The sequence below is a fragment of the Metabacillus idriensis genome (assembly GCF_009674765.1).
Lineage (GTDB): Bacteria > Bacillota > Bacilli > Bacillales > Bacillaceae > Bacillus_P > Bacillus_P idriensis.
The window spans coordinates 288,358-337,847 of the sequence record NZ_WKKF01000003.1 but is presented as its reverse complement, the minus strand read 5'-3'; the positions used below and the strand labels follow the sequence as shown (position 1 = coordinate 337,847).

The following is a 49,490-nucleotide window of genomic DNA, read 5'->3' as shown; positions in this document are numbered from 1 at the left end:
GGTGACGTGTGGAGCTGACAGATACTAATCGTTCGAGGACTTAACCACAGTCTAATAAAGTGTAACATTTAAGTGAATCTTGTTATCATACGTTATTTAGTTTTGAAAGAATAACATTCTTTCTTCAATTGCATATTGTCTGGTGATGATGGCAAAGAGGTCACACCCGTTCCCATGCCGAACACGGAAGTTAAGCTCTTTAGCGCCGATGGTAGTTGGGGGTTTCCCCCTGTGAGAGTAGGACGTTGCCAGGCACGCATAAAAGGAGAACAGCAGAGATGCTGTTCTTTTTTTTGTATAGAAAAAGAGAGAACTTATTTCAAATGATGCCGGTGTTTGAAATAAATTGGCTGATCGGGCATAAATCTTACTTTGCGAGCAGAAAAGGAGTTTAGACGAGCATAAATGGGGAAGCTGCTGTCATCCAGTGTATGAATGAGCAGAAGCTCCAGACCAAGGCCAAATTATAAAAAGACACAATCTACATGTATATAACTCTGAAAATGTCCTTTTTCTAGCTGCCCTTGCGAATTTGATCTATTAAATAGCATTTCAAACGCGCATTTCAACGAGCTTTACGAGCTTACTCTCTGCAAACCGTGTTCCACTATCCTTTTTAGAGTGCTCTAACTCTCCAGAAGTCCCGTTTCACTCTCCGGAATCGGCATTTACTTATCCTCGCGCGCCATTCCCCCATTGTGTCTTTCCAGAAACTTTAGTAAGATATGACCTGTTACCTTCATTAGAAGGTTGAACAAGGTTAGGAGGAAGTCGATTGCTTTCAAATAGTGTAACGATGGTGTTCATCATCTTGCTCATCAATATTGTTTATGTATCATTTTTTACGATACGCATGATTTTGACGTTAAAGGGTCAGCGGTATTTAGCGGCTTTTATCAGTACGATTGAGGTTGTTATTTATGTCATTGGCCTTGGGCTGGTGCTCGATAATTTAAATGAGATTCAGAACTTGATTGCTTATGCTGTTGGTTATGGCATTGGAGTTGTTGTAGGGATGAAGATTGAAGAGAAGCTTGCTCTAGGGTATATTACAGTTAATGTGATTTCAACAGAGAGTGAGAAGGATTTGCCGGCGATTTTAAGAGACCGCGGATATGGTGTGACAGACTGGATGGCGAACGGGCGCGAGGGCGATCGTTTGGCGATGCAGATTCTGACGCCGCGCAGGTATGAGCTGAATTTATATGCTGCGATTAAGGAGCTTGATCCGAAGGCGTTTATTATTGCTTTTGAACCCAAAACCATACATGGCGGTTTCTGGGTGAAGGCTGTAAGAAGGAGCAAGATTGAGGTATGACGGATAAACCTAAAAAGCGAAAGTTCGAAGTGCTTGAGGGCGAGACGATTGACAGCTGTCTTTCCCATATGCAAAAAGAAGGATATATGCCTGTAAGAAGAATGGAAGAGCCCATCTTTAAAGAAGAGAAGGTAAATGGTGCTATTGAAGTGGTACCTTATGGTAAAAAGATAGTTTTTGAAGGAAAACTGATCTAAATACGAACATTTTTGTCTAGATAAACATTATTGTTCGATTTTGCGTTGACAACTTCTCAAGTGTGCTGTTATGATAAACATGGATATGAAAACGAATGTATTTTACCTCATATAAAGTCGGGAATATGGCCCGAAAGTTTCTACCCGATAACCGTAAATTATTGGACTATGAGGGAAAGTAATTTTCAGCCTGTCATGGAACGGCTTTCTTTAAAAATGTTCTGATGCCCGGTTTGTATTGCTTTCTCTTATAGAGAAGCGATGCATGCTGGGCTTTTTTTATGGATAAAAAAGGTGGGATATAGAATGGAAGCAGCGGTTGGGATTATTATGGGAAGCACGTCTGACTGGGAAACGATGAAGCACGCGTGCGAGATTTTAGATGAGCTGCAGGTGACTTACGAGAAAAAAGTCGTTTCAGCGCATCGTACACCTGATTATATGTTTGAATACGCAGAAGATGCTAGAAATAGAGGGTTAAAGGTTATTATTGCAGGTGCAGGCGGTGCAGCGCATTTGCCTGGCATGGTAGCAGCGAAGACAACGCTTCCTGTTATTGGAGTGCCTGTTCAGTCAAAAGCGCTGAATGGCATGGATTCCCTGTTGTCAATTGTTCAAATGCCCGGAGGTGTTCCGGTTGCAACAGTTGCGATTGGTAAAGCAGGAGCGGTAAACGCGGGGCTGCTTGCTGCACAAATCTTATCGATAACAAATGGTGAGATTGCAGAAGCGCTGGAAACAAGACGTGAACGAACGAAAAAAAACGTGCTGGAAAGCAGTGATGAGCTTGTCTAACAAAACGATTTTGCCGGGTTCTACAATTGGAATTATCGGCGGCGGACAGCTTGGAAGAATGATGACAGTGGCTGCCAAAAGCATGGGATATGATGTTGCTGTTTTAGATCCGACCCCGAACTCACCGTGCGGACAGCTTGCAGACTATGAAATTACTGCTTCATACAATGATTTATCAGCGATAAAGAAGCTTGCTGAACTTAGTGATGTGATAACTTACGAGTTTGAAAACATAGATTACGAGGCTTTAAAATGGATTGAAGAAAATGCACACCTGCCTCAAGGTTCTGTTCTTCTCGCTTTAACTCAAGATCGCGAGACAGAGAAAAAGGCGATTACAGACGCGGGCTGCAAGGTTGCAGACTACAGGATTGTCAAAACAGCAGAAGAACTTTCCGCTGCTGTGCAAGAACTTCAGTATCCATGTGTTTTGAAAACATGCAGAGGTGGCTACGATGGTAAAGGGCAGGCTGTAATCAGGCAGGAAAGCGATATACCTGAAGCTGCAGAGCTTTTAAACAGCGGTACATGTATTTTGGAAAAGTGGGTGTCTTTTGAAAAAGAGATCTCGGTGATTGTTGCCAGAAATTCTGATGGAGAGATCAGCTCATTACCAATTGCAGAAAATATCCATGTAAACAATATCCTACATCAAAGCATCGTGCCTGCAAGAATACAGGAAGAGGTTGCTGAAGATGCAAGAAAACAGGCAGACCTGCTTGCAAAAGCTTTTAGCCTGGTCGGGACACTTGCTGTTGAAATGTTTGTGACAGAAGACGGTGAAGTATTTATAAACGAGCTTGCTCCAAGGCCGCACAATTCCGGTCATTACACGATCGATCTTTGCGAGACGGATCAATTTGAGCAGCACATCAGAGCTGTATGCAATTTGCCGCTCGGAAAGCCGGCACTGCTGCATCCTGGGCTGATGGTCAACGTTTTAGGCGAACATATGCCGCTTGTTTTAAATAATCTTTCGTTATTCCGCGAAGGTAAGATATACTTGTACGGTAAAAAAGAGGCGAAGCACAGACGGAAAATGGGCCACGTCACTTTTTTAACAGAGGCAATAGATCAGACGGAAACAGAGATCAACAAACTATGGGCTCAACAATAGAACGGAGGATTTATCAATGATTGAACGCTACACAAGACCTGAAATGGGTGCAATTTGGACGGAAGAAAACCGTTTTAAAGCTTGGCTTGAGGTTGAAATTCTTGCATGCGAGGCATGGGCTGAGCTTGGGCACATCCCAAAGGAAGACGTAAAGCTGCTTCGTCAAAACGCTTCATTTGATATTAACCGCATCAAAGAGATTGAAGAAGAAACACGCCACGATGTGGTTGCTTTTACAAGAGCCGTTTCTGAAACGCTTGGAGACGAAAGAAAATGGGTGCATTACGGCTTAACTTCTACAGATGTAGTTGATACAGCTCTTTCTTATCTTTTAAAACAGGCTAACGATATTCTCTTAAAAGACATTGAAAACTTTGTTGAGATCTTAAAAAACAAAGCGATTGAACACAAATACACAGTCATGATGGGCCGTACACATGGTGTACACGCTGAGCCGACGACGTTTGGCCTTAAGCTTGGCCTGTGGTACGAGGAAATGAAACGCAACTTAGAGCGCTTCAAGCGTTCAGCAGAAGGCATTGAATTCGGAAAAATGTCCGGCGCAGTTGGTACATATGCGAACATCGATCCATTTGTTGAAGCATATGTGTGTGAAAAGTTAGGCTTGCAGGCAGCTCCAATCTCTACTCAGACATTGCAGCGCGACCGTCACGCTGATTATATGAGCACACTTGCATTAATCGCAACTTCAATTGAGAAATTCGCAACAGAGGTTCGCGGTCTTCAAAAGAGTGAAACACGCGAGGTTGAAGAATTCTTTGCAAAAGGCCAAAAAGGATCTTCAGCAATGCCTCACAAACGCAACCCGATTGGTTCTGAAAACATGACAGGTCTTGCAAGAGTCATCCGCGGGTATATGATGACTGCTTACGAAAATGTGCCTCTATGGCATGAGCGCGACATCTCACACTCATCTGCAGAGCGAATCATTCTGCCGGATGCAACCATTGCATTAAACTACATGCTGAACCGCTTCGGCAACATCGTGAAGAATTTGACGGTCTTCCCTGAAAACATGAAGCGCAACATGGACCGCACACTTGGCCTTATCTACTCACAGCGCGTTCTTCTTGCCTTGATTGATTCAGGTATGACACGGGAGCAGGCTTATGATATCGTGCAGCCAAAAGCGATGGAAGCATGGGAAAAACAAGTGCCATTCCGCAGCCTGGTAGAAGCGGATGGAACGATCACAGACCGTCTATCAAGTGAACTGATTGATGACTGCTTTGATTACAACTACCACTTAAAAGGTGTAGATACGATTTTTGACCGTTTAGGTCTATAAGCTGAATCAAAAAAACAATGAGGTAAATATTTTATTTGCCTCTTTTTTAAAGAAGCACTTCGATGGTGTCCGGCTGCATCGCCCAACTCCTCGGCCAGAACGGATTCGTCAGCAAAGGCAAAAAGCGCCTTTACTGCCAAATCCTTATCTGCCATGCCTGAGCTAACCGGGCGATTCCGCACTTCGATAGTTCCCAATATTCTGTCGTTATTAGGAGGATTTTCATGACTATTCAAAAGTTGAACCTGCTTTATGAAGGCAAGGCGAAGCAAATTTACCGCACAAATGAAGATGCTGTTTTACTAGTTTCATATAAAAACTCTGCAACAGCCTTCAATGGTGAGAAGAAAGCTGAAATCGAAGGAAAAGGCCGTTTGAATAATGAAATCTCAACGCTGCTGTTTGAAAAGCTAGCTGAGAACGGCATTGAAAGTCATTTCATTAAAAGGCTTTCCCAAACAGAGCAGCTTGTCAAAGAGGTTTCGATCGTGCCGCTTGAGGTCGTAGTCCGCAACATCATGGCAGGAAGCCTCTCAAAGCGACTTGGAATAGAGGAAGGAACACCGCTTAAAACTCCAATTGTAGAATTCTATTATAAAAATGATGATCTGGGTGATCCTCTTATCACGGAAGATCACATTGAACTCCTTGAAGCTGCAACGAAAGAGCAAGTGCAGGAGCTGAAGGAAGCGGCATTAAAAGTGAATCAGGTTTTAATCAGCCATTTCAAAGACTGCGGCATCCGCCTGGTGGACTTCAAGTTAGAATTTGGTTTAACAAAGGATGGCACGCTGCTTTTAGCAGATGAGATTTCGCCTGATACGTGCCGGTTATGGGACGAAAAAACGAATGAAAAGTTTGATAAAGATGTTTTCCGCCGTGATATCGGCAGCTTAACAGATGCATACTCAGAAATTTTAAATCGTTTAGGAGGAGAAACAGCATGTACAAAGTAAAGGTATTCGTTACACTCAGAGAAAGCGTTCTTGATCCACAGGGAAGCGCGGTACAGCACGCATTGCACAGCATGAACTACAAAGAGGTTAACGATGTTCGTATCGGAAAGTACATGGAGCTTACGATTGAAAAGACTGAGCGTGACCTGGACGCAACGGTTCGTGAAATGTGCGAAAAGCTGCTTGCAAATACAGTCATTGAAGACTATCGCTATGAGGTGGAGGAGGTTGTCGCACAGTGAAATTCGCCGTCATCGTTTTTCCGGGATCAAACTGTGATATCGATATGTTCCACGCTGTCAAAGATGAGCTTGGAGAAGAAGCAGAATACGTTTGGCATGATGAAGCAGATCTAAGCCGTTTTGACGGCATTCTCCTTCCAGGGGGATTCTCATACGGAGATTACCTTCGTTCCGGTGCGATTGCACGTTTTGCAAATGTCATGAAGGAAGTTGTTAAAGCTGCTGAAGCGGGTAAGCCGGTTCTTGGCGTCTGCAACGGGTTTCAGATTTTACTTGAAGCAGGTTTATTGCCTGGTGCGATGAAGCGCAATGAAAACTTGAAATTCATATGCCGTCCGACAAAGCTAATTGTTCAAAATGAAAAAACAATGTTTACCTCTGCCTATGAAAAAGAGCAGGCCATCTCTGTTCCAATCGCACATGGTGAAGGAAACTACTATTGTGATGAGCTGACTTTAGAAAGATTAAGAGAAAACAATCAAATTGTCTTCACATATGAAAACAATCCAAATGGAAGTTTGGAAGATATCGCGGGAATCGTCAATGAGCGCGGAAATGTTCTTGGAATGATGCCGCATCCGGAACGTGCAGTTGATGCACTGCTTGGAAGCGCGGACGGACTGAACCTATTTAAATCGATCGTGAAAAACTGGAGGGAATCTCATGTCACTACTGCTTGAACCAACACAGCAAATGATTAAAGAAGAGAAAATCTACCGTCAAATGGGCGTTAGTGATGATGAGTTTTCAATGATTGAAAAGATTATGGGACGCCTGCCGAATTATACAGAGCTCGGTATTTTCTCTGTCATGTGGTCAGAGCACTGCAGCTATAAAAATTCCAAGCCTGTTTTAAAGAAGTTCCCAACTACAGGCGAGCATGTTCTTCAAGGACCTGGCGAAGGTGCAGGGATCGTTGATATTGGAGACGAGCAGGCAGTTGTGTTTAAAATCGAAAGCCATAATCACCCTTCCGCGATTGAACCTTATCAAGGGGCAGCAACAGGCGTAGGCGGAATCATCCGTGATGTTTTTTCAATGGGTGCGCGTCCTATTGCCCTATTAAACTCTCTGCGCTTCGGGGAATTAACATCTCCTCGCGTTCGTTATTTGTTTGAAGAAGTTGTTGCAGGTATTGCAGGCTACGGAAACTGCATCGGTATTCCTACTGTCGGAGGAGAGATTCAGTTTGATCCTTCTTATGATGGAAATCCGCTTGTAAATGCGATGTGTGTGGGCTTAATCAACCATGAAGATATAAAAAAAGGTGTAGCAAAAGGAATCGGCAATACCGTGATGTATGTGGGCGCTAAAACAGGCCGCGACGGTATTCACGGCGCTACATTTGCATCAGAAGAACTGACAGATGCATCAGATGAAAAACGCCCTGCTGTCCAAGTAGGCGATCCGTTTATGGAAAAGCTTTTGCTTGAAGCTTGTCTAGAGGTTATAAAATGCGATGCTCTTGTTGGCATTCAGGACATGGGAGCAGCCGGACTTACAAGCTCGACTGCTGAAATGGCGAGCAAAGCAGGTTCAGGCATCGAGATGAATTTAGATTTAGTACCGCAGCGTGAAGCAGGAATGACACCTTATGAAATGATGCTCTCAGAATCACAGGAGCGGATGGTATTAGTCGTTGAACGGGGCCGCGAAAAAGAAATCACCGACATTTTTGACAAATATGAGCTTGAAGCAAAAGCAATCGGGGTTGTAACAGATGATAAAATGCTCCGCCTTCTCCATAAAGGCGAGGTTGTTGTAGAAATTCCGGTTGATGCATTGGCTGAAGAAGCACCCGTCTATCACAAGCCATCTGCTGAGCCGGCTTATTACAAAGAGTTCCAGGAGATGGAAGCAAGCACGCCTGAAGTGGGCGACTTGAAAGAAACACTTGAGAACCTCTTAAAACAGCCGACAATTGCGAGCAAAGAATGGGTTTATGATCAATATGACTACATGGTCCGCACAAATACGGTTGTAGCGCCTGGATCTGATGCAGCGGTTCTCCGTATTCGCGATACAAATAAAGCACTTGCGATGACAACAGACTGCAACTCAAGATATCTTTACCTCGATCCTGAGGTTGGCGGCATGATTGCAGTTGCTGAAGCAGCACGCAATATCGTCTGCTCAGGGGGAAGACCTCTTGCAGTAACAGACTGTCTGAACTTTGGGAATCCTGAAAAGCCAGAGATCTTCTGGCAAATCGAAAAAGCAGCTGATGGCATGAGTGAAGCATGCCGTGTGCTGAATTCACCGGTAATTGGCGGAAACGTATCGCTTTATAATGAAACAAACGGAACAGCTGTTTATCCGACACCTGTTATCGGGATGGTTGGACTCATTGAAGATACAAAATACATTACAACACAATCCTTCAAAGCAGCAGGCGACCTGATTTACTTGATCGGAGAGACGAAAGCTGAATTTGGCGGCAGCGAGCTGCAAAAAATGGTTCACGGCAAGATTTTCGGCAAAGCACCTGAAATGGATCTTGGAGTTGAAGCAGAGCGCCAGGCGCAATTATCTGCAGCCATTCGCGCAGGATTAGTAGCCTCTGCCCATGACGTAGCAGAAGGCGGCTTAGCAGTAGCAGCTGCAGAAAGCACATTCGGCACGAACGGGCTTGGCGCAAGCATCACAGTAAATGGCGAAGCAGTTGCCGCGCTGTTCAGTGAAACACAGTCCCGCTTTATCGTGACAGTTAAGCCTGAACACCAGACAGCTTTTGAAGAAATGACAGATGCTGCACTAATCGGAAGCGTAACAGAAGATGCAGCCTTCACTGTGAAGAATGAAACAGGCGAAATCTTAATTCAATCTAAGGTAAGCGCGCTTGAAACAGCTTGGAGAGGGGCGATTCCATGCTTGCTGAAATCAGAGGATTAAACGAAGAGTGCGGAGTGTTCGGAATTTGGGGACACTCTGAGGCACCGCAAGTCACATATTACGGCTTGCATAGTCTTCAGCACCGCGGTCAAGAAGGTGCAGGGATTGTTTCAACGGACGGGAAGAAGCTGACTTGTGTAAAAGGGCAGGGCCTGATCACAGAAGTATTCAGCGGCGGCCGTCTGAATGATATTAAAGGAAAAGGAGCCATCGGCCACGTTCGCTATGCGACGGCTGGGGGAGGCGGTTTTGAAAATGTTCAGCCGCTTCTTTTCCGTTCTGAAAGCGGCGGCCTGGCTCTTGCTCATAACGGGAACTTAGTGAATGCAAACGGGCTGAAACATCAGCTTGAAAATCAGGGAAGTATTTTTCAATCAACATCAGACACAGAAGTGCTTGCTCACTTAATTAAGAGAAGCGGATACTTCTCAATGAAGGATAAAATTAAAAATGCGCTGACGATGATCAAAGGAGCGTATGCTTTCTTAATCATGACGGAAACGGAAATGATGGTTGCGCTGGATCCGAACGGTCTTCGCCCATTATCAATCGGCATGCTTGGTGACTCTTATGTTGTCGCATCTGAGACGTGTGCTTTTGACATTATCGGTGCTGAATATCTTCGTGAGGTTGAACCAGGAGAGCTTTTAATCATTAACGATGACGGCTTGCATTCAGAGCGCTTCTCCATGAACGTCAACCGCGCGATCTGCAGCATGGAATACATTTATTTTTCAAGACCTGACAGCAACATCGACGGCATTAATGTTCATACAGCGCGCAAAAACCTTGGGAAACGCATGGCAGTTGAAGCTCCGTTTGAAGCAGATGTTGTCACAGGTGTGCCGGATTCAAGTATTTCAGCAGCGATTGGCTATGCAGAAGCATCCGGTATTCCTTATGAACTTGGCTTAATCAAAAACCGTTATGTCGGCAGAACATTTATCCAGCCATCACAGTCTCTGAGAGAGCAGGGCGTGAAAATGAAGCTGTCTGCCGTACGCGGCGTTGTTGAAGGCAAGCGGGTTGTCATGGTGGATGATTCCATTGTGCGCGGAACAACGAGCCGCAGAATTGTCAATATGCTTAGAGAAGCGGGAGCCACGGAAGTGCATGTTTGCATTACGTCGCCGCCGATCAGCAATCCGTGCTTCTACGGAATTGATACATCTTCAACTGAAGAATTGATTGCAGCGAGCCACTCAGTGGAAGAGATTCGCGAAATAATTGGGGCTGACACGCTGACTTTCCTAAGTGTAGAAGGGCTGCTTGAAGGAATTGGACGCCCTTATGAAGGAGAGCGCCGCGGTCAATGTTTAGCTTGTTTTACAGGGAAATATCCGACAGAAATTTATCCAGATACTGAATTGCCTCATGAAAAGGAAGAAGTAATGACGAAATAAGAGCGGGGGAATGTGTGATGTCAAACGCATACAAGCAGGCAGGCGTTGATATAGAAGCTGGCTATGAAGCCGTTTCGCGAATGAAAAAGCATGTAGCTAAAACAATGAGAAAAGGCGTTATGGGAAGCCTCGGCGGATTTGGCGGCATGTTCGATCTTTCAGAGCTGAATTACAAACAGCCGGTCCTCGTATCGGGCACAGATGGTGTAGGCACAAAGCTCAAGCTTGCATTCCTTATGGATCAGCATGATACGATTGGTGTAGATGCAGTCGCGATGTGTGTGAATGATATTCTTGCACAGGGCGCAGAGCCATTGTTCTTCCTTGATTATTTGGCGCTAGGAAAAGCAGAGCCTGTCAAAATTGAACAGATCGTCAAAGGAGTAGCAGACGGCTGCGAGCAGTCAGGCTGTGCTTTAGTAGGCGGAGAAACAGCCGAAATGCCTGGTCTATATGACGGGGACGAATATGATATCGCAGGCTTTGCGGTTGGCGCTGTCGAAAAAGAAGAGATTGTTACAGGCGAGAATATACGAGCAGGTCACGTCTTAATCGGACTTTCCTCAAGCGGACTGCACAGCAACGGTTTCTCATTAGTACGCAAGATTTTGCTTGAAGATCACGGTCTTTCATTAAAAGAGCAAATTGCACCTCTTCAGCACTCACTTGGTGAGGAATTGCTGCGTCCGACTAAGATTTATGTGAAGCCGGTATTAGAAGTATTGAAGAAGTATAAGGTAGATGGCATGGCCCACATTACGGGCGGCGGATTTATTGAAAACATTCCGAGAATGCTGCCTGAAGGCTTAGGGGCAGAAATCGATTATGGCTCATGGCCGATTCCTCCTGTCTTTGATTTGCTTCAGGAAAAAGGGGCGCTCAGCCAGGAAGAAATGTTTAACATCTTTAACATGGGCGTCGGCTTTGTTTTAGCGGTTGAATACAAGCAGATGCACAATGTCATCAATGAAATCGAAAAGTACGGCGAGAAGGCTTACATCATCGGACGTGTGAAGGAAGGCCAGGGCGTCACATTTGGCGGAGGCTCTCTCACATGATGAAGATCGCAGTATTTGCTTCTGGAACGGGCTCGAATTTTCAGGCTATTCTAGATGAAGTGAAGAGCGGAGGACTGGCAGCGGAAATTGCGCTTCTCGTTTGCGACAGACCGGGAGCAAAAGTCGCCTTACGCGCTGAGAAAGCAAACATTCCTGTCTTCGAGTTTTCACCGAAGGAATTTAAAAACAAGGAAGCATTTGAAACGATTATCCTGAATCAATTGAAGCAGTATAACGTTTCCTATGTGGTGCTTGCGGGATATATGAGACTCATTGGAGAAACGCTGCTTACCGCTTATCCAAAAAATATCATCAATTTGCATCCATCTTTGCTGCCGTCCTTTCCAGGCAAGGATGCCATCGGTCAGGCTTTTCATGCAGGAGTGAAAGTAACTGGTATTACGATTCACTTTGTAGATGCAGGCATGGATACGGGCCCTATAATTGCTCAGAAAGCACTCGAAGTAGAAGAGTCCGACACGCTTGAGTCCTTAACTGCTAAAATTCATAAGCTCGAACACACATACTATCCGCACGTACTAAATACCCTTTTCCAAAAAAGAGAGCTAGAGGTGTAAAGAATGACAATCAAACGCGCACTTGTCAGTGTTTCAAATAAAGAAGGCATCATTCCTTTTGTAACAGAGCTAGTGGAACAGGGAATTGAAGTCATTTCAACAGGCGGAACGAGCAGCTTGCTTCAGCAAAACGGCGTCAAAGTAACAGGAATCTCAGAGGTAACGGGTTTCCCTGAAATCATGGACGGCAGAGTGAAAACTTTGCATCCGAACATTCACGGCGGTCTGCTTGCTGTCCGCAGCAACTCTGATCACATGAAGCAGCTTGAAGAAAACAGCATTTTGCCGATTGATTTAGTAGTCGTGAATCTTTATCCATTTAAAGAAACGATCTCCAAGCAGGACGTGACATTTGATGATGCGATCGAAAATATCGATATCGGCGGTCCGACCATGCTTCGTTCAGCAGCAAAAAATCATCAGGATGTTGCCGTAGTTGTAGATCCTGCTGACTATGCTGAAGTGCTTGAGCAGATCAAGAGCGAGAAAGAAGTTACCCTTGCAACAAAGCAAAAACTTGCTGCAAAAGTGTTCCGCCATACCGCTTCTTATGACGCGCTCATCGCAGAATATTTAACGAATGCTGTTGGCGAGGAAGATCCTGAGACAGTGACTTATACGTTCGAGAAAAAACAATCGCTGCGCTATGGTGAAAATCCTCACCAAAATGCTACTTTTTATAAAAAGCCTTTGGCAAGCAATGTTTCAATTGCTGAAGCTGTACAGGTTCACGGCAAAGAACTTTCATACAACAATATTAAAGATGCAGATGCTGCTCTTCAAATCGTAAGAGAATTCAAGCAGCCGGCAGCTGTTGCTGTAAAACATATGAATCCATGCGGCGTCGGAACAGGCGAAACGATTTTCGAAGCGTTCACTCGCGCTTATGAAGCAGATCCGACTTCGATTTTCGGCGGAATCATCGCACTAAATCTTGAAGTGGATAAAGAAACTGCTCATAAATTACATGAAATCTTCCTTGAAATTGTCATTGCTCCTTCTTTTGATGAAGAAGCTTTAGCTATTTTAACGTCTAAGAAAAACTTAAGACTTCTTACATTAGATGTGTTAGGTGCAGAAAAACAGGATCAGCAAATCACTTCGATTCATGGTGGTCTGCTTGTACAGGATGAGGACACGCTTTCTTTTGACGATGCAAAAATTACGATCCCTACAAAGCGCGAACCAACTGAACAGGAGTGGGAAGACTTAAAGCTTGCATGGAAAGTCGTGAAACATGTGAAATCAAACGCAATCGTGCTAACGAAAAATCAGATGACAGTCGGCGTTGGAGCGGGTCAGATGAACCGTGTCGGTGCGGCAAAGATTGCAATTGAACAGGCAGGTGCACTTGCTGAAGGCAGCGCAATGGGATCTGATGCATTTTTCCCAATGAACGATACAGTTGAAGCAGCTGCAAAAGCGGGCGTAACAGCAATCATTCAGCCTGGCGGATCGATTAAGGATGAAGATTCAATCCAAAAAGCAGATGAATACGGCATTACGATGGTATTTACAGGAGTTAGACACTTTAAACATTAATCTAGTGAGGTGCTGGTAACGATGAACATTCTAATCATTGGCCGCGGAGGCCGTGAACATGCAATCGCCTGGAAGGCATCACAGAGTAAGCTTGCCCGGAAAGTGTTTGTTGCTCCAGGGAACGATGGAATGAGCAGCGTTGCCGAGCTTATAGCAATCGATGAGCAAAATACAGATGAGCTCGTTGCTTTTGCAAAAGAAAACGAGGTCGGGCTTACAATCGTAGGGCCTGAGGTTCCGCTCCTGAATGGCGTTGTCAATGCGTTTCAAGAAGCGGGACTGAAGGTTTTCGGTCCAACAAAGGAAGCTGCCCTCATTGAAGGGAGCAAGAAGTTCGCCAAGGAATTAATGATGAAAAATAACATTCCGACTGGAGCGTATCAATCGTTTACTTCTTTTGAAGAAGCGAAGCAATACGTGCTTGAACAAGGAGCTCCTATCGTCATCAAAGCAGATGGACTTGCTGCCGGAAAAGGCGTAACCGTCGCGTTGACAGTTGAGGAAGCAATCGACTGTCTGCGTGATTTTCTTGAGGATGCTAAATTCGGCGAGGCAAGCAGTTCTGTTGTCATCGAAGAATTTTTAGATGGCGAGGAATTTTCATTAATGGCTTTTGTCCACGGTGAGGCTGTTTATCCAATGGTAATCGCTCAGGATCATAAACGTGCATACGATCATGATGAAGGACCGAATACAGGCGGAATGGGTGCTTACTCTCCGGTGCCGCAAATTTCAGATGCTGTTGTGCAGGAAGCTGTTGAAACAGTGTTAAAGCCGGCGTCCGTTGGGATGATTGCGAATGGCACTCCATTTACGGGGATTTTATATGCAGGATTGATCTTAACGAAGCAAGGCCCAAAGGTCATTGAATTTAACGCACGCTTTGGCGATCCGGAAACACAGGTTGTGCTGCCGCGCTTAGAATCAGACTTGATTGAAATTCTGCTTGCTATTTTAGATGGAAAAGAAGCAGATCTGAAATGGCGCAAAGAAGCGGTAATGGGAGTTGTTCTCGCTTCAAACGGCTATCCGAATGAATACAAAAAAGGCGAAGCAATCGGCACGCTTCGTTCAAGCTTTGAGCAAGGTGCACTTTTCCACGCGGGGACAAAGAAAAACGGGAATGAATTTGTTGCAGATGGCGGACGGGTTTTAGCTGTGATTGCCTACGGCAGTGATTTACTTGAAGCGCAGACTCAAGTATATGAGTACGTATCTGAAGTAGCATGTCCTGCCTTGTTCTACCGCAAGGACATCGGTGCAAAGGCAACTAAACACGTTTTTTCTTAACATAGACAAACATTAAGGCAACAATACTGCCGATAAGCAAAGCAAGCACGAATGTCATATCGGTTAAATACTCCATGATCATGATGTTCACCTCTTAGCAGACTCTCCTGATGGCAGGAGAGTCTTATTTTTTGTACATTTTGGTACTGCCCAGTCCTGAGCTAAAACGGGCGGTTCCGCTTCTCTGCTGTCCAGCTCCACCTCCTAGCCCCTCGGCCAGAACGGATCCGCCACTAAAGGCAAAAAGCGCCTTCACTGGCTGATCCTTATCTGTCTGTCGGAGCTAACCGGGCGATTCCGCACTTCGGTATTGTCCGGCTCCATCGCCCAACTCCTCGGCCAGAACGGCTCAGCCAGCAAAGGCAAAAAGCGCCTTCACTGGCTGATCCTTATCTGTCTGTCGGAGCTAACCGGGCGATTCCGCACTTCTATGAAGGATTATAAGTCTTATCCTCAAACTCCAAATCCTCTTTCCGGTATTCCTGATACATAAACACCATCGGGCAGAATCTGAGAATGCCTTCTCCGACTTTCATCGCACCAAGCAGCATCATGAGCAGCAGAGAGTCCTTCCAAGGTTTTTTCGAATATTTTGCAGATGCCCAAGATAGTAAAAACAGTCCGATTGTAATTCGGATCAGTCCGTTTACAATGCCGATGTTCGGTTTCATAATAAGTTCCTCCTCTTTTTAAAATTACAGTAAATCTTTACTGCGTTAAACGGTTACATATGTTAACATATAAGATAAGAAATTTAGGGAGGGTCTGAAATGCCCCAGTCACAGGCACAATGGAAAGTCCGGCAAATCAGAAATCACATACAAGCGGCATCAGGCCATAAGCCTCCAGCTCTTGTTTTGAAAAATGGGATGTACTTGAACTCTTATCTGAAGCAATGGATCAAAGCCAACATCTGGATCTCAGATGACCGGATTGTTTATATTGGCGATAAGCTTCCTGCCGAAGAACAATCGGAGATTATCGATTGCGAAAATCGTTTTATTGTACCTGGATATATTGAGCCTCATGCTCACCCATTTCAACTTTATAATCCCCATTCTTTCGGGAAGTATGTGTCACAGTTCGGTACAACGACACTTATCTGCGACAACTTATTTTTACTTTTTCAGTCCGATAAAAAGAAAGCGCTTACTTTAATCCGTGAATTAAACGAGCTTCCTTTGCAGTATTTTTGGTGGAGCCGTTTCGATCTTCAGACTGAGGTCGTTAATGAGCACGAATATTTATCTCTCGATTTTATGAAAAAATGGATGGAACATGAATATGTTATTCAAGGCGGAGAATTAACGGGGTGGCCAAAGCTGCTCTCGGATGATGATTTGATGCTGTCATGGATGGTCGAGATGAAAGGGAAGGGAAAGCGAATCGAAGGACATTTTCCCGGGGCATCGGCAAATACTTTGAACAAAATGAAACTATTCGGGGCCGACTGCGATCACGAAGCGATGACAGGAGATGATGTGTTAGAGCGGTTAAAGCTTGGCTATACTGTTTCATTCAGACATTCCTCGATCCGGCCTGATTTGCCGCAGCTGCTTAATGGCACTCGTGAAAAAGAGATTCGCCACTATGATCATTTCTTTTTCACTACTGACGGAGCTACACCGCATTTTTATAAAGACGGCATGATGGATTCCATGATAAAAATGGCCATTGAGCACGATATCCCGGCAATAGATGCCTATCATATGGCAAGCTTCAATCCGGCCAGGTACTATCGCATGGAAGATGTAACAGGCGTTGTTGCTCCAGGGCGATTAGCGAATCTGAATATTTTGGAATCACCCGATAATCCAACTCCAGCTGCTGTGCTGTCAAAAGGAAAGTGGCTGAGAAAAGATGGAGTGCCGGCTGAGGGCTTCGGAGACTTTAATTGGAATAAATCCGGATACGGGAAAATGAAGATCGAATGGTCCCTGTCATATGATGACCTGCAGTTTTCAATGCCGCTCGGCCTTAAAATGAAGAATGATGTCATCATGGAACCGTACAGCATTACGATCGACAATTCATTTGACGAACTCGGCAGCCATCACGATGAGTCCTTTCTTGCTTTAATTGATAAGAAAGGAAAATGGCGGATCAACACCATGCTGAAGGGATTTGCCTCATCACTCGGCGGTCTTGCCAGTTCTTATTCAACAACGGGGGATATCATTTTAATCGGGAAAAGCAAGCATGATATGATCACAGCATTTAACAGAATGAAGGAGCTTGGAGGCGGCATTGTCCTTGCAGAAAAAGGGGAGGTTCTTCATGAAATACCCCTGGAGATTTGCGGAGGAGCGTCTGCTGAAGAGTTCAGTGCAGTTGTTAAAAAAGAAGAAAGGTTTAAGCAGCTGCTGAAAGAAAGAGGATATAACTTTGGAGATGCAGTTTATTCCCTCTTTTTCCTGTCGTCGACTCATTTGCCGTATATCAGGATAACTCCTGTGGGCATCTATGATGTGCTTAAAAAAATAATACTCTTTCCATCGATAATGCGTTAAAATATAAAAGTAAGCAGAAGGTGTCAATCGTGAAAAACAACATGATGAAAATGCAGCAGCTGTTCATGGCATTGCTCCTGCTCGCCATGTGTACGGCTTGTAAGCAAGAAGAAAACAGCAGCCCGAAAGCAGATGTTGTAAAAGAGGAAGAAACATCTGCGCCTATTGTGGAGAAAAACATCTATCCATTAACAGGTTTGCCCTCTGATGAGAAAGTGGAACAGCGTGCCTTTGCAGTGATGATCAACAATCATCCGGCAGCGCGTCCACAGTCTGGACTTCATCAGGCTGATCTTGTATATGAGGTTTTATCAGAAGGGAATATCACCAGATTCCTTGCTATTTACCAGAGCAATCAGCCTGCAGTAATCGGTCCTGTCAGAAGCGCAAGAGAATATTATGTAGATTTGAGCACCGGCTATGATGCAGTTTTTATTAGCCACGGCTGGAGTCCGCAGGCTAAAGAGACGCTTGAAAAGGGAAAACATGATTACTTAAATGGCTTGTTTTATGATGGCACGCTCTTTTGGAGAGCCCCATTCAGAAAAGCGCCGCACAATTCTTATATCTCTGCTGAAAATATAAAAGAAGGCGCAGATCTGAACGGAATTAACCTGTCAAAGCAGCCAAAACCGCTGCCGTATACTGGTGCAAAAGAAGCGCCTAAAGGTGATTCTGGTTTAGAAGCCATTGTCCGCTACGATCAGTCAGATGTGTGGAATTCAGACTATAAATACGACAAACAAACAGAGAAGTACTTACGATATAGCAACAATGAACAAATGAAAGACCTGGAAACAGGAGATGCCATTGCGGTCGATAATTTATTTATCGCAGAAATGAAGCATCAAACGATTGACGACTATGGAAGAAGAGCGATTGATTTAACATCCGGAGGCAAAGGGATCCTGCTACAAAAAGGCGTCAGCCGCCAAGTGGAATGGCGCAATATCAACGGACGAATCCTGCCTTATTTAGACGGTGAACCAGTCGGATTTGTACCGGGTAAAACCTGGATTAACATAGTGCCTGCTCTAGAAAATCACGTTTCACTCCACTAATTTTCATAAAAGGAGAATGAAGATGCAAATTGAAAAATTACGGGGAAAAGAACTCGACCAATTATTTGAATCTGTTTTATCATTAAAAAACCTGGAAGAATGCTATCGATTCTTTGATGACCTTTGCACAGTGAACGAAATCCAATCACTTGCACAGCGCCTCGAAGTAGCACGCATGCTGCGCGAAGGTTTCACATACCATAAGATCGAAACCGAAACAGGTGCAAGCACAGCAACCATCTCACGCGTAAAACGCTGCCTGAACTATGGCAACGATGCCTATACAATGGCGCTTGAGCGCATTCAAACACAGGAAACGAAGGAGTCATAATACATGGGAAAGGCTAAAATCGATTTGATTTTAGCCTTTGTTTTTATTCAGAGATAAGAAAGTATAAAATTTTGCACTTCGATGGCGAGCCGAATCGCTCAGGCTCCTCGGCCAGAACGGCTCCGCAAGCATTGGCAAAAGCGCCATTTTTTTTGTCGGATCCTTATCTGTCTGTCTGCGCTAACAGGGCGTTTCAGCTTTTCATTTGAGGCGGCTCTTCAAACCATCCATTTTCAATCATAAGTTTAATTCCGTCATTTGCATAGAAGTAAATATCCTTGGCGATTAAAGCAGTTTTCAGAGATAGATCGCTTCGCAAACTGAAAATCGATCCAAAGCTGCTCCCTACAAGCCCAAAGCCGTTTAACAGATAGATGCAAAACATCATCAGTTTTTGAGAAAACGGGGCGACGGTGGAAGAAGTGACGGTCCCTCCTGAACCTGCAGAGAATTGCACATCACCGTCCATAAGAAGTCGTTCAAACAGTTCAATCTGTTTTTTAGCAAGCTTTTTTCCTTTTGAAAAATACGCCTTAACCGCTTTGTCCGTTGAACACTGTCCAAAACCTGATATCAGCTGCATGCCGATGTTGTTTGTTTCAATGCCATGATGAAGATAGCCAATTTCGATATCATTTAAGGCGCGGTTATCTTTAAAAAAAGAGAAACCGCTCAGGTAGTTCTTATCTTCAATAAACTCAGTGGTCGTTGGCTTGTCAACAATCGGAGGAAGCGTTAGAATGCCTTTGTCCAGGAGATAATGAGTAGATAGCTTATACACCTTCTGAGTCACCGTTGTCAGTCCTTCATAAATGGACATGACATCTTCACGGTAAGCCATATTCATATTGAGTGTATACATTCCCATGCTTACCTCTTTTAAAATGCGGAGCAGCATGATGTCAAAGCCATTATCAAAAAGCTTCGGAGCCTCAAGGTTTACATCCTCTTTTGTAAAACCTCTCGGTATAACAACTCCCTCATCTTCAAAAATGCCTTCTATTTTGATGACAAAATGATTGAGCTCCTGCCACAAGCCTCCCATAATGTTTTTTGCCTGCTGATCTTCTGATTTTTCCATGAAATACTCTAATACTCTTAAAATCATTGTTTTTTCCTGATATGTAAGCCACAATGTACCAAGCTCAGACGAACAAATTGGATTCTTAAAATTCAATGCGATCCCTCCATAGGAGTAGTATCTCTATTTTGAATTTGAATTATGAGGATTTCTATTGGCGCGTTACAGAGGCTATGACACCCTGAAACAAGGAACATCTTGCTGCCATAAAAAATGTAGAATGCCTTAAAACACCCCAAACCCCGATTTCGTGAACAGATTGTCAAAACCTTCATAACACCTGTCCGTTTTTTGCAGGGCGTTAATTTGATATAATGTTTCAGGTGGAACCCGATTGTTAGGAGGAAAGACCATGTACGACATTACCGAGTGGAAACATGTTTTCAAACTCGATCCAGATAAAGAAATAAGCGATGAAAATCTAGAAATACTATGTGAATCCGGAACAGATGCGATCATCGTCGGCGGAAGCGATAATGTGACGATGGATAATGTGTTAAACTTAATGTCCCGAATCAGAAGATACCTTGTACCTTGTGTGCTTGAGGTGTCTGAAATTGAGTCGATTATACCGGGATTTGACTTGTATTTTATCCCGTCGGTTATGAACAGCACGAACACGAAATGGGTAATGGGAATGCATCATGAAGCTGTAAAAGAATATGGTGAGATCATGAGCTGGGATGAGCTGATTGTAGAAGGCTATTGTATTTTAAATGGTGACTGCAAAGCGGCGAAACTTACAGAAGCGAATGTGGAGCTGACAGCAGATGATGTCATGGCGTATGCCCGAATGGCTGAAAACATGTTTCATATGCCGATCTTTTATTTAGAATACAGCGGAACTTACGGAGACGTAAATGTGGTACAGGCTGCAAGCTCTGTCTTATCCTCTACCAAACTCTTTTACGGAGGCGGCATTGAAACGCCTGAACAGGCAGCTGAAATGGCTGAATATGCGGATGTTGTGGTTATCGGCAATGTCATCTACGATGATTTTGGGTCAGCTTTGAAAACAGTTAAAGCCGTAAAACCTTGATTGCAAATTACTCAGTACATGAGATAAAATAAGAACATACGTTTGATATAAGGTGGTGTCCGGAACGTGCAATTTTTAACAGATCAATTATTGAATGGTTTAAACGATATGCAAAAAGAAGCGGTCAAGGCAACAGATGGACCGCTCTTAATAATGGCCGGAGCAGGAAGCGGCAAGACGAGTGTGCTCACAAGAAGAATTGCCTATTTAATGGTGGAAAAGGGCGTAGCGCCTTGGAATATTCTAGCCATTACTTTTACAAATAAAGCGGCACGCGAGATGAAAGAAAGGATCGGAAAGCTGCTCGGACCAGGTGCGGATGATATTTGGATTTCGACGTTTCACTCCATGTGTGTCCGTATTTTAAGAAGAGATATCGACCGGATTGGAATCAGCAGAAACTTCTCGATTCTCGATACGACTGACCAGCTTTCTGTCATTAAATCGATTCTCAAAGATCGCAATATCGATCCAAAGAAGTTTGATCCCCGCAGTATTTTAGGAAGCATCAGCGGAGCGAAAAATGAACTGATCACACCTGAAGAGTTTGAAAAAACAGCGGGCGGCATGTATGAACAGGTTGCAAGCGATGTTTACAAGGATTATCAAAAAAAGCTGCTGAAAAACCAGTCGCTTGATTTTGATGATTTAATCATGACAACAATTCAGCTGTTTCAGCGTGTTCCTGATGTGCTTGAATTCTACCAGCGCAAATTTCAGTTTATCCATGTGGATGAGTACCAGGATACGAATAAGGCGCAGTATTTATTGGTTAAAATGCTTGCATCACGTTTTCAGAATTTATGTGTTGTCGGTGATTCTGATCAGTCGATCTATCGCTGGCGCGGTGCGGATATCGCGAACATTCTTTCTTTTGAAAAAGACTATCCGACGGCAAGCGTGATTTTGCTTGAGCAGAATTACCGTTCCACACAGCGTATCCTTGAAGCGGCAAACGGAGTTATTAAAAACAACATGAACCGCAAAGCGAAAAATCTTTGGACTCAAAATGATGAGGGCCAGAAGATCAACTATTACCGCGCTGACAGTGAATCAGCCGAGGGACAGTTCGTAGCGGGGAAAATCAATCAGCTTGTTTCTTCAGAAGGAAGAAAGCTGTCTGATTTTGCGATTCTCTACCGCACGAATGCCCAGTCCCGTGTAATCGAGGAAATCCTCCTCAAATCAAACATCAATTACACCATTGTGGGCGGGATTAAGTTCTACGACAGAAAAGAAATTAAAGATATCCTGGCTTACTTAAGATTAATTGCCAATCCTGACGATGATATCAGCTTAGCGCGCGTTATTAATACGCCAAAGCGCGGTGTAGGCGCCACCTCAGTCGATAAAATAGCCCAGTATGCGCTCGACAATGATTTATCTCTGTTCGGTGCGATTGAACAAATCGAATTTGCAGGCGTAAGTGCGCGTGTTGTCAGTGCGATGGTTGATTTCCGTGAGCTTGTGCGCAATCTTACAAACATGCAGGATTACCTGTCAGTAACTGAGCTTGCAGAGGAAGTCATTGAAAAGACAGGCTACCGCGACATGCTGAAAACGGAAAAAACGATCGAAGCACAAAGCCGTCTTGAGAACATTGATGAGTTTTTATCTGTTACGCAAAACTTCGAGAAAAACAGTGAAGATAAAAGCTTAGTAGCCTTTTTAACTGATTTGGCTTTAGTTGCGGATATTGATAAATTAGATGAAGATGAGGAAGCCTCTAAAGAAGCCGTTGTGCTGATGACTCTCCACTCTGCAAAAGGACTGGAGTTCCCGGTTGTTTTCTTGATGGGTGTCGAGGAAGGCGTATTCCCTCACAGCCGTTCTCTTATGGAAGAAGCTGAGATGGAAGAAGAGCGCCGTCTTGCTTATGTCGGCATTACCCGCGCCGAAAAAGAACTGTACATTACGAATGCTAAAATGAGAACTCTTTTCGGACGTACAAGCATGAATCCTGAATCCCGTTTTATCTCAGAGATTCCGTCTGAACTGCTGGAGAATCTAAATGAAGTGAAAAAGAGCACTTCTCCATTTGCTGCGAAAACCCGGCCGGAAAGACGCCCTCAGGTCAACAGACCTATGGCGGCTTCAACAGGCGGAGACGAAATTGCCTGGTCTGTCGGCAATAAAGCAGAGCATAAAAAGTGGGGGATCGGCACAGTTGTCAGTGTGAAAGGCGAAGGAGAAGGCAAAGAGCTTGATATTGCGTTCCCAAGCCCTGTAGGCATTAAACGTCTGCTTGCCAAGTTTGCTCCGATTCAAAAAGTGTAGATCGTTAAAGGAAAGGAATGGACCCTGGATGGATATGAATGCAGCTAAACAACGCGCAGAAACTCTGCATGACTTATTAAATAAATACAACTATGAATATCACGTTCTTGATAAACCGACTGTGCCTGACTCTGAGTATGATCAGCTTCTTCATGAATTGATTGAGATTGAAGAAACATATCCGGAACTGAAGACGCCTGATTCCCCAACGCAGCGTGTCGGCGGCAATATTCTTGAAGGATTTAAAAAGGTGCAGCATAAGAAACCGATGCTAAGCCTTGGAAATGCCTTCAATGAGCAGGATATCAGAGATTTTGACCGCCGCGTGAGACAAGCAGTCGGCGATGATGTTCAGTATATGGTTGAACTGAAAATTGATGGACTTGCCGTGTCTCTCACTTACGAAAACGGTGCATTCGTTCGAGGTGCAACGCGCGGGGACGGCACAACAGGCGAAGATATCACCGAAAACTTAAAAACAATCCGGTCCATTCCGCTTAAATTAAAGAAAAACCTTTCAATTGAAGTGCGCGGCGAAGCCTACATGCCAAAATCATCTTTTGAAAAATTAAACGAAACAAGAATTCAGCTCGAAGAAGAGCCGTTTGCCAACCCCCGCAACGCGGCTGCAGGGTCACTTCGCCAGCTTGATCCTAAAATTGCGGCGAAACGAAATCTGAATATTTTCGTCTATAGTATTGCAGACCTTGGTGAAGAAACTGGAGCGGCCACTCAAAGTGCAGGACTTGATGCTCTCGAGGAGCTTGGGTTTAAAACGAATACAGAGCGCCGCAGATGTGATTCAATTGATGAAGTAATTACGCTGATTGAATCCCTTCAGGAAAAAAGGGCTAATCTTCCATATGAAATTGACGGCATCGTGATCAAAGTAGATTCGATTGAACAGCAGGAGGCACTTGGTTTTACAGCCAAAAGCCCGCGCTGGGCAGTTGCCTATAAGTTTCCTGCAGAAGAAGTGATGACGAAGCTGCTTGATATCGAATTAACGGTTGGACGCACTGGTGTCATTACACCAACTGCACTACTGGAGCCTGTCCGTGTTGCTGGTACAACAGTAAAACGCGCGTCTCTTCATAATGAAGATCTCATTCGTGAAAAAGACATTCGTCTAGGTGACTATGTCGTCATCAAAAAAGCTGGAGACATTATTCCTGAGGTTGTAAATGTTTTACTCGAGCACCGCACAGGCGGCGAGCAAGAGTTCAAAATGCCGACGCATTGTCCTGAATGTGAAAGCGAGCTTGTCCGGATTGAAGGCGAGGTAGCACTTAGATGCATCAACCCTAAGTGCCCGGCGCAGATTCGCGAGGGATTAATTCATTTTGTATCTAGAAATGCGATGAACATCGATGGTCTTGGTGAGCGGGTTATTGCCCAGCTTTTCAAAGAAAACCTGATTAAGGATGTTGCCGATCTTTACAAATTGACCCGAGAGCAGCTGCTCGAGCTTGAACGGATGGGTGAGAAATCAGTGGACAACCTGCTTCAGGCGATTGAAAACTCAAAAGAAAGCTCACTTGAGAGATTGCTGTTCGGTCTTGGCATCCGTTTTATCGGTGCAAAGGCAGCAAAGACGCTTGCGCAGCATTTTGAGACAATGGAACGATTACAAACAGCCTCAAGAGATGAGATTATTGCGGTCAATGAAATTGGCGATAAGATGGCGGATGCCGTTGTGACTTATTTTGAACAGCCTGAGATGAATGAGCTGATTTCCGAGCTGAAATCATGCGGAGTGAATATGGCTTACTTAGGACCAAAGCTAGTAAAAGCAGAGGAATCAGATTCCTTCTTTGCAGGCAAAACGGTCGTTTTAACAGGGAAACTAGAAGAGCTTTCCCGAAACGAAGCAAAAGACCAAATCGAAGCGCTCGGCGGCAAGGTAGCCGGAAGCGTCAGCAAAAAAACAGATTTAGTCGTTGCCGGGGAAGATGCGGGAAGCAAGCTTTCAAAGGCTCAAGAGTTAAACATCGACATTTGGGATGAGACGAAACTGCTTGAGGAACTAAGAAAATAAGAGGTGTATTCCGACTTGAAAAAAGTAATGGTAATGCTGCTCGCAGGCTGTTTATTCCTTTCAGCCTGCGCACCCAGCTTTGGTGATCAAGAGGAAATCGTGCGGGAAACGGAAGATGAATCAACCGAAAAAGCGATCATTCCTAAATACAACATTTCAGATTCCTACTATAAAATGATTCTCCCTTTTAAAGAAGGTAAAGCAAGAGGACTCGTTGCTGAAAATATCAATACCCGTTTAGACATCGATGAATTCGAAACGGGATTGATGAGAGTGGCGCAGGAAGAATTTTCTGCGGAAGATCATCTATATCAAGAGGGACAATATCTTGATGAAAAGACGGTAAGAAAATGGCTGAGCCGAAAGCTTGAAGGCGAGAAGCTTGAAGCAGCAATTGAAGAGAGTAAAGGGAAAAATTCAAACGGTACGAAAAAAGAACCTTTTCAAAATACAGGGCTGAACCCGCCTGAAGCCACAGAAGGCGACTACATTCAAAAGAACGAAAAAAGCCCAATCTACCTAGCACACATGCTTGAACACAATTACTTAGTCCGCAAAGGCGAAAACACAGTTGAGCTCGGCGGAGTGGTCATCGGGCTTGCGCTAAACTCGGTTCATTACTACCGTGAAGCGGTCGGTGAGCCGCAAAGAGAATATGTCATTGATCCTCAGAAGCTTGAAGCAGAGGGGAAAAAGATGGCTGAAGAAGTCATCAAACGTGTACGAACTCAAAAAGGTCTTGAAAACGTACCAGTTGTCATTGCCTTATACAAGCAAGCACCGAAGTCATCCATTGTACCGGGAAGCTTTATTGCAAGCACAGTAGTAGACGGCGGCAGCAATCAAATCGGCAAATGGGACAGCATTGATGAGGAATATGTCTTTTTCCCGTCGCCTCAAGGGATGGAAGATTACCGCGAGGATGCCAATCTCTTTGAACGATTCAAGCAGGATATCGACGAATTTTTCCCTAACTACACAGGCGTCATCGGAAAAGCCTTTTACAAAGGGGAAGAAATGCAAGAATTGAAGATTGATATACCGATGCAGTTCTACGGAAAATCAGAAGTCATTGCCTTTACCCAGTTTGTCACTGGGAAAGTCGTAGACTATTTCCCTGACTATGTTTCAGTTGAAGTGAACATCAATTCAACAAGCGGCCAAGAGGCACTGATCGTCCGCAAACCTGGACAGGAAAAGCCGACCGTTCATATTTATCAATAAATGTTAGCCATCTCACATTGTGGGGTGGCTTTTACATTAGATGAAACCGGAGAATGGCCCTTTTCTTGGTGAATTGTTAAAGCGGGAGTTCTGATTCAGTCTAACTATCCAAAAAGCATTTCTTACTATCTGATAAGGCCATCTTACAAGCGGACAAAGGAGTTTCACTATCCAAAACGGGGCCCTGACTCTCTGGCGCTCCAAACCGAGGCCTCCACTTCAATCTAGCTAATCTACTACTCTCTTAATTAATAAACTTAATATTATGACAATTTCTCATAGTTTGAAAGTTTCCATCTCTTTCGTTAGAATTGGGGTGTAAACATTTCATACTTGCAGGGAGGCGAATGTAAATCATGATACCGTACAAACACGAACCATTTACTGATTTTTCAGCAGAAGAGAATAAGAAAGCCTATCTTGAAGGCTTGAAACTTGTTGAGTCATATTTAGGGCAGGACTATAATTTAGTCATTGGCGGAGAATGTATTTCCACAGAGGATAAAATTGTTTCTGTGAATCCTTCAAATAAAGAAGAGGTGATTGGCCGCGTTTCGAAGGCGAACCGGGAGTTAGCCGAGAAAGCTATGCAAGTGGCAGATGAGACATTTAACACGTGGCGTAAAGTGAAGCCTGAAGTTCGTGCGGACATTCTTTTCCGTGCTGCAGCGATCATTCGCCGCCGCAAGCATGAGTTTTCTGCGCTTTTAACGAAAGAAGCAGGCAAGCCGTGGAATGAAGCGGATGCGGATACAGCAGAAGCAATTGATTTCATTGAGTACTATGCCCGCCAAATGCTGAATTTAAAGGATGGCATGCCGGTTGAAAGCCGTCCGGGTGAATTCAACCGTTACAGCTACATTCCTTTAGGTGTAGGGATTATTATTTCCCCGTGGAACTTCCCGTTTGCGATTATGGCAGGAACGACAATCGCTGCAATCGTAACAGGCAACACAGTCTTGTTAAAACCGGCATCGACTACTCCGGTCGTTGCGGCCAAGTTTGTTGAAGTGATGGAAGAAGCTGGACTTCCTAAAGGCGTTTTGAACTTCGTGCCTGGAAGCGGCGCTGAGGTTGGCGATTATTTAGTTGATCACCCGCGCACCCGTTTTATCAGCTTCACAGGTTCACGTGACGTAGGCACACGCATCTATGAGCGTGCTTCTAAAGTGAACGAAGGCCAGATCTGGCTGAAGCGCGTTATTGCAGAAATGGGAGGCAAGGATACGATTGTCGTTGATAAAGACGCAGATTTGGAATTAGCTGCACAATCAATCGTGAAATCGGCATTTGGATTCTCAGGACAAAAATGTTCTGCTTGTTCCCGTGCAGTCATCGTAGAGGATGTGTATGATAAGGTCCTGAATCGCGCAGTTGAACTAACAAAAGAATTAACAGTCGGCGATACAGCAGACCAATCTTATTTTATGGGTCCTGTTATTGATCAGGCTGCATTTGATAAAATTATGAGTTATGTAGAAATCGGCAAAGAAGAAGGGAAGCTCGTTGCAGGAGGAGAAGGAGACAGCTCTAAAGGCTTCTTCATTCAGCCTACAATCATTGCGGATCTTGATCCTAAAGCACGCTTGATGCAGGAGGAAATCTTCGGTCCGGTTGTCGGCTTTACGAAAGCAAAAGATTTTGAACATGCGATTGAAATTGCCAACAACACGGACTACGGTTTAACAGGGGCAGTCCTTACAAACAACCGTGATCACATCGAAAAAGCGCGCGAAGACTTCCACGTCGGAAATCTGTATTTCAACCGCGGCTGTACAGGTGCGATCGTTGGCTATCAGCCATTCGGCGGCTTCAACATGTCCGGTACAGATTCAAAAGCGGGCGGACCGGATTATTTATTGCTTCACCTTCAGGCAAAAACAACATCAGAAACGCTGTAATATAAGGAAAAAGAGCTTAAACAAACGTTTGTTTAAGCTCTTTTTGTGAGGTGATTCCAGATGAATGAAAAAAGGTTAAATGCGTTTTTATTTTTATCCTCCATCTTGTTTATATTCAGTATGTTATCCATGGTTTTTCCCATCGATGATTTAATAAAAGATATCGTGTTTTCCATCGGTTTTTTGATAGCGATTATGATACATCTCTATTTCAGAAATCAAAGAAAAAAAGCACAAAAGAAAAACGCTTAGGAAGATTCAGCCTCCTAAGCGTTTTATCATTTCTTACTTTGTTTCTTCTTCTAAAACTTCTTCCATTTCGTTAAACGTATTTTGAACGCGTTTAGAAGGTCTGCTTGTGATCAAGCTGACTACGTAAACAGCAAGTAAACTTAAGAAGAAGCCGGGAATCATTTCGTACATGAATTCTTTCAGTGCAGAGACGTTTACCCAAATCAGCACTGTGACAGCACCGACGATCATACCGGCAAGAGCGCCCCACTTCGTCATACGTTTCCAGTATAAGCTGAGCAGCACGGCCGGTCCGAATGCAGAACCGAATCCTGCCCATGCATATCCTACTAATGAAAGGATTGTATCACTTGGTGTAAGTGATAACAGCACACCGATAATGGCTACGAGCAAGACAGACAGTCTGCCGATTAAGACAAGCTCCTTGTCCTTTGCATAACGTCTGAAGAACGTTTTATAAAAGTCCTCTGTCAGTGCACTTGAAGTAACAAGCAGCTGCGATGAAATGGTACTCATTATCGCAGCTAAAATCGCTGCAAGCAAGAACCCTGTGATTAATGGGTGAAACAGTACCTGTGCAAACTTAATAAAAATGGTCTCAGGATCTGCCAGAGTTGTCGCCGTCTGATCGACATAAGCGATTCCTACAAGACCTGTAAGCATTGCGCCAAAGACAGAAATAATCATCCAGCCCATGCCGATTCTTCGTGCAGGTTTTAATTCTTTAATAGAAGAAATCGCCATAAAACGGACGATAATATGAGGCTGTCCAAAATAACCTAAGCCCCATGCTAAAAATCCAATAATACCAATAACGGATGTTCCTTTAAAGATGTCCAGGTAAGTTGGATCAATTGCGCGGATTGTATCGAACGTTGGTCCGACTCCGCCTAAATTAGTAAATGCCACGATTGGTACAAGAATGAGTGCAAGAAACATAATGATTCCCTGTACAAAGTCAGTCAAACTGACAGCCAAAAATCCGCCGAAAAGCGTGTAAGCTACAACGACACCGGCTGTAACAAGCATTCCTGTTGTATAATCAAGCCCGAATGAAGACTCAAATAACAGTCCTCCTGAAACTAATCCTGCTGAAGTGTAAAGAGTGAAGAAAATAAGGATGACAATCGCTGAAACGAAGCGAAGAATACGCGATTTATCTTTAAAGCGATTTTCAAAGTAATCCGGGATTGTAATGGAGTCGTCTGCAACCTCTGTATAGGTTCTGAGACGCGGAGCAACTAAAATGTAATTCAAATAGGCTCCAACTGTAAGTCCAACTGCTATCCACATGCTTGATAATCCGGTTGTGTACATAGCTCCTGGAAGCCCCATAAGCATCCAGCCGCTCATGTCTGAAGCCCCTGCCGATAGTGCCGTTACTGCGGGTCCGAGTCCTCGTCCCCCAAGCATGTAGCCCGACACATCGTCTGTTGACTTCTTGTAGGCATAGAATCCAATAAGAAGCATGCCGACAAAATAAATTCCGAGTGATACCAATGTTCCAATTTCCACCAAATCTCTCCTTTGACTAAAGTGATCATGTAATAAGAACCAAAAATTGCAATCCGTTCAGCCCTACGGTTACTTAACCTAACAAACTATTTCCCTTGTTTCAAGGATTTGAAACAGGCATGGCGCGGGTTTTGGTGCTTGTGACCTATGGTGCTTGTATGCGTAAGCGCTTTCTTAAAAGAATTAAAGTAAAACTATTCAGAATTTTCTGATGTGCCTTTTTTCTTACAATATTACGTATTATGTGCAGTCAGATATAAAACAAAACAACTTTTTTATGGATAGGCAAACAGCCGTGTTTTTACATATGATAATGAGATATAAATGAACGTAAGTCAGGAGGATTGAACATGGATTCAAACGGTAAAGATCCGATGAAATTGATCAATGATTTTTTTGTCTCGCGGCCTAAGAATACTCTTCTCGGAAGCATCGACGACTATTTCAAACAATCATTTGCTCCAAAAGGATTTCAGGTTATGACGGAAGAAACGGATGCAGCATTTGTTGTGAAAGCAGAATTGCCTGGAATTGAAAAAGAGGATATTAAACTTGAAATTCTCGGAGAAGATCTGATCATCACAGTAAAATCAGCGAAAAATGAGAAGAAAAACGGCAAACAATCAATTCCTATTCCCTCTTCAGCTGTGAAAAGAAATTTAAAGGCGAACTACCGGAATGGTGTTTTGAAAATCACGATTCCAAAGAAGGCATCTACTAAAATCGAGATTGACTGAAGTAAAACATGCATCAGAGAATGACAGAATTTTAAGTAAAAAAGAATATGGTGATATAGTTCAATTTTTAATATGAAAATAGAGAAGAATACAATAATAGAAAGGCGCGGATGGATATTCCGGCGCCTTTTTCTTTGGGTGAGAATTATTTAAGTAAAACAAAAGGTAAAATAGTAAAAATTTTTAGTTAAATTTTACTTGAAATTTTCCGACTATTATTCTATTATTAATCCTGTAAACGATTTCATTTTTGCGGTCAGTATCTTTTGATTAAGATTAATAGGGGGTAAAACATGAAAAAGGTAATAGGGTTGATTAGTCTGGTTCTAATCATCGGCATGCTCTCTGCTTGTTCAGGAGGATCTTCTGAAAAGACAAGCAAAGACGACAAAAAATTGACGGCTTGGGCTTGGAACATCAACGTTCCTGTACTTGAAGCAGCAGCCGAACGCTATAAGAAAGAAAATCCTGATTTTGAACTTGAGATTGTAGAAATCGGGAGAGAAGATGTTTATTCGAAATTAACAACAGGTCTGCAGGCGGGCGGGCAAGGTCTTCCTGATATCGTCCTTGTCGAAGATGACCGCATTCAAGGATATGCAGAATCTTATCCTAAAGCATTTTTAGATTTAAAAGAGTACGGTTTTGATAAGCAAGCTGATAAATTTCCTTCAAGTAAAACAGACCTTTTAACGGTTGATGATAAAATTGTCGGCTTCCCGTTTGACGGCGGACCGACAGGCGTCTTTTACCGCACAGATATCTTTGAAGAAGCTGGCGTAAAAGCAGAAGACATTCAAACATGGGAGCAATTTGTTGAAGCTGGTAAAGTCATTAAAGAAAAAACAGGCAAACCAATGCTTGGACTTGATTTAAACGGTGACGACGGTCTTTACCGCATGATGATGAATCAGCAGGGTTCACTTTACTTTGATGATAAAGGAGAGCTTGCTTTAACATCAGAAGAATCAATGAATGCTGCAAAAGTGATCAAGCAGCTTAAAGATGAAGGCTTAGTGAAAAATACAGTCGGCTGGGATGCATGGATCAGCGCAATGGTAAGCGGCGAGGTTGCAGCAGCACCATCTGGCGCATGGCTTTCAGGCTCCATCACAGGACAAGGCAAAGATACATCAGGCAAGTGGGGCGTTATTCCTCTTCCTGCATTTGAAGAAGGCGGAAACCGTGCTTCTAACTTAGGCGGAAGCAACTACGTCATCATGCAATCTACGGATAAAAAACAAGAAGCATATGACTTCATGGAATACTTCTCAACAGATGAAGAAACACAGCTTGAAGCAATGAAAGGCGGCTTATTCCCGACGCTTAACACGGTTTATGATGAGCCGATCTTCACTGAAGAGCAGGAGTTCTTCTCGAACCAGCCGATCTGGAGCACGTTCACAGAGCAAATGGACAGCATTCCATCTGTTAACTACACAGGCAACTATTCACTGGCAATGGATGAATCAATCAAAGCCCAGTCTGAATCAGTCAGCGGCAAGGTGTCTATTGAAAAAGCATACGAGGCAGCACAGAAACGCCTGGATAACAGAATTAAATAATACATTGAAAAATGAAAAAGAAAGGGCCGAATCTAATTCAGCCCTTTCCTAATTTAAGGTGGGATCTTCCATGAGTCAAACACGTTTATTTCCTTATATGTTTATCGCCCCTGCAGTTTTACTCTTTATTATTTTTACAGTATATCCGATATTTTCATCTCTTTTGTTAAGCTTTCAAACCTTTGAGGCAGGGGAATATATCTTTACCGGATTCGATAATTACGTCACGTTATTCAAGGATGAAATTTTCCATAAAGCCCTAATGAATACATTTATCATCTTTATCGTTCAGGTTCCGATCATGCTGATTCTGGCGCTTGTGCTTTCAAGTGTTCTGAACAGCGGCTTACTGCGCTTAAAAGGATTTTTCAGAGTATCGTTTTTCCTTCCAGCTGTAACATCACTTGTGGCATATTCCATCCTTTTCTCGATCATGCTTCAGGAGGAAGGAATCATTAATACGGTGATTGGATTTTTAGGTATGGAAGCGATTCCGTGGCTATCAGACAGCTTTTGGGCAAAAGCATCCATCATTCTAGCAATGACATGGAGATGGACGGGATATAACATGGTTATCTTCCTTGCAGCTCTGCAAAACATTCCAAACGATATGTACGAGGCTGCTTCTTTAGACGGTGCAGGAAAGATCAGACAGTTTTTCTACATTACCATTCCGCAGCTGAAGCCGGTCATTTTGTTCGCAGGAACATTATCAACAATCGGAACGCTGCAGCTATTCGATGAGCCATTCAACTTAACAAAAGGCGGACCGGCTGATTCAACGATGACACTGGGCTTATACATCTATCAAAACGGATTCGAATTCTTCCAGTTCGGCTACGCATCAGCCATTGCATACATCGTGGTTGTGTTAGTAGGCATCCTAACGTTCATTCAATTTAAAGTGGCAGGTGATAGATAATGAATGCAGAAACGAGTAATACCATCCAGACGAATTTCCTAACCGAAACAAAGAAGAAGCGAAGCAAAAAAATGCCGCAGAAGCTTGGCATGTACAGTTTATTAATGCTTTTCCTGATTATCTCGATTTTCCCGTTTTACTGGATGTTTATCGGCGCGACAAATGATTCAGGAAAGATGTTTACGAATCCGCCGACACTGACGCCTGGCGACCAGCTGATGACGAACTTCCAAAACCTGAATGCATCCATTAATATTCCGCAGGTTATGTTCAACTCTCTGTTTGTATCACTTTTATATGTAGTCGCAGCGCTCGCCGTATGTTCGCTTGCAGCATATGCTCTTGCAAAATTTGAATTCAAAGGCAGAAACTTTATCTTTACTGCATTTTTACTGTCAATGATGATTCCGTATCAGGCAACATTAATACCGCTATTCCGCATGATGTCTGAGCTGAATTTGCTGAATACGTACTTTGCGGTTATCGCTCCGCAGCTTTGCTACCCATTCGCGATTTTCTTATTAAGACAGAACTTCCTTGCGTTCCCGACAGAGCTGATTGAAGCAGCGCGTCTTGACGGAGCAGGGGAACTGAAAATCTTCTTTAAAGTTGTAGCACCATCTATGCGGCCGGCACTTGCGGCAGCATCGATCTTCTTGTTCATGACACAGTGGAACAGCTTCATGTGGCCGCTTGTTGTGTTAAACGATGCAAGCATGTACACATTCCCTGTAGCTCTTTCAAGCTTAATGGGTCTTTCATATATTGATTACGGTCAAGTCATGATGGGTGTTTCAATTGCGACGATTCCAATCATTATCTTCTTCTTAGTATTGCAAAAGCAATTTATCTCAGGCATGCTCGGCAGTGCTGTGAAATAGGGGGAATTTAGATGCTGACAACAAAGGGGAACCAATTTTATTCAAATGATGAGCCGTTTCAGATTTTATCCGGCAGCATCCACTACTTCCGGGTCGTTCCGGAGTACTGGGAGGACCGGCTGCTCAAATTGAAGCAGCTCGGCATGAATACGGTTGAAACCTATATTCCTTGGAATGTCCATGAACCTAAAAAAGGCGAGTTTTACTTTGAAGGGTTAGCGGACCTTGAACGCTTTATAAAAAAAGCAGAAGAATTGAATTTGTACGTCATCCTCAGACCGGCTCCCTACATCTGTGCAGAGTGGGAGTTCGGAGGATTTCCAGGGTGGCTGCTGAAGGAGCAGGGAATGGCGCTCCGCAGCTCAGATCCACTCTTCTTTGAACATTTGCGCTCCTATTTTAATGTCCTGCTGCCGAAAATCGTGCCGCATTTAACGTCAAACGGCGGACCGGTTATCGCCGTTCAAGTAGAGAATGAATATGGCGCTTACGGCAACGACCTGGAGTATTTGAATGCTTCAGCACAGCTTTTTAAAGAGGCTGGAATTAATGTTCTATTATTCACCTCAGACGGACCAGAGTTCATCCAGCACGGCTCCATGAAGGACGCTGTGACAACCTTGAACTTCGGCTCCCGCTCTGAGGAAGCCTTTGCCGCGCTCGAAACGTTTCGACCGAATTCTCCGAAAATGTGCGCCGAATTTTGGATCGGCTGGTTCGATCATTGGGGCGGCAAGCATCATACGCGAGAGGCTGCTGATGTAGCTGCCGAATACGAAAAAATGGTATCACAGGGTGCTTCCGTTAACTTCTATATGTTCCACGGCGGAACGAATTTCGGGTACATGAACGGTGCAAATCATTACGAATTCTACACTCCGACCATTACGAGCTATGATTACGACGCACTTTTGACAGAATGGGGAGACCCGACGGAGAAATACCGTGCTGTTAAGCAGGTACTGTCTAAATATACGGATGTTCCTAATGAAAATCCGGTTCCATCTGAAAAGAAACACTATGGAACCGTTCAGCTGACACAGCAAATGAGTGTGTTCGATTTTCTGAAGCAAAAAACACCGGTAACGCTCATTGCTCCAAAATCAATGGAGGAACTGGATCAGAACTACGGCTATATCCTTTACAAAACAACGATCACAAAGCAAGGCGAGCTCGAAATGGATATCACGCCGATCCGCGACAGAGCGTTTATTTACATTAACGGGAAGCTCGAGCGCACCGTGTACCGCAATGATGCAGAAAAAACGATTAAGCTGCCATTCTGCGAGAAGGAAAACATCCTTGAAATCTTTGTTGAAAACATGGGACGCGTCAATTACGGCAAGCACTTAAAGGATAAAAAGGGCATCATCGATAACCTCTGGATCGGCAATCAGTACTGGTTCCATTGGGACGTCTATTCGCTTAATCCTGATGAGGAAGCCATTTCATTCATTGAAGGAAAAGATGAACGCTTTCCGCGTTATTACAAAGGTGAACTTTCGATTGAAGAACCTGCGGATACCTTTATTGATCTTGAAGGCTGGACGAAAGGAAATGTGTGGGTGAACGGCTTTAACCTTGGCCGCTATTGGGTCGCAGAAGGACCTCAAAAAAGCCTGTACGTGCCGGGTCCTATTTTGAAAAAAGGAACAAATGAGATTTTGCTTATCGAGTTAGAAGGAACAAATTCACATTCCATCACTCTTGCGAATGAACCAAATCTTGGCTAAAGGAGCACACTGCGATGCCTATATTCATAAATGAAGAACGCAACCAATTCCACCTTACAAACAAGACGGTCAGCTATATCTTTCATGTCATGAAAAACGGGGAGCTTGGCCAGCTGTACTACGGAAAAAAATTGAACCATCAGCCTGACTTCTCTCATTTTGCCGCTTATCATATTCCGACTGCGGCAAGCTGTCATCCTGAAAAGAACGATTCTGCCTTTTCACTTGAGACAGTGTGTCAGGAATACCCGCTGTATGGAACGAGCGATTTCAGAGAGCCGGCGATTTCCCTGCGGCATCCAAATGGAAGCTCTGTCAGCAAGTTTGAGTATTCATCCTATGAAGTGATTGATGGAAAAGAGCGCATCCCCGGCATGCCGGCTACGTTTGCCAATGCAGGCGAAGCGCGCACGCTCATCATTACCTTAATTGATAAAGTGAGAGATTTGAAACTTAAACTCTACTATACAATCTTTGAAAACAGCTCTTCGATCACACGTCATGCAAGCCTTGAAAACGCGGGAGAGCAGCCGGTCGATATCGAAAGAATGATGAGCTTCTCACTTGATCTCGGTGATCATGATTATACAATGGTTCATCTTGCCGGAACATGGTCAAGAGAGAGACATGTGAAAGAACGAAAGCTGCAAACTGGCATTCAGTCGATCTCAAGCATTCGCGGAGCAAGCTCGCATCATCATAACCCGTTTATGGCGCTGAAACGTCCGCATACAACTGAAACAAGCGGGGAGGCCTACAGCTTTCACTTCGTATACAGCGGCAATTTTTTAGCGCAGGCTGAGGTCGATCATTATGATACAGCGCGTATTCAAATGGGCATTCATCCGTTCCAGTTTAACTGGCGCCTGAACCCGGGCGAAACGTTCCATACGCCAGAGGCTGTCATGACGTACTCAGGTCAAGGGCTGAACGGTCTTACTCAGTCCGCTCACAACCTTTTCAGAGAGCATCTCATTGCACCTGTCTGGCAAAAAAGAGAGCGTCCTGTGCTGATCAACAACTGGGAAGCCACTTACTTTGACTTTAATGCAGAAAAAATCGTCGCAATTGCTAAGCAGGCCAAGGAACTCGGCGTTGAATTATTCGTCTTGGATGATGGCTGGTTTGGTAATCGGAACGATGATACGACATCACTAGGTGATTGGTTTGTGGACAAAAACAAATTACCTGACGGAATCGACGCTTTGTCACAGTCGGTCCGAAACGAGGGGCTGAAGTTCGGTCTATGGTTTGAGCCTGAAATGGTCTCAGAGGAAAGCGATTTATTTTCAAAGCATCCCGACTGGGTCATACATGATCCCGAGCGGCAGGTTTCATACGGGCGCAATCAGTGGGTGCTCGACTACACAAGAGAAGAAGTGGTGGATCATCTGTATGAGAGAATCTCCTCCATTATCCAATCGGCAAAGCTCAGCTATATCAAATGGGATATGAACCGCAACATCACGGAAGCGTATTCTGCAGCACTCGGACAGGATCGCCAGGGAGAATTTTTCCACAGATACATTCTTGGAGTTTACGACCTGTATGAAAGACTGACTTCGAAATACCCTGATGTGCTGTTTGAATCATGTGCAGGAGGCGGCGGCCGCTTTGATGCAGGAATGCTTTATTATGCTCCCCAGGCCTGGGCAAGCGATGATACGGATGCGGTGGAGCGGTTGAAAATCCAATACGGATCCTCCTTTATCTATCCGATCTACAGCATCGGCTCACACGTTTCCGATATTCCAAATCATCAGACGCTGCGCAGAACTTCCTTAAAGGCGCGCGGTGATGCCGCATACTTCGGAACGTTCGGCTATGAGCTGGATCCGAACAAAATGACCGATGATGAAAAAGCAGAAGTAAAAGTTCAGATTGAAACATATAAATCACACCGTACATTAATCAGAAACGGCGATTTTCACAGATTGATCAGCCCGTTTGAATCGAATGAAACAGCGTGGATGGTCGTCTCCAAGGATCAGACAGAAGCATTCATCGGCTGGTATCAAGTACTGGCCACTCCAAATCCGAAGAAAATCCAGACATTGAAGCTTGCGGGCCTTGATGCAAACAGCACATACCGTGTGAACGGGTCAGATCAGGCGTATGGCGGAGATGAATTGATGCAAAGAGGACTGCCGCTTCCGGTTGAGTACAACGGTGTGAACAAGAATCATGCAGAGCGCGGCGGAGATTTCCAATCAAGTGTATTCCACTTAACGAAAAATGGGGGATGAGACATGTATTTAGGCGTTGATTACTATCCAGAGCATTGGGATCCATCCCTGTTCGGCGAAGACATTGAAAAAATGAAGGAAATGGGCGTCAACATGGTGCGCATCGGCGAATTTGCCTGGCACTTAATGGAGCCTTCAGAAGGTCAGTATGACTTCTCTTTTTTTGACACAGTCATAAACCGGTTTAAGAAAGAAGGCATCGCGGTCATGTTCGGAACACCGACCGCAACGTTCCCGGCCTGGCTCGTAAAAAAACATCCGGATATTCTGCTAGAAGACGAAAACGGCCATCCGAAATCGTTCGGCGGCAGAAGACAGTACTGCTATAACTCTAAAAACTATCAAACGTATTCCTTGGCAATCGTTGAAAACCTGGTCACTCACTATCAAAACGAGAGCGGCATCGTGTCCTGGCAGATTGATAACGAACTCGGCCATGAAGGCAGCGATATGTGCTACTGCGGTCAGTGCAGAGAAGCTTTTCACACATTCCTTGCAAAAAAATATGACTCGGTTGATGAACTGAACAAGCGTTGGGGAACGATTTTCTGGGGACAGACGTATAACGCGTTTGAGGAAATTCCCGTTCCAAAGCCGACGATCACGGTTCATAACCCGGCGATGATGCTCGACTGGGCAAGATTCAGAAGCGAGTCTTTAAGTGAATTCGCGAAGTTGCATCTGAATCTAGTAAAAAGGCTGAAGGGAACTCATCAGGAGGTTACCACAAATCTCCCAGGCGGCTTCTTCGGAAAATGGTTCGACCACAACGAGTTTTCAAGAGACTTAGATTTTGTGTCCTACGACAATTACCCGGTTTGGGGCGGGCTGACAGAGCCTGTCACACCAGCCTTCTTATCATTCACGCTCGGATTTGTCCGCGGCATCAAACGTGAGAACTTCTGGATTGTCGAACAGCTGATGGGAGCACAGGGTCATGACATTATCGGGTATCTTCCAAGACCAGGCCAGGCGCAATTATGGTCGTACCACGCATTTGCACACGGATGCAGCAACATGCTTTACTTCCGCTTCAGAGGCATGAACAGAGGGGCAGAGCAGTATTGCCTTGGCATTATCGATGCCGACAATACCCGTTCTCGAAAATTTTACGAAGTTCAGGAAGTGTTTAAAGAAATCCGCAAGCATGAAGACGTGTTCCAGGCACCAATCCAATCAGATGTAGCTGTGCTTTATGACTTTGATAACATTTGGTCGATGCGCATTCAGCAGCAGAGCTCACAGCTAGAGTTTACAAAGGAATTAATGCGCCTGTACCAGCCGTTCCATGATGTGAATGTATCCGTGGACGTTCTCAAATACGACCATGATTTCTCAGATTATAAAGTCGTGCTTGTACCAGTTCTTACACTTGTAGATGAAGAGCTTGCTGCAAGATTAAAAGCCTTCACAGAAAGCGGCGGCACTGTAATCTTCTCATTCCGTGCCGGCATGAAAAATAAAGACAACAACATTCCATTCGGCGACAAATCGCCTTATCAATTAAAAGAACTGCTCGGCATCGAAATCGATGAAGCCGAATCGCTTCATGCGGGCCAGCACGTTTCCATCCTTTCAAAAGACAGCAAAAAAGAAGCGAAGGGGCAGGTTTGGAGAGATCTTATCCGGACAACGTCTGCAGATGCTCTTTATTCCTACAGCGACCGTTTTTATAAAGACTATGCAGCCTTAACAGTCAATGAGTATGGAAACGGAAAAGCATATTACGTCGGAACAGGTGCTGAAGCAGGCGTCCTTTCAGAGCTAGCTTTAACCGTCTTAAACGAATCAGGCATCTCATACATCGAGAGCGAGCCAGGTGTTGAAGTAGTCGTTCGGGGCGGTCATGCGATTGTCATGAACCACAACCGCGAGGAAGCAGCTTTCGAAGGAGAAGTGCTGCAGCCGTTTGAAACGAAAATCATGGAGCGAGGGGGACACTCATCATGAATGCGGGGGAATTAGAAGGCTTATTCAGGGAAAAGTTCGGCAGCGGAGACTATCGAAGTTTCTTTGCACCGGGGCGCATTAACCTGATCGGGGAACACACAGATTACAACGGCGGTCACGTCTTTCCATGTGCGATTACGTACGGAACTTACGCGCTTGCGTCAAAGCGTTCAGACCGGATGCTGCGCATGTACTCGGTGAATTTTCCTGATAAGGGGATTGTTGAGTGCCCGCTTGATGACTTGAGCTATCAGACAGAACATGATTGGGCGAACTACCCTAAAGGGATGATTGCAGCTTTAAAGCAGCGCGGTTTTCTCATTGAAGAGGGACTTGATCTCTTAATCTATGGAAACATTCCAAACGGCGCAGGCTTATCATCGTCCGCCTCCATTGAATTGGTTACAGGCGTTATGCTTGAGTCTCTTTTTGAACTGAAAATAGACCGGATTGAGCTCGTAAAGCTCGGTCAGATTGTCGAAAATCAATACATCGGCGTCAACAGCGGGATCATGGATCAGTTCGCCATCGGAATGGGGAAAAAAGCGTGCGGCATGCTGCTGGATTGCAATACGCTCCAATACCGCTATGCTCCGATTCATTTAGAGCATCACGTTATCGTGATTATGAACACAAACAAACGCAGAGAGCTTGCCGCATCAAAATACAACGAACGCCGCCAGGAATGTGAAGATGCCTTGAAGATCCTGCAGGAAAAGGTACCCGTGCAGTCTTTGGGAGAACTCTCGATGGAAACATTCAATCAATACGCAGTTTCCATTGCAGATGAAACCGTGAGAAAGCGCGCGCGTCACGCTGTCAGTGAAAACGAACGGACCATTTACGCGCTTGAAGCACTTGAAAAAAACGACCTCTATACATTCGGTGAATTAATGAATGCTTCCCATCGCTCTTTGCGTGACGATTATGAAGTAACAGGTACAGAGCTCGATGCACTTGTCGAGGCTGCTTGGAAGCAGAACGGCGTCATCGGTGCCCGCATGACTGGCGCAGGTTTTGGCGGATGTGCGATCGCGATTGTTGAGCGCGGAAGTGTCTGCGATTTCCTTGAAAAAGTTGGCCAATCTTACCTAAAGGCAGTCGGCTACGAGGCATCCTTCTACATCGCAGATATCGGGGACGGAGCATGTGAAATTGAATTGGGGGTTCATATATGAGCGTTTTAGTTCTTGGAGGAGCCGGCTACATCGGCTCCCATGCAGTCTATCAATTAGCAGATCAGGGATTGGACGTTGTCGTGGTCGATAACCTCCAGACCGGCCACAAAGAAGCGATCCATCCGAAAGCTGGTTTTTACGAAGGCGACCTGAGAGATCAGTCATTTTTAAACAGCGTGTTTGAAAAAGAAGACATCACCCAGGTGCTGCACTTCGCAGCCAATTCTTTAGTAGGGGAATCTGTCCTGCAGCCGCTTAAGTATTTTCACAACAATGTCTACGGACTGCAAGTTCTGCTTGAAGTCATGCAGAAGCACGATGTGAAAGAAATCGTCTTTTCATCAACAGCAGCTGTATATGGCGAACCGAAGTACATTCCGATTACAGAAAAGGAACGTACAAACCCGACAAATCCTTATGGCGAATCCAAGCTGATGATGGAAAAAATGATGCGCTGGTGCGAGGAAGCATACGGCATCCGCTATGTATCTCTGCGCTATTTCAATGTTGCGGGAGCAAGACCCACAGCTGAAATCGGCGAGGATCATACACCTGAAACACACTTGGTTCCGATTATTCTGCAGGCAGCATTAGGGCAAAGAGAGCACATCTCTGTATTCGGAGATGATTATGCAACGCCTGATGGCACATGCATCCGTGATTACGTCCACGTGGAAGATTTGATCGACGCACATCTGCTTGCCCTGAACTATTTAAGCAGACAAGGCGAAAGCATCATTTTGAACCTCGGCAGCAGCCAGGGCTTCTCGGTGAATGAAATGATCAAGGAAGCAAGAGAAGTAACGGGCCATCCAATTCCTGCAAAGGTCGCTCCTAGACGTGCAGGCGACCCGAGCACACTTGTCGCTTCATCGGAAAAAGCAAGAGCGATTCTAGGCTGGGAGCCATCCCGAACGAATATCAAAACGATTCTGCAGGACGCATGGAACTGGCACCAAACAAAACCACACGGATATGGAGAGGATTCCAGATGAACAATTCTTCATTCGTCAATCAATTAGTTGAGCAAGCCATCCAGAAAAAATTCATCACAGACAGAGACCGGATGTATGCCCGAAACCAGATTCTCGGTCTGCTTGGGATTGATGCCTATGAAGAATGTGATCTGCCTGAAAAGCTGCTTCCCATACCTGATCTGCTTGAGATCATCGTCCGGCAGACAGCGGAACGGGGCATCATTGAAGGAACCTTTGATGAAAAAGAAAAGCTGTCTGCCAATCTGATGAATGTGTTTCTTGATAAGCCGTCTGCAATTCAGCAAACGTTTGAAGAGTATTACAGCCTGTCACCTGAAATCGCGACAGATTATTTTTACAAACTGAGCCAGAACAGCAATTACATCCAGACAAAACGAATCGCGAAAAACATCCATTATAAAACGCCGACAGAATACGGCGAGATAGACATTACAATCAATCTCTCGAAGCCTGAAAAAGATCCGCGTGATATCGCAAGGGAGCGGGCGGTCAAATCGGCAAGCAAGTATCCGAAGTGCCTGCTTTGCGCTGAAAACGAAGGCTATTCAGGCCGAATCGGACACCCTGCACGATCCAATCACCGTGTAATCGAACTGAACCTTGAGAATGAGCAGTGGTATTTTCAATATTCACCATACATCTATTACAACGAGCATTCCATCGTTTTATCAGGCGAGCACAGAGATATGAAAATAAATGGAGATGCTTTCCGAAGATTACTTGCTTTCGTTGAGCAGTTTCCGCACTATTTTATCGGCTCAAATGCGGACCTTCCGATCGTGGGCGGATCGATCCTCTCTCATGATCACTATCAGGCGGGCAAGTACACATTTGCGATGGCGGAAGCTCCTGATGAAGAAACATTTGAACTTGCAAGCTTTCCTGAGGTAGCCTTCTCAAAGGTGAAATGGCCAATGTCGGTTCTGAGACTGCGATCATCAGATAAAGCGGCGCTCGTTTCTGCAGCAGAGCACGTACTGAATACATGGAAATCCTATTCCAATGAAGAAGCAGAGATTATTGCTTTTACAGAAGACGAACCCCATCAAACGGTGACGCCGATTGCGAGAATGAGAGACTGCCGCTTTGAGCTGGACCTCGTCCTTCGCAATAACAGAACGAGCGAAGAGCATCCAATGGGCATTTTCCATCCGCATGCAGATCTGCACCATATTAAAAAAGAAAACATCGGACTGATTGAAGTCATGGGCTTGGCTGTTCTTCCAGAGCGTTTGAAACAGGAGCTTCAGCAAATAGAAGCGTTCCTCCTTGGGGAAGAGGCTGAAGTCCCGAAGCACCATGAGGAATGGGTTCAGCACTTGCTTTCTAACTATCAATCGTTTGAAAAAACAACGGCAGATGGGATCTTGAAAAAAGAAGTAGGATTAAAATTTACCAGAGTATTAGAGGATGCGGGAGTTTTTAAAAGAACAAATGAAGGGAATAATCATTTTAGTCATTTTATCCAGAGTTTAAAAAGAGAGAGGAACGATAAAAATGAAAATCCTTCACGAAACGATACTCACGCACCCGCAGCAAAACATTGAGAAATATACGCTTGAAAACGACCAGGGCTTTTCGGTCAGCTTCTTAAACCTTGGCGGAACGATCACGTCGATCATGGCACCAGATAAAAACGGAAACTTTGAGAATGTTGTTTTAACTTATGACCATGCTGAGCAGTATATCGAAAATCCATATTACTTAGGAGCACTGATCGGCCGCGTCGCAGGACGGGTGCCAAATGCAGAGCTTGGTCCGTACAGACTTGAGGCAAACGAAGGCGAGCATCATTTGCACGGAGGCCCTCATGGCTTTCATCAAGTTTTCTGGAACGTGAAAACCGTGGAGCATGAGGATGCAGCAGAAGTCATCCTCACTCATTTCAGCAGGGATGGGGAAGGCGGCTATCCGGGAAATCTGGATGTGCAGATCACATACCGTCTTGACTGCGACAACACATTCACCATTGATTACGAAGCGCGCTCGGACAAAGATACATGGCTCAACCTGACAAACCACGCTTACTTTAATTTATCAGCGGACAGCGGAAGGAACGTGCTGAACCACTCTCTTACAATGAAAAGTGATGCCATCGCCGAATTCGATGACGATTCGATTCCAACAGGCAAATGGATTCGTGCAAAAGAAACCCCATTTGACCTGAAAACTGGTAAACTATTAAGAGAAGCAGCAGAGTCTGACCACGAGCAGATCATCAAGGTCGGAAACGGTTTTGACCATCTTTTTCTATTTGAACAAAGAGACCTCAACCAAGTGTCAGTAGAGGAGCAGGAAAGCGGCAGGAAGATGGTTGTGCAGACAACAGATCCCGCAGCTGTCATTTACATGGCGAACAAGATGGACACCGATCATCCATTAAAACCGGGTCAGGCAACCGGGCCATATGCGGCCATCTGCATTGAGACACAGCGCATCCCGGAATCGCTTCTGATCCCAGGCTTGCCGACACATAGGCTTGCGGCACATGAAGCGTACCGTTCTCGGACATCATTTACGTTTGGACTAATATAATTTTCTTATCTATAACAAAGGGGTTACGGTATATGGCGGCTACGATAAAAGATATAGCTGAAAAAGCGGGTGTATCCATTGCGACGGTGTCGAGGGTGCTGAACTTTGACGAAACGCTATCCGTTGGAGACGAAACGAAAAAGCGAATTTTCGAAGTGGCCGAGGAGCTGTCTTATCAAAAACGAAAAACAAAGAAAAGCCTCGTTCCGAAAATCGCCATCGTGCACTGGTACACAGAGCAGGAGGAGCTGAACGATCTTTACTACATGTCGATCAGACTCGGCATCGAGGAGCGGGCGAAGAGCCACAACCTTCAGCTTGCCACCTATTTCTACGACGATTTTGACGCGATCAACCAGGATCAGCTTCAGGGCATCGTCGCAGTAGGCAAGTTCAGCAAGCAGCAGGCAGAGGAATTCAAAAAAGCCGCGCGAAACGTTGTCTTCGTCGACTCAAGTCCGGATCCGGAGAAATTCGATTCCGTCATCGTCGACTTCGAACGGGCAACAGAGCGCGTCCTCGACCATTTCATCGCAAAAGGACACACGCAAATCGGCTACATCGGCGGACGCGAAACCTACCGCGAGCACAGCACAACACTTGACGACCAGCGCGAGCAGACATTCATCAAATACTTGTCTGGAAGAGGGATGCTGCGCGAGGACGCCATGTTCATCGGCTCCTTCACAGTAAAGGACGGCCACCGCATGATGTCCCAAGCTATTGCAGAACTCGGCGACTCCCTGCCTAGTGCCTTCTTTGCAGGCAATGATTCCATCGCCATCGGCAGCCTCCAGGCCCTGCATGAGCACGGCATCCGCGTCCCGGAGCAGGTCAGCATCATCGGGGTAAATGACATCAGTGTCTCAAAATACATTTTCCCGGCACTCAGCACGGTGAAGGTGTACACAGAAGTCATGGGTGAGACTGCGGTTGATCTTCTGGTCGAGCGGATCACAGAGCGGAAAATTGCGAAGCAGGTAATGATTGCAACGAAGCTGAAACTGCGCCAAAGCAGTAAATAAGCATCTTAATTAAACGTTTGTTTAAAACGAAGAACACCGCATGGATGCTGGTGTTTTTTGTTTTTTTGGAGACAGTTGGAAAAAGGAAAGTATTTATGGTGTTTTGGAAAGTAAATTTGGGAATGCGGAAAGTATTTAGAGCGGATCGGCAAGTATTTTCGGTAATCTGGCAAGTAAAGTGGTGGGGCTGCTGGAAACATGGTGACAAGGAATGGTCTTTTTCCAGCCCAAAGATAATACCCCCTTTTCTAGAAAAACCGACACACCAAATTCCACATCCATGATATAAAGAAACTAACCAACTAAAAAAGGGGACCAAACCATGGAAATCGTGCCGCAGCCCGTCCGAAAGAAGAGAACCAAGCTCAAACTCACCTCTGCGATTCTCATCACGCTGATCCTGTTCATCGCCATCTTTCAATTCATTCCTGTTCAACCTGCAGAAAAACAAGCTTTCCTCAAAAAAGGCAAGCGTCCGCTCATTATTGCTCATCAAGGCGGAGACGGCATGGCGCCAGGCAATACGATGGCAGCCTTCTCCTTATCTGAAAAGCTCGAAGTCGACATGCTCGAAATGGACGTCCATCTCTCAAAAGATGGAGAAGTTGTTGTCATTCATGATGCCGCAGTTGATCGCACAACAAATGGATCCGGCGCTGTAAAAGACATGACGCTCCAACAATTGAAGCAGCTGGATGCAGGCTATCACTTCGTTGGACCGGACGGAACCCATCCTTACCGGAACAAAGGCGTCACCATCCCGACCATGGATGAGATTTTCACAGCTTTCCCAGGCTACCCGATGACCATCGAGCTGAAAACCGACGACCCGTTATTGGCAGACAAAATGGCCGATCTGATCAAAAAACACAGCATGACCGACAAAGTCATCATCGCCTCATTCTACGACGAAGCGCTAAACTACTTTATCGAAGCAAACGACGGCAAAGTCCCTGTCAGCTCACCATCAGAAGCAACACGGAACTTTGTCCTTGCACATAAGCTGTTCGTTGACCGGCTGATTCCAATGAACAATTACACGGCGGTTCAAATCCCGATGAGAGCAAGCGGTCTTGACCTGACTACCGAGAGAATCATCAAATCGCTGCACAACCGGAACATCGCTGTGCAATACTGGACAATCAACGATGAAGACAGTGTCCGGAAGCTGGTTGAAATCGGCGCCGACGGGATCATGACGGATCATCCGAACATTGTGAAAAAAGTGCTCGATCAGGAATACGGAGAGGCGCAATAATTGCGGCCTTTTGTTGCTTTAATGCACTGACTTTTGATATCATCAGAGTATTGTTTGCACGAGATTTAACGGAGGTGGAGCACATGTCACGCATTTCAAAAGAAGAAGTGAAGCACGTTGCGAATTTAGCGCGTTTAGCGATCACTGAAGAAGAAACGGAAATGTTCACAAATCAATTGGACGCGATCATCACATTCGCCGAGCAATTGAATGAGCTTGATACAACAGGCGTTGAGCCGACAACACACGTATTAGAGATGAAGAACATTCTGCGCGAAGACAAAGCAGAAAAAGGATTGCCAGTAGAGGATGTCGTGAAAAACGCTCCTGACCATAAAGACGGATACATTCGCGTGCCGTCCATTTTAGAATAAGGAGGGAGCAGCCACCATGTCATTATTTGACCACAAACTGTCAGATTTAAAAACACTTTTACATAAAAAAGAAATCACCGTAACAGACCTTGTTGACGAATCATACAAACGAATTCATGCCGTCGACGATCAAGTGAATGCCTTCCTTACATTAGATGAAGAAAAAGCACGTGCCTATGCAAAGGAACTGGACGAAGCGATCGGAACGCGCGATGAATTCGGTCTTATGTTCGGTATGCCTATCGGCGTAAAAGACAACATCGTCACGAAAAATCTGCGCACAACAGCGGCAAGTAAAATCCTTGAAAACTTCGACCCGATCTATGACGCAACCGTCGTTCAGCATCTGCAAAAAGCGGAAGCTGTCACTATCGGAAAATTAAACATGGATGAATTTGCAATGGGCTCTTCAACAGAGAACTCAGGCTACAAAGCAACAAGAAATCCATGGAATCTTGAAACCGTTCCAGGCGGATCAAGCGGCGGCTCGGCAGCAGCAGTTGCAGCTCGCGAAGTTCCGTTTGCCCTTGGATCAGATACAGGCGGATCGATTCGCCAGCCGGCAGCCTTCACAGGTGTTGTTGGATTAAAACCTACATACGGACGCGTATCACGCTTTGGACTAATCGCATTTGCATCGTCTCTTGATCAAATCGGACCATTAACAACAAACGTTGAAGACAATGCATTCCTGCTTCAGTCCATTTCAGGCGCCGATAAAATGGATTCAACTTCAGCAAACGTTGAAGTGCCTGACTTTTTATCTGCATTGACTGGCGATGTAAAAGGCCTCAAAATCGCTGTGCCGAAGGAATACTTAGGCGAAGGTGTAAGCGAAGAAGTGAAGCAGTCTGTCCTTGATGCTTTAAAAGTATTAGAAGCTCAAGGTGCAACATGGGAAGAGGTATCTCTGCCTCATTCAAAATACGCGCTCGCTACTTACTACCTGCTGTCTTCATCAGAAGCATCAGCGAACCTTGCACGCTTTGACGGCGTCCGCTACGGCTACCGTTCAGACAATGCGAAGAACCTGATCGAATTGTACAAGCAGTCCCGTTCAGAGGGCTTCGGCGATGAAGTCAAACGCCGGATCATGCTAGGAACATTCGCACTCAGCTCAGGCTACTATGATGCTTACTACAAAAAAGCACAGCAAGTCCGCACACTCATCAAAAAAGACTTTGAAGATGTGTTTGAAAAATACGATGTCATCGTTGGACCGACAACTCCTACTCCAGCCTTTAAAGTAGGCGAAAAAACAGATGACCCGATGACGATGTATGCGAACGATATTTTGACAATCCCGGTGAACCTTGCAGGCGTACCTGGAATCTCCGTACCTTGCGGATTCTCAAACGGACTGCCGCTTGGACTGCAAATTATCGGAAAGCATTTCGACGAAAGCACAGTTTACCGTGTTGCACATGCATTTGAGCAGGCAACCGACCATCATAAAGCAAAACCTGAATTGTAAGGGGTGAAATCATGAACTTTGAAACGGTCATTGGACTTGAAGTCCACGTTGAATTAAAAACAGAATCGAAAATTTTCTCAAGCGCACCGAACCATTTCGGCGCAGATCCAAATACAAACACAAGCGTGATCGAGCTTGGCTATCCTGGCGTTCTGCCGGTACTGAACAAAGAAGCCGTTGATTTCGCCATGAAAGCTGCAATGGCTTTGAACTGTGAAGTCGCGACAGATACGAAGTTCGACCGCAAGAACTATTTTTACCCGGACAACCCGAAGGCTTACCAGATTTCCCAGTTTGACAAGCCAATCGGCGAGCACGGCTGGATTGATATTGAAGTGAACGGCTACAAGAAACGAATCGGCATTACCCGCCTTCATTTAGAAGAAGATGCCGGCAAGCTGACACATACAGGCGACGGTTATTCTCTTTGTGACTATAACCGCCAGGGCACACCGCTGATCGAGATCGTATCAGAACCGGACATCCGCACACCTGATGAGGCTTACGCTTACCTTGAAAAGCTGAAAGCGATCATTCAATACACAGGTGTTTCTGACTGTAAGATGGAAGAAGGCTCACTCCGCTGTGACGCCAACATTTCCCTTCGTCCAGTCGGCCAAGAGAAATTCGGGACAAAAGCAGAGCTGAAAAACTTGAACTCCTTCAACTTTGTGCGCAGAGGCCTTGA

General features: G+C 44.8%; 43 protein-coding genes, 1 rRNA gene and 1 riboswitch (1 of these 45 running past the window's edge). Of the genes, 39 read left to right on the top strand and 5 right to left on the bottom strand.

From position 1 onward, the window contains the following. The first annotated feature begins 138 nt into the window (after positions 1–138). From rrf to purB, 6 genes are all read left to right on the top strand, one after another. Positions 139–254, top strand: a 5S ribosomal RNA gene (rrf, locus tag GJU41_RS14590). A 521-nt stretch (positions 255–775) separates the two neighbouring features. Then, positions 776–1,318, top strand: a complete 543-nt coding sequence (locus GJU41_RS14585; protein WP_070875304.1) for a DUF2179 domain-containing protein — start codon at positions 776–778, stop codon at positions 1,316–1,318. After that, positions 1,315–1,515: an NETI motif-containing protein gene (locus GJU41_RS14580; RefSeq protein WP_070875305.1), complete on the top strand. Its 201-nt coding sequence runs from the start codon at positions 1,315–1,317 to the stop codon at positions 1,513–1,515. Before GJU41_RS14585 ends, GJU41_RS14580 begins: the two co-directional genes overlap by 4 nt. An 87-nt stretch (positions 1,516–1,602) precedes the next feature. Continuing rightward, positions 1,603–1,704: riboswitch (purine riboswitch) on the top strand. Between the two features lie 117 nt (positions 1,705–1,821). Beyond that, the gene (gene purE / locus GJU41_RS14575) at positions 1,822–2,310 is read left to right on the top strand and encodes a 5-(carboxyamino)imidazole ribonucleotide mutase (RefSeq protein WP_070875306.1); all 489 of its coding nucleotides are present in this window, start codon (positions 1,822–1,824) and stop codon (positions 2,308–2,310) included. Continuing rightward, on the top strand, positions 2,297–3,427 hold the full coding sequence (gene purK / locus GJU41_RS14570; protein ID WP_070875307.1) for a 5-(carboxyamino)imidazole ribonucleotide synthase: 1,131 nt from the start codon (positions 2,297–2,299) through the stop codon (positions 3,425–3,427). Before purE ends, purK begins: the two co-directional genes overlap by 14 nt. A 16-nt stretch (positions 3,428–3,443) precedes the next feature. Continuing rightward, the gene (purB, locus tag GJU41_RS14565) at positions 3,444–4,736 is read left to right on the top strand and encodes an adenylosuccinate lyase (RefSeq protein WP_070875308.1); all 1,293 of its coding nucleotides are present in this window, start codon (positions 3,444–3,446) and stop codon (positions 4,734–4,736) included. On the opposite strand, the gene GJU41_RS14560 is transcribed toward purB, so the two are convergent. Next, complete coding sequence (locus tag GJU41_RS14560) at positions 4,688–4,972, bottom strand: hypothetical protein (RefSeq protein WP_139149061.1); 285 nt, start codon at positions 4,970–4,972, stop codon at positions 4,688–4,690. The two genes, purB and GJU41_RS14560, sit on opposite strands and share 49 nt — an antisense overlap. On the opposite strand from GJU41_RS14560, the gene purC reads away from it, so the two are divergent. The 9 genes from purC to purD are packed head-to-tail and all read left to right on the top strand — an operon-like array spanning position 4,967 to position 14,697. Next, positions 4,967–5,692: a phosphoribosylaminoimidazolesuccinocarboxamide synthase gene (gene purC, locus GJU41_RS14555; protein WP_070875317.1), complete on the top strand. Its 726-nt coding sequence runs from the start codon at positions 4,967–4,969 to the stop codon at positions 5,690–5,692. The two genes, GJU41_RS14560 and purC, sit on opposite strands and share 6 nt — an antisense overlap. Continuing rightward, on the top strand, positions 5,680–5,934 hold the full coding sequence (gene purS, locus GJU41_RS14550) for a phosphoribosylformylglycinamidine synthase subunit PurS (protein ID WP_070875309.1): 255 nt from the start codon (positions 5,680–5,682) through the stop codon (positions 5,932–5,934). Before purC ends, purS begins: the two co-directional genes overlap by 13 nt. After that, positions 5,931–6,614, top strand: coding sequence for a phosphoribosylformylglycinamidine synthase subunit PurQ (gene purQ, locus GJU41_RS14545; RefSeq protein WP_070875310.1), 684 nt, complete (start codon positions 5,931–5,933; stop codon positions 6,612–6,614). The genes purS and purQ overlap by 4 nt, the downstream gene beginning before the upstream one ends. Continuing rightward, positions 6,598–8,826: a phosphoribosylformylglycinamidine synthase subunit PurL gene (gene purL, locus GJU41_RS14540; RefSeq protein ID WP_070875311.1), complete on the top strand. Its 2,229-nt coding sequence runs from the start codon at positions 6,598–6,600 to the stop codon at positions 8,824–8,826. The genes purQ and purL overlap by 17 nt, the downstream gene beginning before the upstream one ends. After that, positions 8,802–10,229, top strand: a complete 1,428-nt coding sequence (purF, locus tag GJU41_RS14535) for an amidophosphoribosyltransferase (protein ID WP_070875312.1) — start codon at positions 8,802–8,804, stop codon at positions 10,227–10,229. The genes purL and purF overlap by 25 nt, the downstream gene beginning before the upstream one ends. Before the next feature lie 17 nt (positions 10,230–10,246). Then, positions 10,247–11,287 carry a phosphoribosylformylglycinamidine cyclo-ligase gene (gene purM / locus GJU41_RS14530; protein ID WP_070875313.1) on the top strand — a complete coding sequence of 347 codons (1,041 nt, stop codon included), beginning with the start codon at positions 10,247–10,249 and terminating at the stop codon, positions 11,285–11,287. Then, positions 11,284–11,865 carry a phosphoribosylglycinamide formyltransferase gene (gene purN, locus GJU41_RS14525; protein ID WP_154319011.1) on the top strand — a complete coding sequence of 194 codons (582 nt, stop codon included), beginning with the start codon at positions 11,284–11,286 and terminating at the stop codon, positions 11,863–11,865. Before purM ends, purN begins: the two co-directional genes overlap by 4 nt. Positions 11,866–11,868: 3 nt before the next feature. Next, positions 11,869–13,407, top strand: a complete 1,539-nt coding sequence (gene purH / locus GJU41_RS14520) for a bifunctional phosphoribosylaminoimidazolecarboxamide formyltransferase/IMP cyclohydrolase (RefSeq protein ID WP_070875315.1) — start codon at positions 11,869–11,871, stop codon at positions 13,405–13,407. Between the two features lie 21 nt (positions 13,408–13,428). Then, a complete protein-coding gene (gene purD, locus GJU41_RS14515; RefSeq protein WP_070875316.1) occupies positions 13,429–14,697 on the top strand; it encodes a phosphoribosylamine--glycine ligase in 1,269 nt (422 codons plus the stop codon). Here the strand turns inward: purD and GJU41_RS25420 are convergent. Next, complete coding sequence (locus tag GJU41_RS25420; RefSeq protein WP_346265498.1) at positions 14,678–14,779, bottom strand: EYxxD motif small membrane protein; 102 nt, start codon at positions 14,777–14,779, stop codon at positions 14,678–14,680. The genes purD and GJU41_RS25420 overlap by 20 nt on opposite strands. Positions 14,780–15,125: 346 nt before the next feature. Further along, positions 15,126–15,368: a YgaP family membrane protein gene (locus GJU41_RS14510; RefSeq protein ID WP_070879475.1), complete on the bottom strand. Its 243-nt coding sequence runs from the start codon at positions 15,366–15,368 to the stop codon at positions 15,126–15,128. Between the two features lie 99 nt (positions 15,369–15,467). Here GJU41_RS14510 and GJU41_RS14505 point away from each other — a divergent pair, with 99 nt between their 5' ends. From GJU41_RS14505 to GJU41_RS14495, 3 genes are read left to right on the top strand one after another with little or no spacing between them, the layout of a single operon-like run. Continuing rightward, on the top strand, positions 15,468–17,207 hold the full coding sequence (locus tag GJU41_RS14505) for an adenine deaminase C-terminal domain-containing protein (RefSeq protein WP_154319010.1): 1,740 nt from the start codon (positions 15,468–15,470) through the stop codon (positions 17,205–17,207). A 44-nt stretch (positions 17,208–17,251) separates the two neighbouring features. After that, positions 17,252–18,268 (top strand): DUF3048 domain-containing protein, encoded by a 1,017-nt coding sequence (locus tag GJU41_RS14500; protein WP_396653226.1) that lies wholly within the window; start codon positions 17,252–17,254, stop codon positions 18,266–18,268. A gap of 22 nt (positions 18,269–18,290) precedes the next feature. Then, positions 18,291–18,599, top strand: coding sequence for a YerC/YecD family TrpR-related protein (locus GJU41_RS14495; protein ID WP_070879478.1), 309 nt, complete (start codon positions 18,291–18,293; stop codon positions 18,597–18,599). 193 nt (positions 18,600–18,792) lie between these two features. Here the strand turns inward: GJU41_RS14495 and GJU41_RS14490 are convergent, their stop codons facing one another. After that, entirely contained in the window at positions 18,793–19,776 is a 984-nt protein-coding gene (locus GJU41_RS14490) for a DUF3231 family protein (RefSeq protein ID WP_070879479.1), read from the bottom strand. A 256-nt stretch (positions 19,777–20,032) separates the two neighbouring features. Between GJU41_RS14490 and pcrB the strand changes: the two genes are divergently transcribed. The 5 genes from pcrB to pruA all read left to right on the top strand — a co-directional run bounded on the left by pcrB (position 20,033) and on the right by pruA (position 28,159). Then, complete coding sequence (gene pcrB / locus GJU41_RS14485) at positions 20,033–20,719, top strand: heptaprenylglyceryl phosphate synthase (protein WP_070879480.1); 687 nt, start codon at positions 20,033–20,035, stop codon at positions 20,717–20,719. 108 nt (positions 20,720–20,827) lie between these two features. Further along, positions 20,828–22,996 (top strand): DNA helicase PcrA, encoded by a 2,169-nt coding sequence (gene pcrA / locus GJU41_RS14480; protein WP_154319027.1) that lies wholly within the window; start codon positions 20,828–20,830, stop codon positions 22,994–22,996. 28 nt (positions 22,997–23,024) lie between these two features. Then, positions 23,025–25,034 carry an NAD-dependent DNA ligase LigA gene (ligA, locus tag GJU41_RS14475; protein ID WP_070879482.1) on the top strand — a complete coding sequence of 670 codons (2,010 nt, stop codon included), beginning with the start codon at positions 23,025–23,027 and terminating at the stop codon, positions 25,032–25,034. Positions 25,035–25,049: 15 nt separating this feature from the next. After that, the gene (locus GJU41_RS14470; protein WP_070879483.1) at positions 25,050–26,258 is read left to right on the top strand and encodes a CamS family sex pheromone protein; all 1,209 of its coding nucleotides are present in this window, start codon (positions 25,050–25,052) and stop codon (positions 26,256–26,258) included. A 353-nt stretch (positions 26,259–26,611) separates the two neighbouring features. Beyond that, positions 26,612–28,159 carry an L-glutamate gamma-semialdehyde dehydrogenase gene (gene pruA, locus GJU41_RS14465; protein ID WP_070879484.1) on the top strand — a complete coding sequence of 516 codons (1,548 nt, stop codon included), beginning with the start codon at positions 26,612–26,614 and terminating at the stop codon, positions 28,157–28,159. Between the two features lie 285 nt (positions 28,160–28,444). On the opposite strand, the gene putP is transcribed toward pruA, so the two are convergent. Next, complete coding sequence (gene putP, locus GJU41_RS14460) at positions 28,445–29,929, bottom strand: sodium/proline symporter PutP (RefSeq protein WP_212031452.1); 1,485 nt, start codon at positions 29,927–29,929, stop codon at positions 28,445–28,447. Between the two features lie 347 nt (positions 29,930–30,276). On the opposite strand from putP, the gene GJU41_RS14455 reads away from it, so the two are divergent. The 16 genes from GJU41_RS14455 to gatB form a co-directional block, all read left to right on the top strand. Continuing rightward, positions 30,277–30,663, top strand: coding sequence for an Hsp20/alpha crystallin family protein (locus GJU41_RS14455; protein ID WP_070879487.1), 387 nt, complete (start codon positions 30,277–30,279; stop codon positions 30,661–30,663). A gap of 293 nt (positions 30,664–30,956) precedes the next feature. After that, complete coding sequence (locus GJU41_RS14450; protein WP_154319008.1) at positions 30,957–32,228, top strand: ABC transporter substrate-binding protein; 1,272 nt, start codon at positions 30,957–30,959, stop codon at positions 32,226–32,228. 70 nt (positions 32,229–32,298) lie between these two features. After that, positions 32,299–33,150, top strand: coding sequence for a carbohydrate ABC transporter permease (locus tag GJU41_RS14445; RefSeq protein ID WP_070879489.1), 852 nt, complete (start codon positions 32,299–32,301; stop codon positions 33,148–33,150). Between the two features lie 71 nt (positions 33,151–33,221). Beyond that, positions 33,222–34,031 carry a carbohydrate ABC transporter permease gene (locus tag GJU41_RS14440; protein WP_070879738.1) on the top strand — a complete coding sequence of 270 codons (810 nt, stop codon included), beginning with the start codon at positions 33,222–33,224 and terminating at the stop codon, positions 34,029–34,031. A gap of 11 nt (positions 34,032–34,042) precedes the next feature. Next, positions 34,043–35,764, top strand: a complete 1,722-nt coding sequence (locus GJU41_RS14435) for a glycoside hydrolase family 35 protein (RefSeq protein ID WP_070879490.1) — start codon at positions 34,043–34,045, stop codon at positions 35,762–35,764. Between the two features lie 14 nt (positions 35,765–35,778). Further along, the gene (locus GJU41_RS14430) at positions 35,779–38,010 is read left to right on the top strand and encodes an alpha-galactosidase (RefSeq protein WP_070879491.1); all 2,232 of its coding nucleotides are present in this window, start codon (positions 35,779–35,781) and stop codon (positions 38,008–38,010) included. A gap of 3 nt (positions 38,011–38,013) precedes the next feature. Next, positions 38,014–39,960, top strand: a complete 1,947-nt coding sequence (locus tag GJU41_RS14425) for a beta-galactosidase (RefSeq protein ID WP_070879492.1) — start codon at positions 38,014–38,016, stop codon at positions 39,958–39,960. Then, positions 39,957–41,138, top strand: coding sequence for a galactokinase (locus tag GJU41_RS14420; protein WP_154319007.1), 1,182 nt, complete (start codon positions 39,957–39,959; stop codon positions 41,136–41,138). The genes GJU41_RS14425 and GJU41_RS14420 overlap by 4 nt, the downstream gene beginning before the upstream one ends. Continuing rightward, on the top strand, positions 41,135–42,133 hold the full coding sequence (gene galE, locus GJU41_RS14415; protein WP_070879494.1) for a UDP-glucose 4-epimerase GalE: 999 nt from the start codon (positions 41,135–41,137) through the stop codon (positions 42,131–42,133). The genes GJU41_RS14420 and galE overlap by 4 nt, the downstream gene beginning before the upstream one ends. After that, positions 42,130–43,683, top strand: coding sequence for a UDP-glucose--hexose-1-phosphate uridylyltransferase (gene galT, locus GJU41_RS14410; RefSeq protein WP_070879495.1), 1,554 nt, complete (start codon positions 42,130–42,132; stop codon positions 43,681–43,683). The genes galE and galT overlap by 4 nt, the downstream gene beginning before the upstream one ends. Beyond that, the gene (locus tag GJU41_RS14405) at positions 43,634–44,671 is read left to right on the top strand and encodes an aldose epimerase family protein (RefSeq protein ID WP_154319006.1); all 1,038 of its coding nucleotides are present in this window, start codon (positions 43,634–43,636) and stop codon (positions 44,669–44,671) included. The genes galT and GJU41_RS14405 overlap by 50 nt, the downstream gene beginning before the upstream one ends. Before the next feature lie 32 nt (positions 44,672–44,703). After that, positions 44,704–45,696 carry a LacI family DNA-binding transcriptional regulator gene (locus tag GJU41_RS14400; protein ID WP_070879497.1) on the top strand — a complete coding sequence of 331 codons (993 nt, stop codon included), beginning with the start codon at positions 44,704–44,706 and terminating at the stop codon, positions 45,694–45,696. Positions 45,697–46,027: 331 nt separating this feature from the next. Further along, the gene (locus GJU41_RS14395; RefSeq protein WP_170292803.1) at positions 46,028–46,954 is read left to right on the top strand and encodes a glycerophosphodiester phosphodiesterase family protein; all 927 of its coding nucleotides are present in this window, start codon (positions 46,028–46,030) and stop codon (positions 46,952–46,954) included. A gap of 83 nt (positions 46,955–47,037) precedes the next feature. Continuing rightward, entirely contained in the window at positions 47,038–47,328 is a 291-nt protein-coding gene (gene gatC / locus GJU41_RS14390; protein WP_070879500.1) for an Asp-tRNA(Asn)/Glu-tRNA(Gln) amidotransferase subunit GatC, read from the top strand. 16 nt (positions 47,329–47,344) lie between these two features. After that, positions 47,345–48,802, top strand: a complete 1,458-nt coding sequence (gene gatA, locus GJU41_RS14385) for an Asp-tRNA(Asn)/Glu-tRNA(Gln) amidotransferase subunit GatA (protein WP_070879501.1) — start codon at positions 47,345–47,347, stop codon at positions 48,800–48,802. Between the two features lie 11 nt (positions 48,803–48,813). After that, positions 48,814–49,490 carry the 5' portion of an Asp-tRNA(Asn)/Glu-tRNA(Gln) amidotransferase subunit GatB gene (gene gatB / locus GJU41_RS14380; protein ID WP_154319005.1) on the top strand. 754 nt of this gene lie beyond the right edge of the window, so only the first 677 of its 1,431 coding nucleotides appear in the window; its start codon is at positions 48,814–48,816; its stop codon lies beyond the right edge, outside the window.

Coding starts and splice junctions, on each gene's coding strand:
- GJU41_RS14445 (WP_070879489.1), top strand. CDS start 32,299: ATGAGTCAAACACGTTTATTTCCTTATATGTTTATCGCCCCTGCAGTT.
- GJU41_RS14455 (WP_070879487.1), top strand. CDS start 30,277: ATGGATTCAAACGGTAAAGATCCGATGAAATTGATCAATGATTTTTTT.
- purD (WP_070875316.1), top strand. CDS start 13,429: ATGAACATTCTAATCATTGGCCGCGGAGGCCGTGAACATGCAATCGCC.
- purB (WP_070875308.1), top strand. CDS start 3,444: ATGATTGAACGCTACACAAGACCTGAAATGGGTGCAATTTGGACGGAA.
- GJU41_RS14420 (WP_154319007.1), top strand. CDS start 39,957: ATGAATGCGGGGGAATTAGAAGGCTTATTCAGGGAAAAGTTCGGCAGC.
- galE (WP_070879494.1), top strand. CDS start 41,135: ATGAGCGTTTTAGTTCTTGGAGGAGCCGGCTACATCGGCTCCCATGCA.
- purS (WP_070875309.1), top strand. CDS start 5,680: ATGTACAAAGTAAAGGTATTCGTTACACTCAGAGAAAGCGTTCTTGAT.
- GJU41_RS14425 (WP_070879492.1), top strand. CDS start 38,014: ATGTATTTAGGCGTTGATTACTATCCAGAGCATTGGGATCCATCCCTG.
- galT (WP_070879495.1), top strand. CDS start 42,130: ATGAACAATTCTTCATTCGTCAATCAATTAGTTGAGCAAGCCATCCAG.
- GJU41_RS14430 (WP_070879491.1), top strand. CDS start 35,779: ATGCCTATATTCATAAATGAAGAACGCAACCAATTCCACCTTACAAAC.
- GJU41_RS25420 (WP_346265498.1), bottom strand. CDS start 14,779: ATGATCATGGAGTATTTAACCGATATGACATTCGTGCTTGCTTTGCTT.
- purE (WP_070875306.1), top strand. CDS start 1,822: ATGGAAGCAGCGGTTGGGATTATTATGGGAAGCACGTCTGACTGGGAA.
- GJU41_RS14435 (WP_070879490.1), top strand. CDS start 34,043: ATGCTGACAACAAAGGGGAACCAATTTTATTCAAATGATGAGCCGTTT.
- GJU41_RS14440 (WP_070879738.1), top strand. CDS start 33,222: ATGCCGCAGAAGCTTGGCATGTACAGTTTATTAATGCTTTTCCTGATT.
- purL (WP_070875311.1), top strand. CDS start 6,598: ATGTCACTACTGCTTGAACCAACACAGCAAATGATTAAAGAAGAGAAA.
- purH (WP_070875315.1), top strand. CDS start 11,869: ATGACAATCAAACGCGCACTTGTCAGTGTTTCAAATAAAGAAGGCATC.
- purK (WP_070875307.1), top strand. CDS start 2,297: ATGAGCTTGTCTAACAAAACGATTTTGCCGGGTTCTACAATTGGAATT.
- GJU41_RS14510 (WP_070879475.1), bottom strand. CDS start 15,368: ATGAAACCGAACATCGGCATTGTAAACGGACTGATCCGAATTACAATC.
- ligA (WP_070879482.1), top strand. CDS start 23,025: ATGGATATGAATGCAGCTAAACAACGCGCAGAAACTCTGCATGACTTA.
- gatC (WP_070879500.1), top strand. CDS start 47,038: ATGTCACGCATTTCAAAAGAAGAAGTGAAGCACGTTGCGAATTTAGCG.
- GJU41_RS14495 (WP_070879478.1), top strand. CDS start 18,291: ATGCAAATTGAAAAATTACGGGGAAAAGAACTCGACCAATTATTTGAA.
- GJU41_RS14505 (WP_154319010.1), top strand. CDS start 15,468: ATGCCCCAGTCACAGGCACAATGGAAAGTCCGGCAAATCAGAAATCAC.
- purM (WP_070875313.1), top strand. CDS start 10,247: ATGTCAAACGCATACAAGCAGGCAGGCGTTGATATAGAAGCTGGCTAT.
- gatA (WP_070879501.1), top strand. CDS start 47,345: ATGTCATTATTTGACCACAAACTGTCAGATTTAAAAACACTTTTACAT.
- purF (WP_070875312.1), top strand. CDS start 8,802: ATGCTTGCTGAAATCAGAGGATTAAACGAAGAGTGCGGAGTGTTCGGA.
- GJU41_RS14450 (WP_154319008.1), top strand. CDS start 30,957: ATGAAAAAGGTAATAGGGTTGATTAGTCTGGTTCTAATCATCGGCATG.
- GJU41_RS14580 (WP_070875305.1), top strand. CDS start 1,315: ATGACGGATAAACCTAAAAAGCGAAAGTTCGAAGTGCTTGAGGGCGAG.
- GJU41_RS14500 (WP_396653226.1), top strand. CDS start 17,252: ATGAAAATGCAGCAGCTGTTCATGGCATTGCTCCTGCTCGCCATGTGT.
- purN (WP_154319011.1), top strand. CDS start 11,284: ATGATGAAGATCGCAGTATTTGCTTCTGGAACGGGCTCGAATTTTCAG.
- pcrA (WP_154319027.1), top strand. CDS start 20,828: ATGCAAAAAGAAGCGGTCAAGGCAACAGATGGACCGCTCTTAATAATG.
- GJU41_RS14400 (WP_070879497.1), top strand. CDS start 44,704: ATGGCGGCTACGATAAAAGATATAGCTGAAAAAGCGGGTGTATCCATT.
- pcrB (WP_070879480.1), top strand. CDS start 20,033: ATGTACGACATTACCGAGTGGAAACATGTTTTCAAACTCGATCCAGAT.
- GJU41_RS14405 (WP_154319006.1), top strand. CDS start 43,634: ATGAAAATCCTTCACGAAACGATACTCACGCACCCGCAGCAAAACATT.